The following is a 55,189-nucleotide window of genomic DNA, read 5'->3' as shown; positions in this document are numbered from 1 at the left end:
ACGCCGGCGGCCAGCGTGGTGGCATAGCGCGAATAGAAGGACTGGAAGCGTCGCCCTGCGCCGTCGCGGTAGTTGTCGGAATCGTTGCGGGTGCCGCCTGCGCGCAGCCACAGCAGTTCGCCGGCCCAGCTCACCTCGGCCGCCTGGTCCAGCCGGTCGAAGCCGCTGCGGGTGGCCGACGCACGCAGCCGCACGCCGGCTTCGGGCGCTTCGCGCTCGACCCGGATCAGGCCGGACAGCGCCGGCCCGAACTGCACGGTATTCGGGCCCTTCACCACAGTGAGCCGGTCATAGGCGTCCGGCTGCAGATAAGAGGTGACCGGGTCCATGCCGTGATTGCAGGCCGCATCGGCCACCGCGTCGCCCACCACCACCGGCAGGCGTGCGCCGCCGAGGCCGCGCAGGAATACGCTGCCGGCCGTGCCGCCAACCCGGCTTACGTTGAAGCCGCTCAGGTCGCGCAGGCGTTCCGCCAGATCGGCGCCACCGACCGGGCTGTCACGCAGTTCGGTCACCTCGCCACCCAGCGGGTCGGCGCGCTCGCCGTGTATGGTGACCGCGGGCAGCACGGTGTCGGCCCACGCGGCGTTCAATGCCAGCAGGCCGCAGGCCGCCAGCGACAGGAATTCGGATCTGTTCATGTCGGAAAAAACCACCCCGCCGGAACGGGGTGGACAGGGGTTTTCAGGCGTGGAATGCGGCAGGACGCCGCGATCAGATCCGGGGTGAGCGACGCGCGGCCCAGCCGGCCAGTCCGAGGCCGGCCAGCATCAGCGCCCAGCTTTCCGGCTCCGGCACCGGCGGGGTGACCGCGCCGGCGAAACCGACGTTGAGCCGGATTTCGTCACGCAGCGGGTCGCCCATGCCGGGCATGGCGTGGTGGTGGAACATCGACTCGGTCAGGTTCAGCCAGATCGCATCGGCGCTGTAGGCGAGATGGTCGGACGGCTGGAAGCCTTCGATCAGGTTGCCTTGCTGGCCGCTCACGTAGGCGGTGTTCGCCACGCTGACGCTGCTGAAGGACGGCAGCTGGTTGGCGGCATCCGCGATGCGGAAGCCGAGGAAGGCCGGCGAACCGAAATTCATGAAATCACCGCTGCCGACGTACTTCAGGCTCAGGCCGGTGTCGTACAGATTGACCGACCACGAGATCGAGCCCGAAGTGTTCAGCTTGACCGCGGGCAGTTCGACCGCGTCGCCGACCGTCACGACGAAGGTCTGCAGCGCCTGGAAGCCGGCACCCAGCCCGAGGTCCATGCCGTACTGCACGGTGACCGTGTGGTCCGCGAAGCTGGCGTGGGCGGACGCCGCAGCCGGTACGGCCAGCGCGAGCGCGAGGGTGGTGGCGCGAAGAAGCGTATTCATCCATTTATCCTTTGAGTGGTTTGGGAGCCGGCACGCGCCGGCCCCGGGTCAATCGGAAAACTCAGCCGTTCAGGCGACGGCGGGCAACGGCGGCGATCAGGCCCAGACCGCCCAGCATCAGCGCCCAGCCTTCGGGTTCCGGCACTGGCGTGACCGACAGCGCTGCGCTGAAGCCGCGCTGTCCATTGGCGGCGGCGAGGTCTATGTAGGGACTGGCGTAGCGGGCGCCGCCGACGATGAGGCTGTAGCTGCCGGCGCCCAGGCGAAAGGTCGCGCTGACCGACTGGTCGGCGCTGCCATCGCCGGCGATGTCGATCACGCCGTCACCGTTGATGTCGACGCCCGCGCCATCCACCGCCTGACCGATGTAGACCAGCCGTGCCGACGCCCAGTTGGCTTCGCCGACTTCCTCAAGCCTGTTGCCGAGCCAGAAATCACCGTTGGCGTTGAACGCCCCTTCGCGACTGCCGAAGATGCCTGCGCCCAGATAGGTCGGCGAAATCGTCGGCAGGAAGCCCGGGTGGTGCGCCAGGTAATCCGGATGGTCGCCCGCTTCGAACGCCGCGCCCGGCGCGATGCCGGCGTACAGCGAAAAGCCGGGAATGAGGTCGCCGGCGGCGGTCAGCGAGCTGCCGCCACTGAGGTAGGTGAAACCGGCGGCGCTGACCGTGAGCGTCACATCGGCGGTCCCGGTCAGCGTGAAGCGGGCCCAGCGCACCCGGTGGCTGTCGCCCCAGTCGGCGTCGGCGCCGTCAGCCCAGCCGTAATCCGAGGTGACGCGCTGGCCGGCCAGCGTCCAGGTATTGCCGGACTGCACGCCATTGACGAAGAAATCACGCGAGCTGTAGCTCACGTGGGCGAAGGCCGAAGCCGAGAACAGGCCTGCCAGAACGGCGGCCATGCAGTGTTTTTTCATGTGTGCTGAATCCTGTTCGCGCAGCCGGCGTACCGGCGTGCGTTGCAGACGGCCGCGCCGCGAGGCGTGACCGGACCGGCGCCCGATTGCGTGGTGCGTACCGGGCGAAGGGGCGGGATTCAGCGCAGCGGCGGCGCGCGCGACTGCCAGTGGGCACCAGCGCTGACCGGGTGCAGCGCAGCCCCGGCGCAGGGCGCCTCGACGACCGGCGGCAGCGGTGCCGGCAGCGGCAGGCCGAAGGGCGGCGGCGCCAGGCCGGTGCCGCCTGCGCACAGCGAACAGTGACCGCGATGGGTGGCATCACCCGGCGGACGATCGCGGTCGGTGCTGGAACAGATGTCGTCGCCGGGCAGCACCCGCGCGGTCGCCTGGCCGGCCGCACCCAGACCCACCAGTGCCAGCAGCACGCAGACGAGCGCCATCGCCAGCACACGCGTCCAGCGCTGTGCAGCCATGCGGGTGATCGACGGAGGAGACCGGAACGTCATCGGGCCTGACCAGGGACGACTCGTCACCCCGACATCGGAAGACATCGGTGGCAACGCGGGGCACACGCACAGGCGTGCGCCGGCTCAGGGCGTGATCGGTGCCTGCGCGCGGTGCTCGGGCACCGGGCGCACGGCGTCACGCCGGAACGGGGTCAGGCCAGGGGCGGTGCGCGCGGTGGTGCGGCGCGCCGGAAAACCGGCGGCAGAGGGAGATCGGCGCGCGCGGGCGGCGCCTCCGCCTCGGCATGCAGCGCGAACGTCAGGTGCGCGGGCTGGGACGGCAAGGCGATCGCGGCCTGCGCGACACACCAGGGGCAGTGCGGCCGGGCTTCGCCGTCACCGCTGCCTTCGGCGGCGGACTTCATGCCGAAGGCGGTGCAGATTTCAGCCGATGCCACCGGGTCGACCGACTGCTGCCAGCGCATCAGCGTGGGCAGCAGCACCTGGGCGCACACTGCGAACAGCGCGAGCATCAGGGCAAGGCGGAAGCGGGGGCGGGCGAACGTCATGGGCGCGCATGGTAGCGTGCTGGCGGCGCGAGCGGCAAGACAGGCGGGCTCTGCGGCGCTGCTTGCGTTAACATGTCGCGTCCGGCGCGCACGCGCCCTGGTCCGAATCACGCCAGAAAGCCCCCTTACTGATGATCCGAAAGTTGCTGCGCCGGATACTCCGGCGCCCCGAAGACAACGCCCGCACGCCGGCCGCCAGCAGCGGCCCGGTCTCGATTCCGCGCGACCAGCACGGCATTTCACGCGAGCAGATCCTGCCGGCCGCACGCAAGGTGTGCGACGCGCTGCAGGCCGAGGGCTATCAGGCCTATGTGGTCGGCGGTGCGGTCCGCGACCTGATCGCCGGCATCGAGCCCAAGGATTTCGACGTTGCCACCAGTGCCACGCCGGAGCAGGTGACCGAGGTATTCCGCCGCGCCCGCATGATCGGTCGTCGCTTCAAGATCGTGCATGTCATGTTCGGTCGCGACGTGATCGAGGTGACCACCTTCCGCGGCGACTCGGAAGCGGTGACCGACGAACATGGCCGCATCCTGCACGACAACGTGTTCGGCACGATGGAAGAGGATGCCGCCCGCCGCGACTTCACGGTCAATGCGCTGTACTACGACCCGACCACCGAAACCGTGATCGACTTCCATCACGGCGTGGCCGACCTGAAACAGAAGACGCTGCGCATGATCGGCGACGCCCCGCGCCGCTACCGTGAAGATCCGGTGCGCATGCTGCGGGCGGTCCGGCTGGGCGCCAAGCTCGGCCTGATCATCGATCCGGCCGCGCGCGAACCGATACGCTCGATGTCCAGCCTGCTGGAGAACGTGCCGCCGGCCCGCCTGTTCGACGAAATGCTGAAGCTGCTCACCAGCGGTCACGCGGTGCGCTGCGTGCGCCAGCTGCGCGAGGAAGGGCTGCACCACGGCCTGCTGCCGCTGCTCGACGTCATCCTCGAACAGCCGATGGGCGAGCGCTTCGTCATGCTGTCGCTGGAACGCACCGACGAGCGCGTGCGCGAAGGCAAGTCGATCTCGCCCGGCTTCCTCTTCGCCACGCTGCTGTGGCACGAAGTGCTGGCCGACTGGGAAAAGCGCAAGCAGGCCGGCGAGGCGGCGATTCCGGCGCTGTTCGACGCGATGGGCAGCGTGCTCGACCAGCAGGCAGAGAAGCTCGCCATTACGCGCCGCATCGCCACCGACATCAAGGACATCTGGCTGCTGCAGCCGCGCTTCGAACAGCGTGCCGGCAAGCGCCCCTACCGCCTGCTCGAACTGCCGCGCTTCCGCGCCGCCTACGACTTCCTGCTGCTGCGCGCCGGCAGCGGCGAGGTGGAACAGGAACTGGCCGACTGGTGGACCGACTTCGCGGCCGCCGATGGCCCGCAGCGCGAAGCCATGCTGCGTCCGGAAGAGGCGCCGAAGAAACGCCGTCGCACCCGCCGCAAGCCATCGGGCGGCGGCAACGGCCCGGCTGAGGCAGCATGACGCTGACCCAGCTGCCGGCCTGGGTGCAGTCCGCCGGTCTGCTGGTGGCGTCCAACGTGTTCATGACCTTCGCGTGGTACGCCCACCTGAAGGACATGAACCATAAGCCCTGGTGGTACGCGGCGATCTTCTCGTGGTGCATCGCGCTGTTCGAATACCTGCTGCAGGTGCCGGCCAACCGCATCGGCCACACGCAGCTGTCACTCGGCCAGCTCAAGATCATGCAGGAGGTGATCACGCTGACCGTGTTCGTCCCCTTCGCCGTGTTCTACATGAACCAGCCGTTCAAGCTTGACTACGTGTGGGCCGCGCTGTGTATGCTGGGTGCGGTGTATTTCATCTTCCGCTGATTTCTCGGCGAATTTCCCGACCGGACTGATCCATCGATGCTCGACAAGGCACGCTACATCGTCGTCGAAGGCCCCATAGGCGTGGGCAAGACCTCGCTCGCCCGCCGGCTGGCCGATCACCTGCAGGCGCCGACGCTGTTCGAGAAGCCGGAAGAGAACCCCTTCCTGGCGCGCTTCTACCAGAACATGGAGCGCTACGCGCTGCAGACCCAGCTGTTCTTCCTGTTCCAGCGCATGGAACAGCTGCGTGAGGTGATGCAGGACGACCTGTTCTCCGGCCGTCTGGTGGCCGACTTCCTGATCGACAAGGATCCGCTGTTCGCGTCGATGAACCTGACCGATGACGAGTACGCGCTGTACCGGCAGATCTTCTCGTCGGTCAAGCTGCAGGCGCCGGCGCCCGATCTGGTCATCTACCTGCAGGCCGACGCCGACACGCTGGCCGAGCGCGTCCGCCGGCGCGGCATCGACGCCGAGCGGCGGATCAGCGAAAGCTATCTGGCGCGGGTGGTCGAGCGCTACGCCCGCTTCTTCTACCAGTACGACGCCAGCCCGCTGTTCATCGTCAATGCCGAAGAACTGAACCCGGTCGACAGTGACGAGGACTTCGCGCTGCTGATCGAACGTCTGGGCCAGATGCGCTCCTTCCGCGAATTCTTCGGGTACGCCTCATGACCTATATGCGCGACACCGACCCGGCCCGCCGCCCGGTCACGCTGAACACCCTGCTGCGCATGCGCGCGAACCGTGAGCCGATCGCCATGCTCACCTGCTACGACTCGACCTTCGCCGCGGTGTGCGACGCGGCCGGCGCCGAGGTGCTGCTGGTGGGCGATTCGCTCGGCAACGTGCTGCAGGGGCACGACACGACGCTGCCGGTCTCGCTGGACGACATGGCCTATCACACCGCCTGCGTGGCGCGCGGTCTTGCAAACGTCGGCGGCCGCGCCTTCGTCATCGCCGACCTGCCCTTCGGCAGCTACCAGGAAAGCCGCGAACAGGCGATGCGTTCGTCGGTGAAGCTGATGACGGCCGGCGCGCAGATGGTGAAGCTGGAAGGCGGTGCCCACATGGCGGACACGGTGCGCTTCCTGGTCGAACGCGGCGTGCCGGTGTGCGCCCACCTGGGGCTCACGCCGCAGTCGGTGCACCAGCTGGGCGGTTACCGCGCCCAGGGCGTGACCGACGAGGCCGCCGCACAGCTGCTGCGCGATGCCGACCTGCTGGACCAGGCCGGCGCCACCATGATGGTGCTGGAAATGGTGCCGGCCCGGCTGGCGGCCGAAGTGACCGCCAACACCCGCCTCATCACGATAGGCATCGGCGCCGGCGTCGAATGCAGCGGCCAGGTGCTGGTGCTGCACGACGTGCTGGGCCTGTTCCCGGGCCGCCGCCCGCGCTTCGTACGCAATTTCATGCCGGGCGCCGACGACGTGCATGACGCGCTGTCCCGCTATGTCGCCGCGGTCAAGGACCGCAGCTTCCCCGGCCCCGAACACTGCTACTGATCCCGCGAGCTTTCCCGATGCAGATCCACCCCACCGTCGCCGGCCTGCGTGCCGCGCTCGACGCCGAACGCGCGCGCGGTGCGCGCATCGCCTTCGTGCCCACCATGGGCAATCTGCACGAGGGCCACGCCTCGCTGATGCGCCAGGGCCACGACCACGCCGACGTGGTGGTGGCCAGCGTGTTCGTGAACCGGCTGCAGTTCGGCCCGAACGAGGATTTCGACCGCTACCCGCGCACGATGGAGGCCGACTGCGCCCGCATGCAGGCGGCGGGCGTGGCCCACGTGTTCGCGCCGGCCGAAGCCGAGCTGTATCCGCAGCCGCAGACCATGAAGGTGGTGCCGGACCCGGTGCTGGCCGACATCCTGGAAGGCGCCTTCAGGCCCGGTTTCTTCACCGGCGTAGCCACCGTGGTGACCAAGCTGTTCAACATCGTGCAGCCGCAGGTGGCGCTGTTCGGCAAGAAGGATTACCAGCAGCTCATGGTGATCCGGCAGCTGGTGAGCCAGCTGGCGCTGCCGATCGCCATCGTCGGCGGCGAGACCGAGCGGGCGGACGACGGCCTGGCGCTGTCTTCGCGCAATGGCTATCTTTCGCCGGCCGAACGGGCGCAGGCGGTCCAGCTGCATCAGGCGCTGTCGGCCGCGCGCGATGCACTGCGCGCCGGCGACCGCGATTTCGCCCGCATCGAAGCCGATGCCATGGCATTTCTTCAGGCCGGAGGCTGGTCTCCGCAATATATTGCGGTGCGACGACAAGCCGACTTACAATCGCCGGCCGCTCACGAATCCAGCCTGGTGATCGTGGCCGCCGCCCTGCTCGGGACGACGCGCCTGATCGACAATCTGGAAGTGTAGGTCGCCACGATGCGCTCAGGCCGGTGGCGTTCCAGTAGCGCACTGTCGTGCATGCCGTCGCGTGCACGTGTTGTCTGAACAGCGCGATATAGGAGCGCCCATATGCAACGCACCATGCTTCAGTCCAAGCTGCACCGTGTCACCACGACGCACTCCGAGCTGCATTACGAGGGCTCCTGTGCGATCGACCAGAACCTGCTCGACGCCGCGGACATCCGCGAATACCAGGCGATCGACATCTACAACGTGAGCAACGGCGAGCGTTTCTCGACCTACGCGATCAGCGCCGAGCGCGGTTCCGGCATCATTTCGGTCAATGGCGCCGCCGCCCGCAAGGCTGCGGCCGGCGATCTGCTCATCATCGCCGCCTACGCGCAATACACCGAACTGGAACTGGTCCGTTACGAGCCCAAGCTGGTGTACGTCGATGGCAAGAACAACATCGTGAACCAGCGCGGTCACATTCCGGTACAGATGGCGGGCTGAGCACCACTCTGCTCCACCCCTGAAGGCCCGCCCCGTGCGGGCCTTTTTCATGGGCGCGGTTGTGGAACAATGCGGCGTCACCCGTCCTGCCGAATGCAATGAACCTGCACCTGCTGCGCATCTTCCATACCGTGGGCGAGCACGCGAGCTTTTCGCGCGCGGCCGAACACCTGGGCATCAGCCAGCCGGCCGTGTCCAAGGCGCTGCGCGAACTCGAGGATCAGCTCGACGTGGTGCTGATCGAGCGCGGCTCGCGCATCGTGTCGCTGACCGAAGCCGGTCAGGTGCTGTTCGAGTATGCGGGCGGAATCTTCGCAATGGAGCGCGCGGCGCTGGAAGCGCTGCAGGCCTATTCCAACCTCGAGCGCGGCCGGCTGCGCATCGGCGCCAGCATGACAGTGGCCGGCTACTGGCTGCCGGGCTATGTGGCGGATTTTTCGCAGGCCCACCCGGGCATCGCGCTCAGCCTCACCAGCGCCAACACCCAGGCCATCGCCGAACGGCTGCTGGCCTGCGAAATCGACATCGCGCTGGTGGAAGGCCCGGTCGAGGACGAACGGATCGAATCCCGCCCCTGGCGCGACGAAACCCTGCTCATCGTGGCGCCGCCGGACAGCGAACTGGCGCGCGCCGGCACGGTGAGCCCGGCCGAGCTGTCGGCGGCGACCTGGGTGGTGCGCGAACACGGCTCGGGCACGCGCGAAGTGATGAACCGCTGGCTGGACAGGCTGGGCATCGTGCCGGCCCGCACGCTGGAAGCGGGCAGCACCGAAGCGGTGATCCAGACGGTGGCGGCCGGCGGCGGCGTGTCGATGGTGCCGCGGGTCAGTTCGGCCGACCAGATCGCGCTCGGCAAGGTCGCCACGCTCACCCTGCCTGGCGTGCAACTCACCCGCCAGCTCTACCGGCTGCGCCTGCCCCGCCGCCCGCTCAGCCCGGCCGCACTCGCCTTCGAGGCGATGATCGCGACCGACTGAGGGGAGATTCAAGACGCAAGCGGAAGGATGCAAGGCAAAACCCTGGCCCGCAGGGTCTGCCTTGCAGACTGCCTCCTGAACCTTGCCGCTTGCTTCAGGCCAGCGCCCGGCCCACGACCTCGGCCACGTCCGCCGACAGCCCGGGCAGGTCGCGGATGCTCTCCAGCGCCCGGCGTGCGTACGCCTGACGGCCGTCGTCGAAGCGGCGCCAGCGGTCGAAGGCGCGCGCCACGCGTGAGGCCACCTGCGGATTCACCGGGTCCAGTTCGCGGATGACGCCGGCGGCATAGGCGTAGCCCGAACCGTCGGCGGCATGGAAGTGCAGCGGATTGGCGGCGCAGAAAGTGCGCACCAGCGCATACACCTTGTTCGGGTTCTTCAGGTCGAAGGCTTCGTGCACCATCAGTTCGCGCACCCGGGCGCGTGCATCGGACAGCGGAGATGTGGCCTGGACCGCCAGCCACTTGTCCACCACCAGCGCTTCGTCCTTCCAGCGCGCGTAGAACTCGTTCAGCGCGACTTCGCGCAGCGGCGTATCGCTGTGCGCCAGCAGCGAGAAGGCGGCGAACTGGTCGGTCATGTTGTCGGCGTCGCGGAACTGGCTCAGCGCCTTCAGCTGCAGTGCGCTGTCGTCCAGCGTCATCAGATAGCCCAGCGCGAGGTTGCGCAGCGCACGGCGGCCCATGGCGGCCGGCTCGGGCGCGTAAGCGCCGGCCACCTCATGGCGTACCAGCAGCGCCTCGAACTGCGACCGAAGCCGCTCGGCCAGCGTGCGGCGGAACAGTGTGCGCACGCGGTGGATGGCGTCCGGATCGATCACCGTCATCTGATCGCCGAGCCAGGCTTCGGACGGCAACGTCAGCGCCTCGGCAGCGAAGGCCGGATCGGCGTCCGCCTTCGCCAGCACCGCGGCAAAGGCATCGACGAACAGGTCCGGCACCGCCGCCTCGCTACCGGCCTGCACCTGGGCCACGCCGGCGAGCATGAGCCGGGTGGCCAGCCGCTGACCGGCTTCCCAGCGGTTGAACTCGTCGCTGTCGTGCGCCATCAGCGTAGCCAGATCGCTGTCGCCGTATTGATAATCCAGCGCCACCGGCGCCGAGAAATTGCGCAGCAGCGACGGCAGCGGTGCCGCCTTGAGCCCATGCGCCGACAGGTCGAATTCGAAGCGGCCGCTGGCTTCGGTCAGAGACAGCACGGTGGTGGGCAGGATTTCGCGGCCGTGGGCATCGAGCAGACCCAGCGCGACCGGAATATGCAGCGGTCCGCGCTCGAAGCGCAGGCCTTCTTCCTGCAGCCGCCTTTCGTAGGCGGTTTCCGGATTCGACTGTTCGAGCGTGAGCGTCCAGCGGCCGGTCGCGGCGTCGAAGGCGGTTCGCGCGCCCAGCCGCGGCGTACCCGCCTGTTCGTACCAGCGGCGGAACTGAGCTAGATCGACGCCGGACGCGTCCTGCATGGCCGACACGAAGTCGTCGCAGGTGACCGCCTGACCGTCGTGCCGCTCGAAATACAGATCCATGCCGCGGCGGAAACCGTCCTCGCCCAGCAGGGTGTGGATCATGCGCACCACCTCGGCGCCCTTCTCATAGACGGTGGCGGTGTAGAAGTTGTTGATTTCCTCGTAACTGGCCGGCCGTATCGGGTGCGCCATCGGGCCGGCGTCCTCCGGGAACTGCGCCGCGCGCAGGCCGCGCACTTCCTGGATGCGCTGCACCGCACGCGAGTACTCGTCCGACCCGTATTCCTGGTCGCGGAACACGGTCAGCCCTTCCTTCAGCGACAGCTGGAACCAGTCGCGGCAGGTGACCCGGTTGCCGGTCCAGTTGTGGAAGTACTCGTGGGCGACCACCCGGTCGATATTCATGTAATCGACATCGGTCGCGATGTCCGGCCGCGCCAGCACGTACTTCGTGTTGAAGATGTTGAGGCCCTTGTTCTCCATCGCGCCCATGTTGAAGTCGCCGACGGCGACGATCATGTAGCGGTCGAGGTCAAGTTCCAGACCGAAACGCCGTTCGTCCCAGCGCATGGATTTCTTCAGCGCGTGCATCGCGAAGCCACACTGGTCCAGCTTGCCCGGCTCGACATAGATGGCCAGATCGACCGTGCGGCCGGAGGCGGTGGTGAAGGTGTCATCCAGCCGGTCCAGCTTCGCCGCCACCATGGCGAACAGATAGCAGGGCTTGGGGAAAGGATCGACCCAGCGCGCCCAGTGCCGGCCACCCTCTTCCTCGCCCTCGGCGACCCGGTTGCCGTTGGCCAGCAAGTCCGGGAAACGTTCCCTGTTTGCGTGCAGCGTCACCGTATAGCGTGACATCACGTCCGGCCGGTCCGGGAACCACGTGATGCGGCGGAAACCTTCCGCCTCGCACTGGGTGAAATAGCCATCCTTGGAGCGGTAGAAACCGGACAGCGTGGTGTTCAGGTCGGGGCGGATGCGTACCCGGGTGCTCAGGCGGCAGCGTGCCGGCAGATCGGCCAGTTCAAGCCGGCCGTCGCGCACGAAGCTGGCGGGAGCCGGCAGCGCGCGGCCATCCACCGCCAGCGCGAGCAGCTCCAGCGCCTCTCCGTCCAGCTGCAGCGGCGCCGCCGGAACCGCTTCGTTGCGCCGCAGCGAAAGCGTCGCCGCTACTTCGGCGTGGCCGTCGTCAGCGATGGATACATCGAGCTCCACTTCATCTACCCACCATGCGGGCGCCCGGTAATCGCGCAGATGTATGGCTCGCGAAAAAGAATTCTTCATTTGTTAACTTCCGTGTCGATAACACCCAAGGTGCAGGTTCCGACCATCCCTCAACCACGGGATTCCCGAACCACCGCACATCCGGCGCGCCGCCGCAGCGGGTTTGCAGGAAAACTCCGAAGATAAGGCAGCGTGTCCGGATACAGGAACCCGGACCATCCGGATTAGGGGTAAACCCCTAGTCCGGGTGACCTAAGTTCCGAAGAATGACACATCGCAGCATTACCATCGAACCAACAACTCAAAAGGTATGCCATGGGTGCAAGTCTGAATGAAGGGGCAGTCGTACCGCGCCACCCGCGCGGCGACGGCGAGAACGCCCCCGGCCGCACGAGAGCCAGCTGGCCACGTTTTTCGGCGAATGCCGCGCGTCATGACAGCACGAACGCGCAGCAGCCGACCGCTGCACCCGGCATGCGCAACTGGACTGCAGGTGAACTGTCCGGCCTGCTGTGCGAATTCCTGAAGCGCGAACACGCCGCCCTGGCGGCCTGCCACGGACAGAATGTCGAAGCTGACTGGATTCCGCTGGCCCGCGCGCTGGCCATCCGGCTGTCGGAAGCGCCAGGCATGTCGCTGGCGACCAGTCCGCTCAAGACCCGCTTCCTGCTGCGCGAACAGATCGGCGCCTGGCTGATCGGTACCGCGCTCGAAGCCGACGCGGCGGTCACCGTACACATCGTGCTGCCTGAAAGCTGGAATACGCAGCGGGTGCTGGCCTACCTGTTCCGCCACGAAATCGCGCCAATGCACCACGTGACCGCCGCACTGCGCAGCCACAGCGTGCCGCTGGCGGCGGGAACGGACATGGAGATCGCCGAGGAAAGGCTGATCAACGGCTGACCACAGTCGGCTTCAGAGCAGGATCCGGACATCGAAAGGCGGCCTCATGGCCGCCTTTTTTCATCGCGGCGCCGCGAAGTCCGTCCACGACGCAGACGGCCGTGGCCGGAAGCCCGCATCCGGCAATGGAGATGAACCGAGGCCACAAAAGCAAAAGGCCCGTTCCGGGGAACGGGCCTTCACTTGCATCCGGGTGGTGCCGCTGACCGGAATCGAACTGGTGACCTTCGCATTACGAATGCGCTGCTCTACCGACTGAGCTACAGCGGCAACAAAGAGCGCGCATGATAGCCGCTGAACCGGCCAAAATCAATGCGAAAGCGCGCCCTCTCCACCCATTGACTGCAGACCGGGACGCATGCGCACGACGATGTCGATGCCATCCGCCACCATGCCCGGCGGGAGGTCAGGCATGCCTTCCACCCGCAGCGTATGGTTCGGAATGTCGGTCAGACAGCCGGTGACCACGTCATACAGATGATGGTGCGGCTCGGTGTTCGGATCGAAGAACACCTTGGTCGGATCAACGATGACCTCGCGGATCAGACCGGCTTCCCGCAACACCTTCAGCGTGTTGTACACGGTTGCCTTCGAGGCCGACGGCGAAGTTTCATTCACCATCGCCAGGATCTGGTCGGCAGACAGATGCTCCATGCGCGAAAACAGCACGTGCGCGATGTCTATCCGCGGCTGGGTCAGGTTGATGTCGTGTGCGCGCAGCAGATCGATGGTCTGTTCGCGGTTGAGCGGTGATTTCATGGTTTCGAGTATATGAAAGGCCACGAAAGCGCGCAAAGACCTGGATCAAGTCTGCGCAAGTTCCTTCGGCAGCGGGAAGTTGACGTTTTCCGGCGTGCCGTCCAGCGTGCGCACCGAAGCCGCCCCGAGTTCGCGCAGCCGTGCGATCACCGCATCGACCAGCACCTCGGGCGCCGACGCGCCAGCGGTCACGCCCACGCGTTTGCGACCGTCCAGCCAGCCCGGATCGATCTGGCTGGCGTTGTCGATCAGGTAGGCCGGTACGCCGAACTGCTCGGCCACTTCGCGCAGACGGTTGGAGTTCGAACTGTTGGGCGAACCGACCACCAGCACCAGATCGCTGCGCGGCGCCATGAACTTGACGGCGTCCTGGCGGTTCTGGGTGGCATAGCAGATGTCGTCGCGCTTCGGGCCGACGATGGTCGGAAAACGCGCGCGCAGCGCATCGACGATGGTCTGCGCGTCGTCGACCGACAGCGTGGTCTGGGTGACGTAGGCCAGCTTGTCCGGATCGCTGACCCGCAGCGTCTGCACATCGGTCACGGTTTCGACCAGATGCATGCCGCCCTCGGACTGACCCATGGTGCCTTCGACTTCCGGGTGCCCCTTGTGGCCGATCATGACGATTTCGCGACCCGCGTCGCGCATCTTGGCCACTTCGACGTGCACCTTGGTCACCAGCGGGCAGGTGGCGTCGAACACCCGCAGTCCGCGAGCACCGGCGTCATGGCGCACCGCCTGCGGCACACCGTGCGCGCTGAAGATGAGGGTGGCGCCCGCCGGCACGTCGGCCAGGTCGTCGATGAAGATGGCGCCCTTGGCGCGCAGGCTGTCGACCACGAACTTGTTGTGCACGACTTCATGACGCACGTAGATCGGCGCGCCGTACTGCTCCAGCGCGCGCTCGACGATGGCGATGGCACGCTCCACGCCGGCACAGAAGCCGCGCGGATTGGCCAGCAGCACTTCCATGCTGTCGTGTTCAGGAGACACCGATCACCTCCACTTCGAAGCGCACCGCACGGCCGGCCAGCGGATGGTTGAAGTCGATCAGCGCGGACTGTTCGTCCAGTTCGCGCACCAGGCCGGGAAACTTGTTGCCGTCGTTGTCGGTGAATTCGATGACCGAATGCACGTCAAGTTCGATGTCGGCCGGAATGTCGCGGCGCGCGAAGCGCTCGACCAGATCGGCCTTGTGCTCGCCGAATACCTCGCCCGGCGCCAGATCGAACACGTGCCGGCTGCCCACCTCCAGCCCCGACAGACGCGCTTCAAGCGCCGGGGCCAGTTCGCCGCTGCCCAGCTGCAGCGTGGCCGGCGTCGATTCGAAGGTGCTGATCAGCGCCTGGCCGCCTTCGGGCAGTGCCACGCGGAAATGCAGGGTGACCAGACTGTCGGCCTTGATCGTGTTGCTCATGATTCCGTCTCCGCACGGGCGGTGCGCGCCGCCAGACCGAACTGGTCCGCGAGCATCAGCACCACCCCTGCCGTGATGGCCGAATCGGCCACGTTGAACGCCGGGAAGCCGCGGCCCCCGGCATGAAAATACAGGAAGTCGACCACCGCGCCGAGCAGTACCCGGTCGATCAGGTTGCCGATGGCACCGCCGAGAATCAGCGCGATGCCGAGCGGCAGGACCACTTCGGCCACGTGCCTGCGCATCAGCATGACCAGCCAGACCGACACGCTGGAGGTCAGGATGATGAAGAACCAGCGCTGCCAGCCGTCGTGGTCGGCCAGGAAGCTGAAGGCGGCGCCCGGGTTGTACACCAGCACCAGGTCGAAGAAGCTCGTGACCGACCAGCTCTGGCCGTAGCTGAGCCAGTTCGAGATCAGGTATTTGGTGAGCTGGTCCGCCCCGACCACGAAGGCGGACAGGGCGAGCCAGCCAGCAAGGCGTGCATTCATCGTTTTCAGGCGTGTACGCGGGTCTCGCCCGCACCGTGCAGATTGGCATCGCAACGGCCGCACAGTTCCGGATGTTCGGCATGACTGCCCACATCGGCGCGGTAGTGCCAGCAGCGGGCGCACTTGGCGTGCGTGCTCGGGCGCGCGGTGACGCCCTGCTCCGCTTCGCTGTCGGCCTTCAGCAGCGACGCAGCCGAGGTGATGAGCACGAAACGCAGGTCGTCGCCCAGTGCGGCCAGATCGTCATGCAGCTCGCCGGCGGCACGCACCTCGACCTCGGCCTGCAGCGACGAACCGATGCCGCCTTCAGACCGCAGGCTTTCCAGCACCCGGGCCGATTCCGCCCGCAGCGCACGGATGCGGCTCCAGCGCGCCATCAGCGCCGCTTCGTCCGCCTGCTCCGGCAGCACGTGCCAGGTGGTGAACATGACGCTGTCGGCCGCCTTGTCGCCGAGCACGGTCCAGATTTCCTCGGCGGTGAAAGCCAGCACCGGCGCCATCAGGCGCACCAGGGTCTGGGTGATGTGCCACAGCGCCGACTGCGCCGAACGGCGGGCATGCGAACCCGGTGCGGTCGTGTACAGGCGGTCCTTCAGCACGTCGAGGTAGAAGGCGCCGAGATCTTCCGACGCGAAGTGCTGCAGCGCCTGCACCACGCGGTGGAATTCGTACTGGTCGTAATCAGCGGTCACGCGCGCCTGCAGGTCGCGCGTCAGCGCCAGCGCATAGCGGTCGATGGTGAGCCACTGGTCGGCCGGCAGCATGTCGGCCTGCGCGTCGAAATCGGCGATGTTGGCGAGCAGGAAGCGCACCGTGTTGCGCAGCCGGCGGTAGGTTTCGACCACGCGGTCGAGAATTTCCTTCGAGATCGACAGTTCGCCCGAGTAATCGGTCGAAGCCAGCCACAGGCGCAGGATTTCGATGCCCAGCTTGTTGCCGACTTCCTGCGGCTCGATGCCGTTGCCGAGCGACTTCGACATCTTGCGGCCCTGCGCGTCGACCGTGAAGCCGTGCGTCAGCAGCGCGCGGTAAGGCGCCTGACCGTCGATCGCGCAGCCGGTCAGCAGCGAGGAATGGAACCAGCCACGGTGCTGGTCCGACCCTTCGAGGTAGAGGTCGGCCACCGGACCGCCGTCGGTGCGCGCAAGACCGGCGTGCGAGCCGCGCAGCACGTGCCAGTGGGTGGCGCCGGAATCGAACCACACGTCCAGCGTGTCGCTGATCTTCTCGTACTGCGCCGCGTCGGCGCCCAGCAGTTCGGCCGCATCGAGATTGAACCAGGCGTCGATGCCTTCGGCGTCAACGCGCTGCGCCACCGCTTCCATCAGTTCGACCGTACGCGGATGCAGTTCGCCGCTTTCGCGATGGATGAAGAACGGAATCGGCACGCCCCAGTTGCGCTGGCGGGAAATGCACCAGTCCGGCCGGTTGGCGATCATCGCCGCCAGCCGCGCCTTGCCCCAGTCCGGGTAGAAAGCGGTGTCCTCGATCGCCTTCAGCGCCGACTCACGCAGGCTGGGTCCGCCTTCCGGCTTCAGGTCCATGCCGACGAACCACTGCGCGGTGGCGCGGTAAATCAGCGGCGTCTTGTGGCGCCAGCAGTGCATATAGCTGTGCTGGATCTTCTCGTGCGAGAACAGCGCGCCGACCTCGGCCAGCTTGTCCACGATGACCGGGTTCGCCTTCCAGATGTGCAGGCCGCCGAAGAAGGGCAGCGACTCGGCGTACACGCCGTTGCTCTGCACCGGATTCAGCACGTCGGCCACGGTCAGGCCGTTCTTCATGCAGGAGTTGAAGTCATCCACGCCATAGGCCGGCGCGCAATGCACGATGCCGGTGCCGGCGTCGAGGCCGACGTAGTCGGCCAGAAACACCGGCGACTCGCGCTCGTACAGCGGATGATGGAAGGCGATGCGCTCCAGCTTGTCGCCGGTTGCGGTGGCCAGCACGCGGCCTTCGCGGCCGAAGCGCTTCAGGCTCTGTTCGACCAGCGCCTCGGCCAGCACCAGACAGCCGGCGTCGGTCTGCACCAGCGCATACACATGCTCCGGGTGCATGTTCAGCGCCTGGTTGGCCGGAATGGTCCACGGCGTGGTGGTCCAGATCACCGCATGCACGCTGCCTGCCGGCAGTTCGGCCAGACCGAAGGCGGCGGCCAGCCGGCCGCGCTCGCGCTCACTGACCGGGAAGCCGACATCGACCGCCGGGCTGCCCTTGTCCTGGTACTCGACCTCGGCTTCGGCCAGCGCCGATCCGCAGTCGAAACACCAGTTCACCGGCTTCAGGCCGCGATACACCCAGCCCTTCTTCACCATTTCGGCCAGCGCGCGGATTTCGCCGGCCTCGTTGCCGAAATCCATCGTGCGGTAGGGGCGGTCCCAGTCGGCCAGCACGCCGAGGCGGATGAAACCCTTCTTCTGGATCTCCACCTGCTCGCCGGCGAAGGCACGGCACAGCTTGCGCACTTCGGATGCCGGCAGGTTCTTGCCGTGCTTCTTCTCGATCTGGTGCTCGATAGGCAGGCCGTGGCAGTCCCAGCCGGGCACGTAGGGCGCGTCGAAACCGGCCAGCGTTTTCGAGCGGACGATGATGTCCTTCAGGATCTTGTTCACCGCGTGGCCGAGGTGAATGTCGCCGTTCGCGTAGGGCGGGCCGTCGTGCAGCACGAACTTCGGGCGGCCGGCCGCCTTCTCGCGGATGCGCTTGTAGAGCTGGCTCTGCTGCCACTGCTGAACCCAGCCGGGTTCGCGCTTGGGCAGGTCGCCGCGCATCGGAAAGGCGGTGTCGGGCAGGTTCAGCGTCGTGCGGTAATCAGCCATCTTGATCAGCCAGGTTCAGTCTTCGGAAATCGGGTTTTCGGCGAACCACGCGCGCGTGTTCGCCACGTCCTGCGCGATCGCTTCGCGCAGTGCCTCCAGGCCTTCGTAGCGCGCTTCGTCGCGCAGCTTGTGACAGAAGCGCACGGACACGTGCTCGTCGTACAAATCAACCTCGCGGTCCAGCACATAGACCTCGCAGGTCGGCCGCAGCCCGTCGGCAATCGTCGGGCGCACGCCCACGCTTGCCGCGCCCGGCGCATTCGACAGCCCACCACCGGTGACGGTCGCCGCATAGATGCCGGACAGCGGCAGCGAACGGTGCTTGAGCTGGATGTTGGCCGTCGGGAAGCCGAGCTGGCGACCGATCTTCTGGCCGTGCTCCACCCGGCCGCTGATCGCGTACGGGCGACCGAGCAGGCGCTGGGCGCGGGCCAGATCGCCCTGCTCCAGCGCCTCGCGCACGGCGGAACTGGAGGCGCGCTCGCCGCCGATCTCCACCGTGTCCATGCTGGCTACGCCAAAGCCGTGCAGTTCGCCGGCTTCGCGCAGCCGCTGGAAATCGCCTTCGCGGCCTCGGCCGAAGCGGAAATCGTCGCCGATGATGAGGTGGCGCACCGCCAGCCCGCGCACCAGCAGGTCGTCCACGAAGGCATGGGCGCTCAGGGCGGCGAAGCGGGCATTGAAGCGGCAGACGTACACCCGCTCGACGCCGGCCTGCCGGAACAGCTCCAGCTTTTCGCGCAGGCTGGTGAGCCGGGTCGGCCGCTTCTCGTGCATGAAGAATTCACGCGGATGCGGCTCGAAGGTCATCACCGCGGCCGGCACGCCCAGCGCGTGCGCCTTCGCCGCCAGCTGGGCCAGCAGCGCCCGGTGGCCGAGGTGCACGCCATCGAAATTGCCGATGGTCAGAACGACCGGCCTGTCAGCGACCGAAGGGATTGCGCGGAAGACCTGCACGGGATGGACGGAAGCGGATGCGCGTGGGAAACGCGCAAGTATACCTGTGCACGACAGGCACGCCGATAGTGCGCGGCGCAAACGCACATCCGGGCCCTGCTTCGGGTGGGATGGGCAGAAAGCCGCATCGCGCCCTGGTGCCGGGAGGGGGACTCGAACCCCCACACCTTGCGGCGGCGGATTTTGAATCCGCTGCGTCTACCGATTCCGCCATCCCGGCCGGGAAGGAGGCGGATTATGCGGGCTGCCGCTGCGGTCCGGCAAGGCCACCAGCGGTACAATGCGCGGTTTTTTCGCGCTTTTCCGCCTCCTTTTACGCCGTGCTCACGCTTTCCGACTTCGATTACACGCTGCCCGACGAGCTGATCGCTCAGGCACCGCTGCCCGAGCGCAGCGCCAGCCGGCTGCTGGTGCTGGGCGAACGCGCGCCGACCGACGCGCACATCCGCGACCTGCCGCAGTGGCTGAATCCGGGCGATCTGCTGGTATTCAACGACACCCGGGTCATGCACGCGCGGCTTTACGGCCGCAAGGACAGTGGCGGACAGGTCGAAGTGCTGGTCGAGCGACTGACCGGTGAGCGCGAAGCGCTGGCCCAGGTGCGTGCCAGCAAGACGCCCAGGCCGGGCAGCCGGCTGACGCTGGAGGACGCCTTCGAGGTCGAGGTGCTCGGCCGCGAAGGCGAGTTCTTCATGCTGCGCAGCCTGAGCGACGCGCCGCTGCTCGATCTGCTGGAGCGCCACGGCCGGCTGCCGTTGCCGCCCTACATCGACCGGGCCGCGGTCGAGGCGGACGAAAACCGCTATCAGACGGTATTCGCGCGCGAAACCGGCTCGGTGGCCGCGCCCACCGCCGGCCTGCACTTCGATGAAGCGCTGCTGGCCGCGGTGGAGGCCCGCGGCGTGCGCACCGCGCGCGTCACGCTGCACGTCGGCGCAGGCACCTTCCAGCCGGTACGGGTCGAGAACCTGGCCGAACACCACATGCACAGCGAGCGCTTCCAGCTGTCGGCGGACACCGCCCAGGCGATTGCCGACACCCGGGCCGCCGGCGGCCGGGTGATCGCCATCGGCACCACCAGCCTGCGCTGCCTGGAATCGGCTGCGGCCGCCTGCGGCGATGGCCCGCTGACCGCCTGCAGCGGCGATACCCGGCTGTTCATCACGCCCGGCTACGCCTTCCGGGTGATCGACGGCCTGCTCACCAATTTCCACCTGCCGAAGTCGACGCTGCTCATGCTGGTGTCCGCACTGGCCGGACGGCGCCGCATGTTCGACGCCTATGCGCACGCGATCGCGCAGCGCTACCGCTTTTTCAGTTACGGCGACGCCATGTTCATTCCGGCGCGCATGAAGGATGACGATGAAGTTTGATCTGCTGGCCCGCGATGGCCTCGCCCGCCGCGGCCGGCTCACGCTGGCGCACGGCACCGTCGACACGCCGGTTTTCATGCCGGTCGGCACCTATGGCACGGTCAAGGGCATGGACCCGGTCGAGCTGGAAGACATGGGCGCGCGCATCGTGCTCGGCAACACCTTCCACCTTTGGCTGCGCCCGGGCACCGACATCGTCCGCAGGCACGGCGGCCTGCACCGCTTCATGGGCTGGGAACGGCCCATCCTGACCGACTCCGGCGGCTTCCAGGTGTTCTCGCTCGGCGCGCTGCGCAAGATCAGTGAAGAAGGCGTGCGCTTCGCCAGCCCGATCAACGGCGACAGGCTCATGCTGACGCCGGAAGAGTCGATGCGCATCCAGCACGACCTGAATTCCGACGTCGTGATGATTTTCGACGAATGCACGCCCTACCCGGCCGACCATCCGACCGCGGCCGAATCGATGCGCCTGTCGCTGCGCTGGGCACGCCGCTCGCGCGACGCGCACGACAGTCTGGGCAACACGAATGCGCTGTTCGCCATCGTGCAGGGCGGCATGCATGAAGACCTGCGCGACGAGTCACTCGCCGGACTGAAGGACATCGGTTTCGACGGCTACGCCATCGGCGGCCTGTCGGTCGGCGAACCGAAGGAGGACATGCAGCGCATCCTGGCCCACACCGGGCCAAAGCTGCCGGAAGGCGCGCCGCACTACCTGATGGGCGTCGGCACGCCGGAGGACATCGTGCACGCGATCGCGCACGGCATCGACATGTTCGACTGCGTGATGCCCACCCGCAACGCACGCAACGGCTGGCTGTTTACCCGCTATGGCGACCTCAAGCTGAAGAACGCCCGTTACAAGGACGACACCGGACCGGTGGACGCGAGCTGCGAATGCCACACCTGCAGCCGCTACACCCGCGCCTACCTGCACCATCTGCACCGCTGCAACGAAATGCTGGGCGCGCGGCTGAATACGCTGCACAACCTGCACTTCTACCAGCAGTTCACCCGCGAGGCGCGCGAGGCGATCGAGGCCGGACGCTACGCCGAATGGTCGGCCGCCTTCCTGGCCGACCGCCAGCGCGGCGTGTGAGCCGGACGGCCCGGGGAATTCGTGCATCCCGGGCCTGTCGGACGCGGCTGATATACTCGCGAGCTTTCCAATAATTACCCGCGGAGACCCCTGTGCTCATTTCCCCCGCCTACGCCCAGGCTGCCGGCGCCGCTGCCGATCCGACCGGTGGCATCATGGGCTTCCTGCCCATCATCCTGATGTTCGTGGTGCTGTGGTTCCTGATGATCCGCCCGCAGATGAAGCGCGCGAAGGAACACAAGGCCATGGTCGAAGCGCTGGCCAAGGGCGACGAAGTCGTCACCCAGGGCGGTGTGGCCGGCCGCATCGTCAAGGTCGGTGACAACTTCGTCAGCGTCGAAGTGGCGCCGAACGTCGAAATCACCGTCCAGCGTCAGGCTGTCTCCACCGTGCTGCCCAAGGGCACGCTGAAGGCGCTGTAAGCCCTCGCCGCCGGCGGACGCCGTCCGCCGGTCTTCCTCCCCTTTCCGTTCCTGCCTCGCAATGAACCGCTACCCGCTCTGGAAAAACGCGCTGGTGATCGTGGCGCTGCTGCTCGGGCTGATCTACACGCTGCCCAATTTCTACGGCGAGGCCCCTGCCGTGCAGGTATCGACCACGCGCACCGGCGTCACGCTGGACGCGAACCTGATGTCCCAGGTCGAGAGCACGCTGAAGGACGCCGCCATCCCCCACACCGGTATCACGCTGGACAACAGCGGCGTGCGGGTGCGTCTGGCCGACACCGACACCCAGCTCAAGACCCGCGACGTGCTCGAGAAGGCGCTCAACCCGGACGCGGCCGATGCCAAATACGTGGTGGCGCTGAACCTGCTGTCCAAGTCGCCGTCCTGGCTGTCGCACGCCGGCGCCAAGCCGATGTATCTGGGTCTGGATCTGCGCGGTGGCGTGCACTTCCTGCTGCAGGTCGACATGAAGGGCGCAATGACCAAGCGCCTCGATTCGATGGCTTCCGACCTGCGCATCCAGCTGCGCGAGAAGAATGTGCGTCATGGCGGCATCAACCGCGAGGGCGACACCATCACGCTGCATTTCCGCGATGCCGAGGGCCGCGACGCGGCGCGCGGCAAGGTGGAGGACACCCTGCCCGATCTGGCGTGGACGCTCAGCGAATCCGGCGCAGATTTCGTGCTGACCGGCCGCATGAAACAGATCGCCGAGAAGGACATCCGCGAATCGGCGATCAAGCAGAACATCCTGACGCTGCAGAAGCGCGTGAACGAACTGGGCGTGGCCGAACCCATCATCCAGCAGCAGGGCGCGGACCGCATCGTCGTCCAGCTCCCGGGTGTGCAGGACGTGGCCAAGGCCAAGGATCTGATCGGCCGCACCGCCACGCTGGAAGTGCGCCTGGTCGACCAGGAAGCCATGATCAGCGGCAACGCGGAAGGCCTCGAGGTCTATCCGGAGCGCGCGCGCAACGGCGTGGTGACCCAGGTGCCGGTACGCAAGCAGGTCATCCTGACCGGTGAGCGCTTCGAAACCGCCCAGGCCTCGTTCGACGACGCCAACCGTCCGGCGGTCGCGGTGAAGCTGGATTCGACCGGCGGCCGCATCATGCGCACGGTCACCCGCGAAAACCTGAAGAAGATGATGGCCATTCTGCTGTTCGAGAAGGGCCGCGGCGAAGCCATTTCGGTCGCCACCATCCAGGGCGAGTTCGGTGACCGCTTCCAGATCACCGGCCAGTTCAGCCCGCAGGAAACCAACACGCTGGCCATCCTGATCCGCTCCGGCGCGCTGGCCGCGCCGATGGACATCATCGAGGAACGCGTGATCGGCCCGTCGCTGGGCGCAGAGAACATCGACAAGGGCTTCCACTCGACGCTGTGGGGCTTCATCGCGATCGCGGTGTTCATGATCGGCTACTACATGGTGTTCGGCTTCATTTCGTCCGCCGCGCTGGCCGCCAACCTGCTGTTCCTGATCGCGCTGCTGTCGCTGCTGCAGGCCACGCTGACGCTGCCCGGCATCGCCGCGATCGCGCTCACGCTGGGCATGGCGATCGACGCCAACGTGCTGATCAACGAGCGGGTGCGCGAGGAACTGCGCAATGGCGTGAGTCCGCAGGCGGCGATCTCCGCCGGCTACGACCGCGCCTGGGCGACCATTCTCGACTCCAACATCACCACGCTGATCGCCGGCCTGGCGCTGCTCATCTTCGGTTCCGGCCCGGTGCGCGGCTTCGCGGTGGTGCACTGCCTGGGCATCCTGACCTCGATGTTCAGCGCGGTGGTGGTGTCGCGTGCGCTGGTGAATCTGGTCTATGGCCGTGCCCGCAAGCTCGAGAAGGTGTCCATCGGCACCGTCTGGAAGCCGGGCACCGGCGCGTAATCGCATACAAGGAAAGCTGAACAGCCATGGAATTCTTCCGTATCCGGCGCGACATCCCCTTCATGCGCCATGCGCTGGTGTTCAACGCCATTTCGGTCATCACCTTCCTGCTCGCGGTGTTCTTCCTCGCCACGCGCGGCCTGCACCTGTCGGTGGAATTCACCGGCGGCACGCTGATGGAGGTGAACTACAGCGAGGCACCCAATCTCGAAACCGTCCGCAAGGCGCTGACCGACAGCGGCTTCAGCGATCCGCAGGTGCAGAACTTCGGCACCGCGCGCGACGTGATGATCCGCCTGCCGCTGGTCAAGGACACCGATTCGGCCAAGGTGAGCCAGCAGGTGATGGCGACGCTGGACAAGGCCGAAGGCCCGAAAGCCGAACTGCGCCGGGTCGAGTACGTCGGCCCGCAGGTGGGCAAGGAACTGGCCGCCGACGGCTCGCTGGCGCTGATGCTGGTGATTTTCGGCATCGTGCTCTACCTGGCCATGCGTTTCGAGTGGCGTTTCGCGGTATCGGCCATCATCGCCAACCTGCACGACGTGGTCATCATCCTGGGCTTCTTCGCCGCCTTCCAGTGGGAGTTCTCGCTGCCGGTGCTGGCGGCGGTGCTGGCGGTGCTGGGCTACTCGGTGAACGAATCGGTGGTGGTGTTCGACCGGGTGCGCGAAGTGTTCCGCAATCCGCGCAAGCGCACGATGACCGTGCCGCAGGTGCTGGACCATGCGATCACCAGCACGATTTCGCGCACCATCATCACCCACGGGTCGACCCAGATGATGGTGCTGTCCATGCTGCTGTTCGGCGGCCAGGCCCTGCACTACTTCGCGGTGGCGCTCACCATCGGCATCTGCTTCGGCATCTACTCGTCGGTGCTGGTGGCCAGCCCGCTGGTGATGTGGCTGGGCGTCAAGCGCGAACAGCTGGTGAAGCCGCCCAAGCAGAAGCAGGAAGCGGTGGTCTGAGGCGGACCCTCAGCAGACAACAAAAACCCGGCCTCGGCCGGGTTTTTTGTTGGGCGCCCGCCTGAATCAGGGCTGGGCGAACACCTGCTTCACGCGCAGCGTCGCACCGCTGGCGATCAGTTCGATCAGGCGGTCGATGTTCGGATGCTTGCCCGGATTGGCCTGCGCATCGGCGGTGTGCTCGCCGTAGATGTCCAGCCCCTGCTTCGCCGCGTCGGCATTGATCGCGCCGTGCAGCTGGGCCAGATGGTTGTACACCGCCAGCGAACCGGCCTGACCCGGCTTGTTCTCGATGGTGGCGACCACCTCGCCGGCGGCGTCCAGCAGCTGGATGGCGGACAGGTGGGACACGCCGGGCAGCGTCTTCAGGGTGTCGGCAAAACTCATGGATAGTCCTCGATGAATTGAGCGGGGCCGTCGCACGCCCCGCAGGGCGGGACGGCGCGGCGGCCCCGGCAGGATCAGATGGCGCGGGCGAGGCGGACGGCGTCGCCGATGTAGCTGGCCGGCGTCATCGCCAGCAGGCGTTCGCGCTCGGCTGCCGGAATGTCCAGCGTGGCGATGAAGGCGTGCAGGCCTTCGCGGTCGATGCCGCGGCCACGGGTCAGTTCCTTCAGCTGTTCGTACGGATTGGGCACGCCATAGCGGCGCATGACGGTCTGCACCGGCTCGGCCAGCACTTCCCAGCAGGCGTCGAGATCGGCCGCCAGCGCTTCCGGCGCGGCCAGCAGCTTGCCCAGGCCACGCGACAGCGAATCCAGCGCCAGCACGCTGTAGCCGAAGGCCACGCCCATATTGCGCAGCACGGTCGAGTCGGTCAGGTCGCGCTGCATGCGCGATACCGGCAGCTTTTCCGACAGATGGCGCAGCACCGCGTTGGCCAGGCCGAGATTGCCTTCGGCGTTCTCGAAATCGATCGGATTCACCTTGTGCGGCATGGTGGAGCTGCCGATTTCGCCCGCCTTCAGCTTCTGCTTGAAGTAGCCGAGCGAGATGTACATCCAGAAGTCGCGCGCGGCATCGAGCAGGATGGTGTTGGCGCGCGCCATGGCGTCGAACAGTTCGGCCATCGCGTCGTGCGGCTCGATCTGGATGGTGTAGGGATTGAATTCCAGCCCGAACGATTCGATGAAGGCGCGGTTGAACTGCGGCCAGTCCACGTCCGGGTAGGCCGACAGGTGAGCGTTGTAGTTGCCGACCGCACCGTTGAACTTGGCGGTCATGCTGACCGCGGCGATGCGGGCACGGGCGCGCATCAGGCGGGCGGCGATATTGGCCATTTCCTTGCCCAGCGTGGTCGGGCTGGCCGGCTGGCCGTGGGTGCGCGACAGCATGGGCAGCTCGGCCAGGTCGTGCGCCAGGCCGCGCAGCCGCTCGATCGCCGCGTCCAGCGCCGGCAGCAGCACGTCGCGACGGCCCTCTTCCAGCATCAGCGCGTGCGACACGTTGTTGATGTCTTCCGAGGTACAGGCGAAGTGGATGAACTCCGACACGCCGGTCACTTCGGCATTCTTCGCAAGGCGCTCCTTGAGCCAGTACTCCATCGCCTTCACGTCGTGATTGGTGCGCGCCTCGATGGCCTTGATCGCGGCCGCGTCCTCGACGCTGAAGTCGCGGATCACCACATCCAGTTCGTCCAGCGTGGCCTGCGAAAAGGCCTTCACTTCCGGAATCTGGTCGCTGGCGGCCAGCGCGCGCAGCCAGGCGATCTCGACGCGTACGCGGTTGCGGATCAGGCCGTACTCGCTGAAATGACCGCGCAGCGGATCAAGCTTGGCGGCGTAGCGACCATCGAGCGGCGACAGCGCGGAAAGGGCGTGGGAACTCATGAGGAACCTGCAGGAAAGATGGACTGGAAAGGCGCAGGACGCACAGGCGTCGTGCAACGCAACACGAATTTTATCATGTGCCCGCCGGACGCCTGGTCCGGCGGCCGACGACCCGGCGGTATAATTCCGGCGTCGTCAATCGGTACCGTCCATGAAACTCGTCGGTTCGTATACCAGCCCCTACGTGCGCAAGACGCGCGTCGTGCTTGCCGAAAAGAAGATCGACTGCGAACTCGTGATCGATTCGCCGTGGACCGACAGCTCGGGCGTGCCCGATCTGAACCCGCTGGGCAAGATTCCGGTGCTGGTGCTGGACGACGACACCCGCCTGTTCGATTCCCGCGTGATCGTCGAATACCTCGACGGTGTCGCACCCAACAACAAGCTGCTGCCCGCGCCGGCGCGCGAGCGGGCGCTGGTCAAGCGCTGGGAGGCGCTGGCCGACGGCCTGATCGACGCCGCGGTGGCCATCCTGCTGGAAGGACGACGGGCCGACGGCGAACGCAGCGAGGGCTGGATCGCCCGTCAGCAGCTGAAGATCGAACGCGCTCTGGCCGCGCTTGCGGCCGACCTCGGCGACGATGCGTGGTGTCACGGTACCGCCATTTCGCTGGCTGACATCGCGGTCGGCTGCGCGCTGGGCTATCTCGACTTCCGCCAGCCCGCGCTGGACTGGCGCGGCGCCCATCCCAATCTGGCCCGTCTGCAGGACAAGCTGCTGCAGCGCGCCTCCTTCAGCGACACCGTTCCGCACGACTGATGCACGGGCGGCACCGGTGCCGCCCCTCCCCCCGAATCCCGCCTCGCCGGCCTTCAGTCGCCCGCCGACACGATGATGCCGCCACCCAGGCACACTTTGCTCTCGTACACCACCACGCTCTGACCCGGCGTGACCGCCCACTGCGGCTCGGCGAACACGATTTCGCAGCGGTCCGCATCGACCGCGTCGATGCTGCACGGCGCGTCCGGCTGGCGGTAACGGGTTTTCGCGGCGTAGACCCAGTGGGTGTGCGGCAGGGCGCCGGACACCCAGGACAGGTCGGCAGCCACCAGACGCCCGGACAGCAGCGCCGGATGGTCATGCCCGCGCACCACGTACAGCACGTTCTTCTCCATGTCCTTGCGCGCCGCGTACCAGGCGTCGTGCTCGCCGGCGTCATCCGCCATGCCCTTGAGCCCGCCGATGCGCAGCCCCTTGCGCTGGCCTATCGTGTGGTACATCAGGCCGTCGTGCTGGCCGAGCACCCGCTCGCTGTCCAGATCGCGGATCTCGCCCGGCGTAACCGGCAGATAGCGCTGCAGGAATTCACGGAAGGGACGTTCGCCGACGAAACAGATGCCGGTCGAGTCCTTCTTCGCCGCGTTGGCCAGCCCGGCGTCGGCCGCGATGCGGCGCACGTCGCGCTTGTACAGGTGACCGACCGGAAACAGCGTGCGAGAAAGCTGGGCCTGGTTCAGCCGGTGCAGGAAATAGCTCTGGTCCTTGGTGCCGTCTTCGCCCTTCATGAGCTGGAAGCGGCCTTCGAATTCCCGCACCTGCGCGTAGTGACCGGTGGCGATGCGGGTGGCGCCCAGCTGCATCGCGTGGTCGAGGAAAGCGGCGAACTTGATTTCGGCATTGCACAGCACATCCGGATTCGGCGTGCGGCCGGCCTGGTACTCGCGCAGGAAGCTGGCGAACACGCGGTCCTTGTACTCGGCCGAGAAGTTGACCACTTCGAGGTCGATGCCGATCACGTCGGCCACCGCCGCCGCGTCGATCAGGTCCTGCCGGGTGGAACAGTATTCGTCGGTGTCGTCGTCTTCCCAGTTCTTCATGAACAGGCCGACCACCCGGTAGCCGGCCTGCTTCAGCAGCAGCGCCGACACCGAGGAATCGACGCCGCCGGACAGGCCGACGACCACGGTTTCACCATTTCCGGGCGCGATGCCCGCGAGTGCTTCATTCATCCGGGTATCCCCCGTCCTTCCATCTGTTCAGATCCATCACGACCGCCGGTTCGGCGTGGTCGCGAAACCAGGTATCGACCGCATATCGGTGACCTTCCGCGTCTTCGATCGCCGCACTGAAGTGCTGCATGATGACCCAGCTGGTACGCCGCTGGATGTCGATCACACGGTGAAATTTCAGCGCGCCGACTGCCTGCAGCGCCTGCAGCATGCGGTCGGTGGTGCGTGCATGATCGATGCAGTCCATGCGCCCGTACGCTTCGTCATCGAGGAAGTCGCCGGCGCGGTCCACATGGATGGGCGACTGTTCGCCGGCCCAGCGGTACATGCGGGCCAGCACGTACTGCAGCCGTCCGCGCTCGTCGGCCGCGTCCACGCTGCCGTCCAGTGCGCTGTGCAGAGACAGCATCTGCGACGGGGCATAGACCACGGTCTGCGTGCTCTGGCAGCCGTAGTTGAAGCACACCTCCAGCGACTGTTCGCCGGCGCCCGCCGCCAGCAGCGGCATGGCCGCCAGCAGGCCGGCCATCAGCCTGCGCATCAGCCGAAATGCCGGAGCGCGGACAGCGGCAGCCGGATGCCGGCCTGCCAGTCCTGCACGCAGGCCCACACCAGCGGGCTGCGATGACGCTGGCGGCTGGCTTCGATCTCCTGCGGCGTCATCCACACCGCGCGGACGATGCCTTCGTCCAGCGCACGACCCGCGATCGCTTCGCCGGCGTCGCCGGCGAAGGCGAAACGCAGATAGGTCACCTCGCCGTCCGGCCTGCGCCACTGGTAGATGCCCACCAGTTCGCGCGGCGTGAAGGGGTGGGCAGTTTCTTCCATCGCCTCGCGGACACAGGCCTCGACCAGTGATTCGCCCTCTTCGAGGTGACCGGCCGGCTGGTTCAGCATCAGACCGTCGGACGTGTGCTCCTCAACCAGCAGGAAGCGGCCCCTGTCCTCGATCAGCGCCGCCACCGTGACGTTGGGTTTCCAGATGCGTTCGCTCATGCGGGGGATTTTAACGCGCCGAACCCTCCGGAGCCGCCGCCGGAGGGTCGGCTTCGGCTAAAATCACGGGTTTACCGCAATCTCTGGAGTGTTTCCCATGTCGATGGCCGACCGCGACGGTTTTATCTGGTACGACGGCAAACTGGTGCCCTGGCGCGAGGCCACCACGCACGTACTGACGCATTCGCTGCACTACGGTCTGGCCGTCTTCGAAGGGGTCCGTGCCTATAACACCGAAATCGGCACCGCCATCTTCCGCCTCAAGGAACACACCGACCGGCTGTTCAATTCGGCGCACATCTACATGATGAAGATGCCGTACAGCCGCGAAGAACTGATGGAAGCGCAGCTCGAAGTGGTGCGCGCCAACAAGCTGGAATCCTGCTACATCCGTCCGATCGCCTTCTTCGGCTCCGAGAAGATGGGCATTTCGACCCGCGGCGCCTCGGTGCACGTGTCGATCGCCGCCTGGCCCTGGGGTGCCTACCTCGGCGAAGACGGCCTGAAGCGCGGCATCCGCGTGAAGACTTCGTCCTACTCGCGCCATCACGTGAATGTGTCGATGTGCCGCGCCAAGTACTCCGGCACCTACGCCAACTCCATCCTCGCCAATATGGAAGCGACCGAAAACGGTTACGACGAGGCGCTGCTGCTGGACGTCGATGGTTTCGTGGCCGAAGGCGCTGGCGAGAACCTGTTCGTGATCAAGGACAACAAGATCTACGAACCGGAAATCGCGTCCGCGCTGGTGGGCATCACCCGCGCGTCGGTGATCGAGATCGCTGCCGAGCTGGGCTACCAGGTCGTGTCCAAGCGTCTGACCCGCGACGACATCTACACCGCGGACGAAGCCTTCTTCACCGGCACCGCCGCCGAAGTGACGCCGATCCGCGAACTGGACGGCCGCCTGATCGGCGCCGGCAGCCGCGGTCCGATCACCGAAAAGATCCAGGCCCGCTTCTTCGACGCGGTGAACGGCCGCGCGCCGGAATACCACCGCTGGCTCACCAGGATCTGAGGCAAAGCCGCAGAGCCCGATCCGCTGAGACCCATCCGGGCTGTGCGCGGCGCACGCGCTGCGCACATGCCTGAATCCGTGCGCGGCCGGTCCGCGCATCTTCCTGTCCGGAGCACACCATGACCCAAGCCGGTAACGATTCCAGCCGCGACCAGGCACGCGAAATCGAAGTCAGCGCGAACGACCTTCCGCTGCATTGCCCGCTGCCCGGCGCACCGCTGTGGGCGCGCCACCCGCGTGTCTTTCTCGACGTGACCAAGACCGGGCAGGCGGCCTGCCCCTACTGCGGCACCCGCTACAGCTATCACGGCCCGGCCATCGCCGGCCACTGAGCGGCGCGGCATGGAAAGCCAGCGCAAGACCTTTTTCGCCTCGCCGCAGGAGGCGGAAACCGCCTTCTACGATGCCCGCAACCGCGGCGACATCGAAGGCCTGATGGCGGTATGGGCGGACGAGGACGACATCATGTGCATCCTCGCCGGCTGCCCGCGCGCCAGCGGCTACGAAGCGGTGCGCGAAGCCTGGCGCCGCATGTTCTCCGGCCCGCACGCCGATGTGCGCATCAGCCATGCGCTGGTCACCCAAGGCGCGCTGCAGGCGATACACAGCGTGCATGAAACCCTGTCCGCCCCGGGCGACCGCACGCCGCGACCGGTGCTGGTGGTGACCAATGTGTATGCGCGCGGCCCGCTGGGCTGGCACATGGTGCTGCACCACGCTTCGCCGCTGCCGGCCGAGCAGGACGGTCCCGACCTGCCGAAAATCCTGCACTGACATGGTCCAGCCCTACCGTCCGGCGCCCTGGCTGCCCGGCGGCCACGCGCAGACCATCTGGCCGCGCTTCATTCCGCTGGCCCGCCCGGCGCTGAGCCGCGAGCGCATCGACACGCCGGACGGCGACTTCCTCGATCTCGACTGGCTGCCGCCGCGCGCGCGGCAGCCGCTGGTCGTTCTGTTCCACGGTCTGGAAGGCAGTTCCGGCAGTCATTACGCCAAGGCGCTGATGCATGCGCTGGCCGCGCGCGGCTGGAATGGCGTGGTGGTGCATGCGCGCGGCTGTTCCGGCGAATCGAACCGCCTGCTGCGCGCCTACCACTCGGGCGACAGCGCCGAACTTGAATGGCTGCTGCCGCGGCTGCATGCGCGGGCGGACGGTGCGCCGCTGTACGCGGTGGGGGTGTCGCTGGGCGGCAACGTGCTGTGCAAGTGGCTGGGCGAACAGGGCCAGGCGGCCTCGCGCTGGCTGGCCGCCGCGGCCTCGGTGTGCGCGCCGGTGGACCTCGGCGTGTCCGGCCGCACGCTGGACCGCGGCTTCAACCGGGTCTATGCCCAGTACTTCCTGCGCACGATGAAGCCGCGCACGCTGGACAAGGCGCGGCGCTTTCCCGGCCAGGTGGACGCCACGGCCATCGCGCGCTGCAGTTCCATCCGCGACTTCGATGACGCCTTCACCTCACGGGTGCACGGCTTCCGCGATGCCGACGACTACTGGACGCGCTGCGCGTCGAAACCGCTGCTGAAATCGGTGCGCACGCCGCTGCTGCTGCTGCAGGCGCTGAACGACCCGATGGTGCCGGCCTGGTCGCTGGCCACGCCGGATCAGCTGTCGTCCGACGTACAGCCCGAATACACCGCTCAGGGTGGTCATGTGGGCTATGTCAGCGGCGCACCCGGCGGCCATATCGACTGGCTGCCGCAGCGGCTGCTGCACTTCTTCGAACACGGTCGCTGAATCGCCGCCGCCGGCCTAAGCCTGGCTGCGGCGCGGCGATCGGGGCGGCGCAAGCGGACGCGGCATGCCTGCGCCCGATCGCGGCGGGGGCGCCGCGCCCACGAGGCTCAAGGCCCTGCGTCGGTCAGCGCGTCGCCACCATGCTCAGCGCCACCGCCTCGGCCACCTCGATGCCATCCACCGCCGCCGACAGGATGCCGCCGGCGTAGCCTGCACCCTCGCCGGCCGGATACAGCCCGCGCGTGTTCAGGCTCTGATAGCTCTGCGGATCGCGCTTGATGCGGATCGGCGACGAGGTGCGCGTTTCAACGCCGGTGAGCACCGCGTCGTGCCGACCGAAGCCCTTGATCTGACGGTCGAAGGCGGGGAAGGCTTCGCGCATCGCGGTGATCGCGTACTCCGGCAGCGCGCTGGCCAGACTGCCCAGCGTGACCCCCGGCTTGTAGCTCGGCTCCACCTCGCCCAGCGCCTTCGACGGCCGGCCGGCGACGAAATCGCCCACCAGCTGGCCAGGCGCGTTGTAGTCGCCGCCGCCCAGTTCGAAGGCGCGCGACTCCAGCGTGCGCTGCAGGTCGATGCCGGCCAGCGGATGACCCGGGTAGTCCTGTTCCGGCGAAATGCCGACCACGATGCCGGCGTTCGCGTTGCGTTCGTTGCGCGAATACTGGCTCATGCCGTTGGTCACCACGCGGCCCTCTTCCGAGGTCGCGGCCACCACGGTGCCGCCCGGGCACATGCAGAAGCTGTACACCGAGCGGCCGTTCTTCGCGTGATGTACCAGCTTGTAGTCGGCTGCACCCAGCACCGGGTGACCGGCGAAGTCGCCGAAGCGGGCGCGGTCTATCAGGCTCTGCGGATGTTCAACGCGGAAGCCGACCGAAAACGGCTTAGCTTCGATGTATACGCCCCGCTCGTGCAGCATGCGGAAGGTATCGCGCGCGCTGTGACCGATGGCCAGCACCACGTGGTCGGCCTCGATTTCGCTGCCGTCGGCCAGCTTCACGCCGCGCACCGCGCCGTCCTCGATCACGATGTCCTCGACCCGCGCCTGGAAGCGGATTTCACCCCCCAGCGACTCGATCTCGGCACGTATCTTTTCCACCATGCCGACCAGCCGGAAGGTGCCGACGTGCGGCTTGCTCACGTACAGGATTTCCTCCGGCGCGCCGGCCTTCACGAATTCGGTCAGCACCTTGCGGCCGTAGTGTTTCGGGTCCTTGATCTGGCTGTACAGCTTGCCGTCGGAAAAGGTGCCGGCGCCACCTTCGCCGAACTGCACGTTCGACTCCGGATCAAGCACCCGCTTTCGCCACAGCCCCCAGGTATCCTGGGTGCGTTCGCGCACCACGCGGCCACGCTCCAGCACGATGGGGCGGAAACCCATCTGCGCCAGCAGCAGCGCCGCCATGAAGCCGCAGGGCCCCATGCCGATCACCACCGGCCGGCGCACCAGCCCTTCAGGCGCACGCGCGACGAACCTGTAATCGGTGTCGGGCGAGGGCTGAAGCTGCGGTGACGGTTTGTGCGCCTTCAGCACCGCCGCTTCGTCGCGTACCTCGACATCCAGGGTGTAGATCAGGTGGATGGCCGAGCGGCGGCGGGCGTCGTAGCCACGGCGGAACACGTGGAGGGCCAGCAGGTCGGCGTCGGGAATGCGCAGCCGTTCGAGCACGGCGGCACGCAGGGCCGCTTCCGGGTGGTCGAGCGGAAGCTTGATTTCGGTCAGTCTGAGCATGAGGCAGGGCCTTGTCTATAAGCCAGCCCGACAGTGTACCCGGAGTTCGAGCCCAATCAGGAATCTGGCCCTGCCTGCGGTCCGCACGCGCCCTCGACTGGCCGCATGCGATACAGCGTGCGCGTGCTGTCATTGGGTAGCACCTCGTCCTTCACCTCGAAGTCGGGATAGGCCTTCAATAGTTCGGTGAACGTGCGCACGCCGTATAGCTCGCGCATCTGTGCAACCTCTTCCGGTGCCTGTTCCCGGGCAAACTTCGCTCCCAGCGAAACATAGGTCCAGCCATCCGTCCTAGCGCCGTGCGCCGCACAGTCCTTCAGGGCTTTCAGTGTGGGGCGTTCGCCCCACCATTGGGCCTCGATCAGGGCATCCGCTTCAGGCGATAAGAGCCAGCTAGCCAGAGCGCGCGAGTCTTCCCGCCACGACTTCAAATGCGTCACCCAGTCCTCGCGTATGCGCTGAAGGCGCTCGAGCTGTTCGTCCAAAAGGCAAATCGCTGTCCGCAGACCTTCCGGATCATGCGGGCACCAGCGGGGGAAGAAGTGGTGCGCAAGGGCATTGCGCTCAGTGAGCAGCCAGTCCAGGTCGTCGACGCGGCGGGCGACGAAGTCCGGCGGGCCATGGATTCGGCGCCTGAAACTGACCCAGTCATCCGGCACGTCTTCGTGGACATCTTCTTCGCCCTCGTCCGTCCCGCAGGACAGCACGTCGTTCTTTATCGCGCCGACCATCAGGCCCAGCGTGGATGTGTGGAGCCGCTCAGCCCGCTTCGCAAGCATCGCCTCCATCGCCGCCGCACTGCCCTCGAAACGGCTGCACTTCAGCATGTCCTTCAAGACCGCCTCTATCTGCTGGCACATCAACAGATTTCGGCCGAATCTCATCAGCACCGCATCGCGTAGGCCTTGCAGGTCGTCAGACATCGCTTCCTTCCGCCCCCGCAGTCCCGCGGAGGCATTCGCGCACCTCGATGCGCTCCGCGCGCAGGCGCGCGCCGATCAGCGAGGCTGCAGCCATCGCTTCGGCGTCGCCACACATGAACACATCCACCGCGGCATAACCGTGTTCCGGCCAGGTGTGGATGCTGATGTGCGATTCGGCTAGCAGCAGCACACCGGTCACGCCCTGGCCGGGGCCGAAGGGATGCAGCTGCGTACCGAGCACGCGGGCGCCCGCCCGCCGCGCAGCTTCGGTCAGCGTCGCCTCGATCAGCGCGACATCGGCCAGCGGCGCAGGCTCGACGCCGTACAGGTCAAGCAGCACGTGGTGGCCCTGCGGCGGCAGTGTCATTTGTGGCCCGAGCCCCAGGACGAACCGGAACCCGAGCCGGACGAGTAGGAGCGCGAACGTCCGCCCGCGTCGTCGGCATTGATGGCCAGGCTGATCAGCAGCAGTACGAGGGCATAGACACCATAGAACACCCGCATGATCAGTCAGACTCCTTGACGTTCAGCGGCAGCCACAGCAGGTAGAGCGCGATGCCGGTCACCACCAGCGCATCGATGTTGAAGGGCAGGATGTAGCGCAGATTCAGCACGCCGATCAGACCGGTGAAGGTCCAGGCCAGCGGCTTCAGCGTGGCCTTGCCGGCCGCATCGAGCAGCACCGGACTGTCGGTACTCAGCCCGGCAGGCGCCGTGGCGATGGACGCCAGCCTGCGCCCGGCCCAGCTGGCCACCTGGTCCAGCGACACCGGCTCGGCCAGCGACCAGCCCATCTCGTGCTTACTGCGTTCCAGATTGAGCACCCGGTCGCCCTGCACGTATTCACCGATCTCGGTGCGGTCGCCGGCACGCGCCTGCCACGGAAAGGCACCCACCACCTGACGCACCTCCGCCACATACAGGTAGCGACGCACGAAGGCCTGGCCGGCCAGCGTCGCCGCAGTGGCGCTGAAGCTCTCCGGCCAGGCATCCAGCACGCGGGCGCGCTGCCAGCCCTGACGGGTTTCCACCAGCCAGGAGAATCCGGCCTGTGGCGCATACAGCAGGTACTCGAACCACTCGGGTTCGGAGGCGTCGGCCGGCACGCCGCAGCGCAGCCAGCCCATTACCCGCCAGGCCAGACCTTCGATGGTGAGCGTTTCGCCCGCCTGCAGCGTGGCGCCGACCGCACGGTCGTCCGCCGCCTGCCGGCTCACCACTTCGGCCTGACCGGCCGCCAGCGAAATCTGCGACCGGCAGGACGGGCAGGTCAGATGCTGGGTGGCGCCGGGCACCACCGCGGTCGGCGCGCCACAGGCCGGGCAGACCAGTGTGGCCACGCCGCCCTTCAGCCGCCCGGCGCGGCCGGCCACCTCGTCCGCGTCGCGCAGGCGCTGGGCATGCAGACCGGCCAGCGACACGGCGCGCCCGCGGTAACAGACCGGCGGCAGGTCGGAATAGTCCAGCGTCAGGAATTCGTCGCGGTGGCGGTAGTCGATCACCCGCGCCACCCAGCGCGCGTCGACCGGAAACGGCAGTTCGCCTTCGGCCGCCACGCATTCCGCCTTGCGGATGTCGGCCGCGTGCCAGAAGGTGCCGCCGTGCGACCAGCGATTGCCCGGCTCGACCTTGTCAAACAGCGGCGGGCCGACCGCGTCGCCATCCGGCCGGGTCAGCACGAACTGACCTGCGAAATCGCCCAGCCAGCCGCCGCTGCCGTCGTCGAACAGCAGATACCACTCGTTCCACACGCCATGCTCGTAGCGAAGCTGGATGCGGCCGACCACGGTGAAGCCCTGACCGGCGTACTGGCCGGCAGTCATGATCTGTACCGGCGAGTGGTCCTCGATCAGCGCCGCCTGCTTGCCGATGTCGCGCACCGCGTCGGCGTCGCGCAGCAGCGTGGTGCGGCAGTAGCCGCACACCGCCATGCGTGACGCGGCCGAACGGAATTCGACCGGCGCACCGCAGCCGGGGCAGGCCGCCTGGTACATCGCCATGCGGAGGATCAGCCGCCGGTGATCTGCTTGATCACGTCCGCCTTGGCCGCGTCATAGTCGGCCTGGGTGATGAGGCCGCCGTCGAGCAGCGACTTCAGCTTGCCCAGCCGGGCCTCGGGGGTATCGACGGCCGGGGCAGCAGCGGGTGCTGCAGCCGGCGTGCCGGCCTGAGCCGCACGCATCGCCTCGGTCATCACCTGCCCCATGGTCAGGCCGGCGCCCAGACTGGCACCGATGCCGGCCAGCCCGCCCTCGTTCTGCGCGGCCAGCGGAATCGCGTTGGCGGTCTGGTACTGGGTATAGGCGGCCATATTGCCGACCATGCCCATCGAGATGCGGGTGTCGAGCGCCTTCTGCAGTTCTTCCGGCAGCGAAATGCTTTCGACCGCGAAATTGTCGATCGCCACGCCGTAGCGCTCGAACACCGGCGTCATCGCGGTCTTCACCGCGTCCGACATCACGCCCAGATTGGCCGCCATGTCGAGGAAGGGGGCGGCCGAATTGCCCAGCGTGCTGCTCATGGTCGACACGACCAGATTGCGCAGCTGCATTTCCAGGTCATCGACCGAGTAGGTGTCGCGCGTGCCGCTGATTTCGGTGAAGAACTTCTTCGGGTCGGCCAGCTTGTACGAATACATGCCGAAAGCGCGCAGCCGCACCATGCCGAAATCCTCGTCGCGCACCGTGACCGGTTGCGGCGTGCCCCACTTGCGGCCGAGCTGCAGCCGGGTGCTGAAGAAATAGACGTCGCTCTTGAAGGGCGATTCGAACAGCTTGTCCCAGTTCTGCAGATAGGTGAGCACCGGCAGGGTGTTCGTGTTCAGCGTGTGCAGGCCGGGGCCGAACACGTCCGCCACCTTGCCTTCATTGACGAACACCGCCATCTGCGACTCGCGCACGGTGAGCTTCGCGCCGTACTGGATTTCGAAGTCCTGCATCGGGTAGCGCCAGGCCAGCACGCCATCGCCGTCCTCGTTCCACTGCAGTACGTCGATGAACTGCTTCTTGATGAAATCACCGATACCCATCGTCGACTCCTCTCAGTTGTTCCACTGTTCGTCACCTTACAACGACGCCTGAACCGGGCCCGCGCCGCCCGCAGGGCCGCCCCAAGGGCGAGCGTGGGGGCCCTCATCTCAGGAAAGACAGGCGGCGTTGATCACACCGACCACCAGCGACACCGTGCCCATCAGCGCACCCATCGCGATATTGTTCGCTTCGATCGCCACCTTCATTTCCGGCAGGCTGCGTTCGATCAGCAGATAGGCCGCCATCTGCACCACCGCAGCCAGCGTGCCCCAGACGATGAACATCAGGTAGTGGTCGTTGTGCAGGATGCTGGACGCCACGGTCAGCGAGAAGCCGGCGATGGCACCGGCCAGCGACAGCGCGGCGGCGGTGCAGCCGCGGCGGATCAGCGGCAGTTCGTGGAAGGGCGTGACCCGCACATAGACCGCGGCGAAGGCGGCCACCATGACCAGTCCGGACAGCAGATGCTTCAGATAGAGGTAGAACTGATCCAGCGGCAGTTGCGGCATGATGGCGCGTTTCCGGTCGACTCTGCGCCCGCACTCTAGCCGCTGCCCCATGCTGCCGCAATCCCGCTCCACACCCGATCTGCATGACAGCGCGACACCCGGCACGGATGCCGGCCGGCACCACCCGGGCCTCATCGTCGCGGTATTCGTGGTCGCCTCCTGCGGCCTGGCCTACGAACTGATCGCCGGCGCGCTCGCCAGCTATCTGCTGGGCGAATCGGTGCTGCGCTTTTCCACCATCATCGGCACCTATCTGTTCGCGATGGGCGTGGGCTCCCACCTGTCGAAGTACGTCGACGAAAAGGCGCTGCTGGCCCGCTTCATCGACATCGAACTGATGGTGGGCCTGCTCGGTGGTCTGTCGGCCTGTGCGCTGTTCCTGATTTACGCCTGGGCGGGTTCGCCGTTCCGCGTGTCGCTGTACGCGCTGGTACTGCTGATCGGCGTGCTGGTGGGCATGGAAATCCCGCTGGTGATGCGCCTGCTGCACCAGCGCAAGCAGGCCTTCGAGGCACTGGTGAGCCGGGTGCTCACCTTCGACTACCTCGGCGCGCTGGCGGTATCGCTGCTGTTTCCGCTGGTGTTCGCGCCGCTGCTCGGACTGGCGCGCACCGCGGTGGTGTTCGGCCTGCTCAATGCCGGCATCGGTCTCTGGCTCACCCATCGCTACCGGGCCGAACTGCCGCAGGCACGCGCGCTGAAGCTGCGCGGCCTGCTGGTGCTGGCGGTGCTGCTGGCCGCGCTGGCCTGGGCGCAGAAACTGACGGACGCGGCCGAAGCCGGCCTGTACGGCGACAGCGTGGTGCATCGCGAGACCACGCCTTTCCAGCGCATCGTGCTCACCCGCTGGCAGGACGACACCCGGCTCTATCTGAACGGCAATCTGCAGTTCTCGACCCGCGACGAGCACCGCTATCACGAAGCGCTGGTGCATCCGGCGCTGGCCGCGCTGCCGCAGGCAAGGCGGGTACTGGTGCTGGGTGGCGGCGACGGGCTGGCGGTGCGCGAGGTGCTGAAGTACCCGCAGATCGAACAGGTGACGCTGATCGAACTCGACCCGGCCATGACCCGGCTGTTCCGCGACACCGACGCACTGGCTGCGCTCAACGCCCATGCGCTGCGCGATCCGCGGGTCACCACCGTGAACGCGGACGCGGCGCAGTGGCTGGAAACCGCGGCAGGACCGGGCTGGGACCTCATCATCGCCGACTTCCCGGACCCATCGCACTACGCGCTGGGCAAGCTGTATGCGGTGCCGATGTACCGGCTGATGGCGCGCCACCTGGCGCCCGGCGGCCTCATCGTCGTGCAGTCCACCTCGCCCTGGTACGCGCCGCGCGCCTACTGGTGCGTGGACGCCACGCTGCGCGAAGCCGGCCTGCACACCGCGCCCTATCACGCCAGCGTGCCCAGCTTCGGCGACTGGGGCTTCCTGATCGCCGGGCGCGAAGCCGGCTACCGGCCGCCGTCCGCACTGCCCGCCGGTCTGCGCCATCTGGATGCGCGCACCCTGGCGCAGATGTTCGACTTCCCGCCGGACATGCGTGCGCCAGCGGTCGAGCCGAACCGGCTGAACACGCAGATGCTGGTGCATTACTTCGAAGAAGACTGGTCGCGGCAGATGCGATGAAGCGCCGCGACTTCATCGCCGGCGCCGGCGCGCTGACCGCCCTGCCCTGGCTGGCCGGCTGCACGCCTGCCGCACCGCTCGTCACCGTGCTACGACCGGGACTGCGCGAGGGCCATGCGCTGCGCGAGGCGGCGACCCTTCCGCCGCCCTCGGGCGAACTGCGCTGCGGCGTAGCCATCCTCGGCTCCGGCGTGGCCGGCCTGACCGCCGCCTGGCGGCTGGCGCGCGAGGGCCGGCGCGACGTTCTGCTGGTCGACGGCCCGGAGCCGGATGGCAATGCCGCCGGCAGCCTGCTCGGCGGCATTGCCTGCCCGCGCGGCGCTCACTACCTGCCGCTGCCCGATCCGGGCCTCGCGCACGTGCGCGAACTGCTGGCTGACCTCGGCGTGCTCACCGGCGGCCTGCGCGATGACGCCCCTGAGTACGACGAACAGGCGCTGGTGCATCCGGCGGCCGAACGCACCCTGGCGGACGGCATCTGGCATGAAGGCCTGCTGCCGACCTCGACCGCAGCAGACGCCGCGGCCGCCGCCCGCTTCAGTGCCGACATGACCGCCTGGTCCGCCCGCCGCGGCGACGACGGACGCCCGGCGTTCGCGCTACCGCTGGCCGCCAGTTCGAGCGACCCGGCGCTGCGCACGCTCGACCGCCAGACCTTCTCGCGATGGCTGGAGGAAGCCGGCCACACCCACCCGCCGCTGCGCCACTACATCGACTACGCGATGCGCGACGACTACGGGGCGCGCCCGGACAGGGTGTCCGCCTGGGCCGGGCTGCACTATTTCTGCTGCCGGCGCGGCCGTGCGCGCAATGCCGAGGCAGGCGCGGTCCTGACCTGGCCGCAGGGCCTGTCGGCACTGACCGCCGGGCTGCGGCGCGCGGCGGCTGTGCGCACGCTGTCCGGCCACGCGGTGGCGCTGAACGAGCGGCGCGCGGCGGTCGAGCTCATGGTGCAAACCGCCGACCGCCGCTCCGTGACGCTGGTGGCCGACCGGGTCATCTGCGCCATGCCGCTGCACGTGGCGCGGCACATCGACCCCGCACTGGCGGCCGCGCTGCCGCGCGAGGCGCTGCCGGAAACCGCGCCCTGGCTGGTCGCCAATCTGCTGCTGGACGGCTTTCCTCACGAACGCGCGGGCGCCGATCTGGCCTGGGACAACGTGGTGCTCGGCGGCCAGGGACTGGGCTATGTGGTGGCCACCCACCAGCTCACCCGGGTGGCGCGGCCGGCAGCCACCGTGTTCACCGCCTATCGCGCCGGCTGGGGCGATGCCGGCGAGGCGCGCCGCTGGCTGGCGTCGGCCGGCGAGGCGGACCTGCTTGAATTCGCGCTGGCCGATCTGGACGCCGCCTACGACCGCCGCTGGCGGCACCGTCTGAACGCGGTGGAACTGGTGCTGCGCGGGCATGGCATGGCGATCCCGACGCCCGGCTTCCTCGACGCACCTGCGCGCGCACTGCGCGATCGCGGTGGCCGCGTGCTGCATGCGCACGCCGATCTCGGCGGCCTGTCGCTGTTCGAGGAAGCGTCGTGGTGGGGCGAACGCGCAGCGTGCCAGCTGCTGGGCTAGGCCGGCACCGCGACATCGACCGGCGCCGGCAGCCACAGATCGAGCCGGGTACCGATCACCCGGCCGTCCGGCAACCCCACTTCGGCCGCACGTATCCAGCCCTGGTGCAGGGTCATGATTTCGCGGCACACCGCCAGACCCAGCCCGACATCCGGACCATGACCACGGGAAGAGCCCACCTGCTCGAACGGATCGAACAGGCGCTCCAGCCCGCCCTCGCCCAGCGCACCGCCCTGGTCGGCGATGCTCACCCGGGCGCCGTGGCAGCCGTCACTGTGGTCCGCCACCACGGTCACCACGACCTCGCCGCCCTCCGGCGTAGCGCGCAGCGCGTGCGACAGCATGCGGGTCAGCACCTGCATCAGTCGGACGCGATCTGCATCGCCCGGCACCGCATGGCCGGCGCCTTCCAGCCGCAGTGACAGCCTGCGCTCGACCGCGGCTCCGCGCAGATCGCTCACCACGTCGGACACGATTTCGGCGATGTCGCAGCAGGTGCGGTTCAGGGTGAGCGCGCCCGACTGCAGCTGAGACAGGTCGAGCAGATCGTCGACCCGTGCCAGCAGGCGTTCGCCGTTCTGGCGGATGGCGTCGAGCCGGTGACGGGTGCCGTCCGGCATCCGGTCGGCGTCGCGCAGCGCCAGCCGCGAAAAGCCGAGGATGGCGTGGATGGGCGTGCGCAGTTCGTGCGACACGCGGGCCAGAAATTCGCTGCGCGCGCTGTGCGCACGCTCGGCCGACTGTTTCGCCGTCAGCGTGTCAGACAGCTGCAGCTCGACCATCTGGGCCAGCCGGTCGCGGTGGCGGACCAGATCGGCTTCAGTGCGCTGGCGCGCCCGTTCGCGCAGTCCGGCCTCCAGAATGAGGCCGAAGGAACTGACCGCCACCTGCAGGTCGGCCAGCGCGATTTCGCCCAGCCGTCCGTCGGGTACGCCCAGTCCGATCAGCCCGGTCAGCCGCGTGCCGCGGGTGACCGCCAGGCAGAGCAGACCGCGGCCGTCCGGCCCGTCGCCGGCGGCGGCGATCACCTGGCCCGGCGCACAGGGCGCGCCGTCGGCACGCAGCGCGATGTCGATCAGGTCGGCACGCTCGCCCAGCCAGTCGATGTCGCGACAGGCGAGCAGGCTGATCTGCGCGACGCCGGCAGCGTCATGCGCCACTTCGGCCAGGAATCCGTCGGCACAGCCGGACAGTTCGCAGGCCAGATCCAGCAGCGAGGCATACAGGCTGTCTTCCGGCTCGCCGGCGATGAAACGGGCCTGCAGCCGGCCGACCTCGGCGAAACGGTCGCGGCTGCGCGCGAGCGCGGCTTCCGCCCGCTTGCGTCCACCGATGTCGCGGGCATAGCCCACTGTGCCCAGCAGTTCACCATTGTCGTCCAGCACCGGTGCGGTCCACGATTCGTACCACTGCGCCTGCTCGCCGTCGCCGACCCGCTTTTCGGAGTAGAGCGGTGAACGGCTGGCCAGCACGTCCAGGTCCTCGGCGCGGTAGGCGGCCGCCTCTGCCGACGGCCACAGATCTTCGTCGCCGAGACCGCACGCCTCGTCCGGATCGCTCAGGCCGCCGGCCTGGGCCAGAGGACGGTTCACCGCCAGGAAGCGCAGATTGCGGTCCTTCAGCCACACCATGAAAGGGAAGTTGTCGAGCAGCGCCCGCTGGTAGCGCGACGCACGGCGTAGCGCGCCCTCCATGCGGAACTGTTCGCTGGTGTCCTGGACGATGCCGGCCAGCCGCGGACCGCTGTCGCCGATCTGTTCCAGCCGGCCTTCGAACAGCAGGCGACGCTGCCCACCCTCGCCGTCGTTCATACTGAATTCCGCCCGGTGGCGGGCACCGGCATTCGCGGTTCGCCAGGCACGCTCCAGCCGGGCACGGTCCTCCGGCACCACCCGCGCGAGCAGCGCCTCGAAATCGACCGCCGCTTCGGCCGGCAGGCCGAGGATGGCCAGCGCCCGCGGCGACCACAGGAAACGGCCGTCGGCGTGCGCCCAGGTTCCGGTCCGACCCAGCAGCTGGGCGCGTTCCAGTTCGGCCTGCGCGCGCTCAAGTTCCAGCCGTGCGCGGTCGAGCGCAATGCCGACCGCACACAGCACCACGCCCAGCAGCAGCACCGGCACCAGCTGAAGCGCGATGCCCGACCGCGACACCCGTTCGTGCAGCACCTCGCCGAGCAGTCCGCTGAAATCCGCGGTCAGCAGCGCGAGCCCGATGGCGGACAGCAGCCATGCCAGCCAGTGCAGTGCGAAATGACGACCAAGCCGTGAAACCGGATTCATGCGGACGAAGCGGAAAGCCTGACGGGACGCGATCCCGGTTGAACGGCCGGCGCGGCCGGTTCTTGAGTGCGGGGCGGGGTACAATCCGTGCCGGAAGTCCGCCGGGCAACCGCGGCGCGCAAGCGCGGAGGAAAGTCCGGGCCCCGCAGAGCAGGATGCCGGCTAACGGCCGGGCGCAGCAAGCCGCGCGAAAGCGCGGCCCAAGGCGACGGAAAGTGGAACAGAAAACATACCGCCGATGGCCGCAAGGATCAGGCAAGGTTGAAATGGTGCGCCTTCGGGCGGGCGGCAACGCCGGGTAAGAGCCCACCGCGTACGTGGCAACACGTGCGGCATGCAAAACCCCATCCGGGGCAAGGCCAAATAGGGAAGCCATGACGCGGCTCGTGTCGCTTCCGGGTAGGCTGCTCGAGCGGCGTGGCAACACGCCGCCCAGATGAATGGTTGCCGGTGCGTTCGCGCACAACAGAACCCGGCTTACAGGCGGACTTCCACTCCCTGCCGGATGACCCGACGGCGCTGACCCGCCGCACCGCCCACGTTTCATCCCCTCCGCAGCACAGGCGCCCCACTTTCACCCACTTCGCTCCACGCCGCCGCATGGCGCGCGCATCTGTTCACACCCCACATTCAGTTCATTTTCTATCCCATTAAAAACAAAGGGTTTTTATTTTTGATGCGTGACGAAATTCGCATCTAAGTCCTTGTTGCAGCAATGAATTTGCAGCGTTACGGCTATTGACCGGGGGCCGGCCGATGGCTAAAGTGGAGCAATATTGGATAAAAAGTGGAGTGATTGTGGGAAAGACGATTCTGACCGCCGCTCCAGTCCGCCGCTCCTGACCAGGCCTTTCCGGGCACGCGCATGTTCTACGGGACGACACGACTCACCATGGATGACAAGCACCGCATCGTCATCCCTGCTCGTCCGCGCAAAAAGCTGATGGACATGTGCGAGGGCGAAGTCGTCATGACCGCCCGCACCCGCGAACACATCCTGCTCTACCCGCTGCCCGAGTTCGAAGCACTGCTGGCCCGTCTGGACCAGCTGCCGGATCTCGATCAGGCCAGCAACGATTTCAAGCTCAGCTTCACCGCCAACGCGCGCGACGAAACCATAGACCGCGCTGGCCGCCTGCTGCTCGGCGCCGACCTGCGCGAGCGCGCCGGTCTGACCAAGGGCGTCATGCTGGTCGGCCGCGGCAACCGTTTCGAGCTGTGGGACGAAGCACGCTGGAACGCCGAAGCCGCCGCCCGCGACGCACGCGAAGGCGCGGTGCCGCTGCCGTCCGAAGTCACCGGTTCGTTCAGGTTCTGAAGATGGTCACCCTGCACGCCTTCCCTGCGCACCGGTCCTGCGATGCGTGGTCGTCCCGCACTGCGCCGCGACAGTCGGCATCCGGGCGGGCCTGACATGACGCACATCCCGGTTCTGCTCACCGAAGCGCTGGACGCGCTGGCGGTGCGCCCCGAGGGCGTCTACGTGGACGGCACCTTCGGTCGCGGCGGTCACAGCCGCGCGCTGCTCGAGCGGCTGGGCCCGAACGGGCGGCTGATCGCGCTTGACCGCGACCCGACGGCCATTGCCGCCGGCCAGTCCATCACCGATCCCCGTTTCACGCTGGTGCACGCGCGCTTCGCGGAAATGGGGGCGGTACTTGAACAACTCGGCGTGCACGACGTGGATGGCGTGCTGCTCGACATCGGCGTGTCCTCGCCCCAGCTGGACGAGGCGGCGCGCGGCATGAGTTTCAGGCAGGACGCACCGCTGGACATGCGCATGGACACCAGCCGGGGTGAAACGGTGGCGCAGTGGCTTGCACGCGCCGAAGAAGCGCACATCAGGGAGGTCATCAGGGACTATGGCGAAGAACGGTTTGCTTCAGCGATTGCAAAGGCGATTGTTGCTGCTCGGAGCGAGCGGCCTGTCGACAGCACAACCCAGCTTGCCGCGATCGTGGCGTCCGCTGTCCGCACGCGCGAGGCGGGCCAGCATCCGGCGACGCGCAGCTTTCAAGCTCTACGGATTTTCATCAATCAGGAGCTTGAAGAGCTGTCGCTAGTGCTGCCGCAGGCACTGGCGGCCCTGAAGCCCGGCGGGCGGCTGGCGGTCATTTCCTTCCACTCGCTGGAAGACCGCATGGTCAAGCGCTTCATGGCCGACCAGGCCTCGCCGCCACAGCCGCCGCGCAATCTGCCGCTGCGTGCCGACCAGCTGCCGCAGCCGAAGATGAAGCTGATCGGCCGCGTCCGTGCCGGCGACGACGAACTGGCCCGCAACCCGCGGGCACGCAGCGCCACGCTGCGGGTCGCGGAAAAGGTGGCCTGACGTGCTGCGCCTGAATCTGCTCCTGATCGCCGCGCTGGTCGTCAGCGCGGTGTCCATGGTGTCGTCGCAGCACCGCTCGCGCGCGCTGCACACCGAACTCGAACGCGAGCTCACCCGCATGCGGGTGCTCGAAACCGAGTGGGGCCAGCTGCAGATCGAACAGGGAGCGCTGGCGGCGCACGCCCGGATTTCCGATCTGGCGGAAACCAAGCTGCGCATGCGTGCGCCCGACCCGAACCGCATCATCGTGATCGACTCCACCGAGGCCGGACAATGAAGTTCGCCCACAACCCGCTGCTCGCCGAACTGCTGCCCGCCTGGCGCGCCCGCCTGATGCTCATCGTCATGATGGCGCTGTTCGGCGGTCTGGTCGCCCGCGCCTTCTGGCTGCAGGTGGTCAATGACGAGTTCTATCAGCGCAAGGGCGAAGAGCGCTTCTCGCGCGTGCTGCCGACGCCGGCCTCGCGCGGCCGCGTGCTCGACCGCAACGAGCAGGTGCTGGCGATGAGCACCCAGGTGTCGGCCATCGTCGCCGAGTCGCGTCCGACCCGGAGCGACGCCAAGGCCAATCCGAAGGACATCGGCGCCGAGAAGCTGTCGCCGGCGCAGATCCGTCAGCTGGCCGAACTGCTGGGCATGGACCATCGCGAGATCGCCCGCAGGATTCCGGAGAACCGCGGCCGCAGCTATCTGAAGCGTCAGGTGCAGCCCGAGGTCGCCAAGCAGATTCTGGCCCTCAAGCTGCCGGGCATCCGCGCCGAACCGGAATACCGCCGCTACTACCCGCACGGCGAAGTGAGCGCGCACGTGGTCGGTTTCACCGGCATGGACGACAACGGTCTGGAAGGCATCGAACTGGCGATGAACCGGCCGCTGACCGGTCAGGTCGGCCAGCGCCGCGTCATCACAGACGCCCGCCGCAATGTGGTCGAGGACATCGAGGTGCTGGCCCCGCCGCGCGACGGAGGCGATGTGCGCCTGGCGATCGACGCGCGGCTGCAGTTCCTGGTGCACAGCAAGCTCAAGCAGGCGGTGACCGACCACAAGGCGCGAGCCGGCAGCGCAGTGGTGCTCGACACCCGCACCGGCGAGGTGCTGGCGCTGGCCAACTGGCCCACCTACAACCCGAACAACCGCGACCAGCTGAGCGGCCCGCCGCTGCGCAACCGCGCCTTCACCGACACCTACGAGCCGGGTTCGACCATCAAGCCCATCATCGCCGCGATGGCGCTGGAGAGCGGTCGCTACACCTTCGATACGCCGGTGGACTGTTCCGGCAAGCTGTTCTTCGGCCGCGCCTCGATCGGCGACGCGCATTCGCACGGCACGCTCACGCTGGCCGAAGTGATCCAGAAGTCGTCCAACATCGGCGTGGCCAAGATCGCCGGCACCTTCAAGCCGTCGGAAATGTGGCACGTCTATGACCAGATGGGCTTCGGTTCGCCGCTGCGCCTGGGCTTCCCGGGCGAAGCCGGTGGCCGTCTGCGGCCGGCCGCGAGCTGGAAGCCGGTGGAACAGGCCACCATGTCCTACGGTCACGGCATGTCGGTCACGCTGATGCAGATGGCCCGCTCATACATGGTGTTCGCCCGCGACGGCGACCTCATTCCGCTGTCGCTGACCCGGGTCGATACGCCGCAGGTCAATGGCCTGCAGGTGTTCTCGGCCCAGACCGCCCGCGAAGTACGCCGCATGCTCGAAATGGCGGCCGGCCCGGGCGGCACCGCACCCAAGGCGCAGATTCCGGGCTACCGCGTGGCCGGCAAGACCGGTACCGCGCACAAGCTCGAAGGCGGCGCCTACGCGAACAAGTACATCGCCTCCTTCGTCGGTTTCGCGCCGGTGTCCGACCCGCGCTACATCGTCGCGGTGATGATCGACGAGCCGTCGAACGGCGTGCATTACGGCGGCCAGGTCGCCGCTCCGGTGTTCTCCGACATCATGAATGCGACGCTGCGCGCCACCGGCGTGCCGCCGGACGCCCCGGTGCCCGCCCTGCAGATGGCGAAGAATTCGGTCACCGGCAAGGAGGGCTGGTGAGCGCCGCCGACGCCGGACAGACCGTCGCCCGCGTACGCGAGGCACTGGCCCGCCACGGCATCACGCCCCGTGCGGTGCGCGCGGATTCGCGCCGGGTGCAGCCGGGTGACCTGTTCTTCGCGCTGCCCGGTCAGCGCACCGACGGTCGCCGCTTCATCGACGCCGCCATCGCGGCCGGTGCCTGCGCGGTGCTGTGCGAGGCCGGGGGCGCACCGGCCGGCACGACGGTGCCGGTGATCGAGATCGATGACCTGCGCGCCCATGCAGGCGCACTGGCGGACGCCCTGCTCGACCACCCGTCGGCCGCGCTGCACGTGATCGGCATTACCGGCACCAACGGCAAGACTTCGGTCAGCCAGTGGGTCGCACAGGCCATGCAGGCGCTGGGCACCCGCTGCGGTGTCATCGGCACGCTGGGCTGCGGCCTGCCGGGTCAGCTGGCGGAATCCGCCAACACCACGCCCGACGTGGTGAGCGTGCATCAGACGCTGGCCGACCTGCGCGCCGCCGGCGCCACCGCCTGCGCGATGGAGGTGTCGTCGATCGGCCTGGACCAGCGGCGCATAGACGGCGTGCGCATCCACACCGCGGCCTTCACCAACCTCACCCGCGACCACCTCGACTACCACCCGGACATGCAGCATTACGGGGCGGCCAAGGCCGCGCTGTTCTCCCACCCGGGTCTGCAGGCCGCGGTGATCAATACCGATGACGCCTTCGGCCGCCTGCTCGCCACCGCTACGGCGGCGCGCCTGCCGGTAACCGGCTGCGCGCTGGACGCCGACCTGCCCTCCGGCGTGACCGGCCTGCGCGCCCGCAACGTCGATCCGGCGCACGGCTTGCATTTCGACATCGAACAGGGCGACGCCCGCGCGGTGGTGGACGCGGCCCTGGTTGGCCGTTTCAACGTGCAGAACCTGCTCGCGGTGACCGGCTGCCTGCTGCACGCCGGCGTGTCGCTGAGCGACGCCGCGCGCGTCGCCGGCGGGCTGGTGCCGCCGCCCGGCCGCATGCAGCGTCTCGGTGGCCGCGGCGAGCCGCTGGTGGTGGTCGACTACGCCCACACGCCGGACGCGCTGGAACAGGCGCTGCGCGCGCTGCAGCCGGTGGCGGCGGCGCGCGGCGGTCGTCTGCTGTGCGTGTTCGGCTGCGGCGGCGATCGCGACCCGGGCAAGCGGCCGCTGATGGGCGCGGTCGCCTACGAACACGCCGCGCGGACCTGGATCACCTCGGACAACCCGCGCGGCGAAGATCCGGACGCCATCCTCGATGACATCGCGGCCGGCTTGCCCACATGCGCCGACGTGCAGCGCGAACGCGACCGCGCGGTCGCGATCCGCGCCGCGGTGACCGGCGCCGATCCGCGTGACGTGGTACTGATCGCCGGCAAGGGACACGAGCCCTATCAGGAAGTCGCCGGTGCACGCACGCCGTGGTCGGACGCCGACCAGGCCGCCGCCGCCCTCGCCGCCCGAGGAGGTGTGCAATGAGCGCGCTGTGGACAGCCTCGGACGTGGCCGCCGCCTGTGGCGGCACGCTGAGCGGGCCGGATGTCGACATCCGCGGCTTCTCGACCGACAGCCGCGCGGTGAAGACCGGCGACCTGTTCGTCGCGCTGCGCGGCGAGCGCTTCGACGCGCATGACTTCATCGCCGACGTGCAGGCCGCCGGAGCCGCCGCTGCCGTGATTGCACACGACTGCACGCACGCGGCCGGCACGCTGATCCGCGTGGCCGACACCCGCATCGCGCTGGGCGACATCGCGCGTGCCTGGCGCAGCCGCTTCACGCTGCCGCTGATCGGCGTCACCGGCAGCAATGGCAAGACCACGGTCAAGGAAATGATCGCCGCCATCCTGCGTGCCCACGCTGCCAGCGTCGGCTGGCAGCCGGACAGCGCGGTACTGGCCACGCGCGGCAACCTGAACAACGACATCGGTGTACCGCTGATGCTGTTCGGTCTGCGCGACACGCACCGCATGGCGGTGATCGAGATGGGCATGAACCATCCGGGCGAGATCGCCTGGCTGGCCGGCATGGCGAAACCGACCGTGGCGCTGGTGAACAACGCCCAGCGCGAACACCTCGAATTCATGAACAGCGTGGCCGAAGTCGCGCGCGAGAACGGCGACGTGTTCGACGCGCTCGGTGCCGACGGCGTCGCCGTGGTCAATGGCGACGACGACTTCGCCGACTACTGGTGCGGCCGCAACGCCGGCCGCCAGGTGCTGCGCTTCAGCCTCGACCGTGCGGCCGAAGTGACCGCAGACGCCACCCCGGAAGGACTGGGCTACCGCCTCGACCTGCACGGCGCCTTCGGCACCGCGCGCATCACGCTGCGCGTGCCCGGCCTGCACAATGCCCGCAACGCGCTGTGCGCCGCGACGGCAGCGCTCGCCGCCGGCGCCGACATGGCCGCGGTCGTGTGGGCGCTGAACCGCTTCGAAGGCGTCAAGGGCCGCCAGCAGGTGCGAGCCGGTCTGGCCGGCAGCACCGTGATCGACGACAGCTACAACGCCAACCCGGATTCGGTGCGCGCCGCCATCGACGTGCTGTCGTCCGCCACCGGGCGCCGCGTGCTGGTCCTCGGCGACATGGGCGAAGTCGGCGACCAGGGCCCTGAATTCCACCGCGAAGCCGGCGCCTACGCGCTGGAGCGCGGCATCGACGCGCTGCTCGCCACCGGCGACGCCGCACGCGCGGCGGTTGCCGCCTTCGGCAGCGGCGCCCTCCACTACCCCGATCACGCGGCCATCGCCGACGCCCTGCGCCCGCAGCTCGACGCCTCCACCACGGTGCTGGTGAAAGGCTCGCGCTTCATGCGCATGGAGCGCGTCGCCGACGCGCTGATCGCACACTCCGGATACGACACCCATGCTTCTTGAACTTGCCCGCTGGCTGGCGCAGGACGTCCGCGCCTTCAACGTGTTCAACTACATCACGCTGCGCGCGGTGCTGGCGATGATGAGTTCGCTCGCCATCTGCTGGATGTTCGGTCCCATGCTCATCCGCAAGCTGACCGAATACAAGATCGGCCAGGCGGTGCGCGACGATGGCCCGAAGTCGCACCTGACCAAGGCCGGCACGCCCACCATGGGCGGCGCCCTCATCCTGATCGCGCTCGGTGTCACCACGCTGCTGTGGGCCGATCTGTCCAACCGCTACGTCTGGGTGGTACTCATCGTCACGCTGGGTTTCGGCGCGGTGGGCTGGGTCGATGACTGGCGCAAGGTGGTGCATCGCAATCCGAAGGGACTGCCGGCGAAGCCCAAGTTCTTCTGGTCCTCGGTGTTCGCCGCCGGTGCCGCGGTCTATCTCGGCCTGACCGCGCAGGAGCCGGCCCAGCTCGAACTGATCGTGCCCTTCTTCAAGACCGTGGCCTACCCGCTGGGCGCCATCGGTTTCATGATCCTGACCTATTTCGTCATCGTCGGCACCAGCCACGCGGTCAACCTGACCGACGGTCTCGACGGCCTGGCCACCATGCCGGCCGTGATGGTGAGCGGCGCGCTGGCCATCTTCGCCTACGTCGCCGGCAACGCGGTGTTCTCGCGCTATCTCGGCGTGCCCTTCATCCCGGGCGCCGGCGAGCTGGCCATCTTCTGCGGCGCGCTGTGCGGCGCCGGCCTCGGCTTTCTGTGGTTCAACGCCTATCCGGCGGAAGTGTTCATGGGCGACGTCGGCGCGCTGGCGCTCGGCGCCGCGCTTGGCACCGTCGCCGTCGTCGTCCGTCAGGAAATCGTGCTGTTCATCATGGGCGGCCTGTTCGTCGCCGAAACGCTGTCGGTCATGATCCAGGTGCTGTACTTCAAGTGGTCCGGCGGCAAGCGCATCTTCCGCATGGCGCCGCTTCACCACCACTACGAACTGGGCGGTTGGAAGGAAACCCAGGTCGTGGTGCGCTTCTGGATCATCACGCTGATGCTGGTGCTGTTCGGCCTCTCGACCCTGAAGCTGCGGTAATGAGCCTCCTCGGAACCCACGTCCTCGTCCTCGGCCTCGGCGAATCCGGCCTGGGAGTGACGCCCCCCACGCTCACTTCGTTCGCTGCCCCCCAAGGGGGCTGCGCTCGCCCTTGGGGCGGCCCGGCGGACGGCGCGACGACCCCCACGCTCACTTCGTTCGCTGCCCCCCGAGGGGGCTGCGCTCGTCCTTGGGACGGCCCGGCGGACGGCGCAGTGGAGGCGCGGAAGTGAGCCTCCTCGGCACACACGTCCTCGTCCTCGGCCTCGGCGAATCCGGCCTGGCCATGGCCCGCTGGTGCGGGCGTCAGGGCGCGGTGCTGCGCGTGGCGGACAGCCGTGCGGCACCGCCCGGGCTCGATGCGCTGGCGCGCGACCTTCCGGCGGCCGAACTGCGCTGCGGGAAATTCGACGACAGCCTGCTGGACGGTATCGCGCTGCTCGCGCTGTCACCGGGCCTCGCGCCGCACGAGCCGCTGGTGCAGGCAGCGAAGCGCCGCGGCATCGAGGTGGTGGGCGAGATCGAACTGTTCGCACGCGCGCTGCGCGATCTGGGCTGGCGCGAACGCGCGAAGGTGATCGCCATCACCGGCACCAATGGCAAGACCACCACCACCACGCTGACCGGCGCGCTGTGCCGCGCCTGCGGTCTGAGCACCGAAGTGGCTGGCAACATTTCGCCCGCCGCGCTCGATGCGCTGATGCGGGTGCTGGACGAAGGGCGGGTACCCGACGCGTGGGTGCTGGAACTGTCCAGCTTCCAGCTGGAAACCACCGACACGCTGGACGCCGATGCGGCCACCGTACTCAACGTGACCCAGGATCACCTGGATCGCCACCCGGGCGGCATGCCGGCGTATGCGGCCGAGAAGGCGCGCATTTTCGGTGCCCATACGGTGCAGGTGCTGAACCGTGACGACAGCTGGGTGAGCGCGATGCGCCGCGACGGCGCGCGCGTGATTCGCTTCGGCGATGGCGAACCGTCGGGCAACGACTACGGACTGCGCACGGTCGAAGGCCGCATTCAGCTGATGCGCGGCCATCAGGCTCTGCTGGCGCTCGACGACATGAAACTGGCCGGACGCCACAACGCGCACAACGCGCTGGCTGCACTCGCGCTGTGCGAAGCGGTTGGCCTGCCGCAGGACCGCTGCGTCGCCGCGCTGCGCGATTTCAGCGGCCTGCCGCACCGGGTCGAAACCGTGCTGGAACACGCCGGCGTCCGTTTCATCGATGACTCCAAGGGCACCAATGTCGGCGCCACGGTGGCGGCGATCGAAGGCCTCGGCCGGCCACTCGCCCTGATTCTCGGCGGTGACGGCAAGGGGCAGGACTTCGCGCCGCTCGGCCCGGTGTGTGCGCGTCACGCACGCTTCTGCGCGCTGATCGGCCGCGACGCGCCGGCCATTGCCGACGTGCTGTCGGCGCACGGCGTCAGCCACCGCACCTGCGCCACGCTGGAAGACGCCACCCGCGCCGCATTCGCCGCCGCACAGCCGGGCGACGCGGTGCTGCTGTCGCCGGCCTGCGCCAGCCTGGACATGTTCCGCAACTACGCCCACCGCGCCGAGGTGTTCATCGCCGAAGCGCGGCGCATCGCCGCCGAAGGAGCGCCCTCATGAGTGGCAGCATGCGTCTCGACTCTCCCCGCTTCGGTGATTCCACCAAGACGCCGGAACTCGACCCCTGGCTGCTGTGGCCGGCGGTGGCCCTGCTGCTGATCGGTCTGGTCATGGTGTATTCCGCGTCGATCGCGGTGGCCGACAGCAGCCGCTTCACCGGCAACAAGCAGGAGTTCTTCCTGATCCGTCAGGCGGTGTTCCTCGCCATCGGTGGCGTCGCGGGGCTGATGGCCTTTCAGGTGCCGGTGCGCACCTGGCAGGCGTGGTCGATGTGGCTCTTCCTCGGCGGCATCGTGCTCCTGCTGCTGGTGCTGATACCGGGCATCGGTTCGGTGGTGAACAATTCGCGCCGCTGGATCAACCTCGGTCCGGTGAATCTGCAGCCGTCCGAACTGGTGAAGCTGTTCACCGTGCTGTACGCGGCCAGCTACATCGTGCGGCGGCTGCCGGAAATGCACTCCTTCCGCCGGGCCTTCGTGCCGATGGCGCTGGTCATCCTGTTCGTCGGCGCGCTGCTGGTGGCCGAACCGGACTACGGCGCCTTCGTGGTCATCGTGCTGATCGCCTTCGGCATGCTTTTCCTCGGCGGCATCAACGGCAAGCTGTTCTTCTCGCTGGGCGTGGTGGCGCTGGCCGGCTTCGCCATCATCATCCGCTTCAACGAACTGCGCTGGGGGCGCTTCATCGCCTTCCTCGATCCGTTCAACAACGATCCGCTGGGCAAGGGCTATCAGCTCACCCACTCGCTGATCGCCTTCGGCCGCGGCGAATGGTTCGGCGTCGGCCTCGGCGGCAGCGTGGAAAAGCTGCTCTATCTGCCGGAAGCGCACACCGACTTCCTGCTCGCAGTGATCGGCGAGGAACTGGGCCTGTTCGGCGTGGCGACGGTGATCGGCCTGTTCGCGCTGGTGGTGCACCGCTGCTTCGCGATCGGCCGTCGCGCGCTGCTGCTGGAGCGCGCCTATGCCGGCCTGGTGGCGCAGGGCGTGGGCATCTGGTTCGGCGTGCAGGCCTTCATCAACATGGGCGTGAACGTGGGCATCCTGCCGACCAAGGGCCTCACGCTGCCGCTGATGAGCTACGGTGGCTCCGGCATCCTGGTCAATTGCATCGCGCTCGCCATCATCCTGCGCATCGACTGGGAGAACCGCCGGTGAGCACCGCGCTCATCATGGCCGGCGGCACCGGCGGCCACATCTACCCGGGACTGGCGGTGGCCGACGAGCTGCGCGCGCGCGGCTGGCACGTCGTCTGGCTGGGCAACGATCAGGGCATGGAAGCCCGCATCGTGCCGCCGCGCGG

The 55,189-nt window shown here is 67.8% G+C and carries 55 protein-coding genes, 2 tRNA genes and 1 other RNA gene (2 of these 58 running past the window's edge); 31 read left to right on the top strand and 27 right to left on the bottom strand.

Translation table 11 applies throughout. The features are described 5' to 3' along the window. The 5 genes from METUNV1_RS00960 to METUNV1_RS00940 form a co-directional block, all read right to left on the bottom strand. On the bottom strand, positions 1-641 hold the start of the coding sequence (locus METUNV1_RS00960) for a TonB-dependent receptor domain-containing protein (RefSeq protein ID WP_008057934.1). 1,366 nt of this gene lie to the left of the window's left edge; the window shows 641 of its 2,007 coding nt (coding positions 1-641); it begins with the start codon at positions 639-641; the stop codon falls past the left edge of the window. Positions 642-714: 73 nt separating this feature from the next. After that, complete coding sequence (locus METUNV1_RS00955; RefSeq protein ID WP_008057933.1) at positions 715-1,365, bottom strand: PEPxxWA-CTERM sorting domain-containing protein; 651 nt, start codon at positions 1,363-1,365, stop codon at positions 715-717. Between the two features lie 61 nt (positions 1,366-1,426). Further along, positions 1,427-2,281, bottom strand: coding sequence for an FxDxF family PEP-CTERM protein (locus METUNV1_RS00950; RefSeq protein WP_043358727.1), 855 nt, complete (start codon positions 2,279-2,281; stop codon positions 1,427-1,429). Positions 2,282-2,400: 119 nt separating this feature from the next. Next, positions 2,401-2,736, bottom strand: a complete 336-nt coding sequence (locus tag METUNV1_RS00945) for a DUF2946 family protein (protein WP_008057923.1) — start codon at positions 2,734-2,736, stop codon at positions 2,401-2,403. 185 nt (positions 2,737-2,921) lie between these two features. Next, a complete protein-coding gene (locus METUNV1_RS00940) occupies positions 2,922-3,278 on the bottom strand; it encodes a DUF2946 family protein (RefSeq protein ID WP_008057920.1) in 357 nt (118 codons plus the stop codon). A 131-nt stretch (positions 3,279-3,409) separates the two neighbouring features. Here METUNV1_RS00940 and pcnB point away from each other — a divergent pair, with 131 nt between their 5' ends. The 7 genes from pcnB (at position 3,410) to METUNV1_RS00905 (ending at position 8,934) form a co-directional block, all read left to right on the top strand. After that, a complete protein-coding gene (pcnB, locus tag METUNV1_RS00935) occupies positions 3,410-4,756 on the top strand; it encodes a polynucleotide adenylyltransferase PcnB (protein ID WP_043358725.1) in 1,347 nt (448 codons plus the stop codon). Next, a complete protein-coding gene (locus tag METUNV1_RS00930; RefSeq protein WP_008057917.1) occupies positions 4,753-5,106 on the top strand; it encodes a DMT family protein in 354 nt (117 codons plus the stop codon). Before pcnB ends, METUNV1_RS00930 begins: the two co-directional genes overlap by 4 nt. A gap of 36 nt (positions 5,107-5,142) precedes the next feature. Further along, positions 5,143-5,781 (top strand): deoxynucleoside kinase, encoded by a 639-nt coding sequence (locus METUNV1_RS00925; RefSeq protein ID WP_008057916.1) that lies wholly within the window; start codon positions 5,143-5,145, stop codon positions 5,779-5,781. Then, positions 5,778-6,614 carry a 3-methyl-2-oxobutanoate hydroxymethyltransferase gene (gene panB, locus METUNV1_RS00920; RefSeq protein ID WP_008057915.1) on the top strand — a complete coding sequence of 279 codons (837 nt, stop codon included), beginning with the start codon at positions 5,778-5,780 and terminating at the stop codon, positions 6,612-6,614. Before METUNV1_RS00925 ends, panB begins: the two co-directional genes overlap by 4 nt. 17 nt (positions 6,615-6,631) lie before the next feature. Next, positions 6,632-7,471: a pantoate--beta-alanine ligase gene (gene panC, locus METUNV1_RS00915; protein ID WP_008057914.1), complete on the top strand. Its 840-nt coding sequence runs from the start codon at positions 6,632-6,634 to the stop codon at positions 7,469-7,471. Positions 7,472-7,573: 102 nt separating this feature from the next. After that, entirely contained in the window at positions 7,574-7,957 is a 384-nt protein-coding gene (gene panD, locus METUNV1_RS00910) for an aspartate 1-decarboxylase (RefSeq protein ID WP_008057913.1), read from the top strand. A gap of 98 nt (positions 7,958-8,055) precedes the next feature. After that, positions 8,056-8,934: a LysR family transcriptional regulator gene (locus tag METUNV1_RS00905; protein WP_008057911.1), complete on the top strand. Its 879-nt coding sequence runs from the start codon at positions 8,056-8,058 to the stop codon at positions 8,932-8,934. 94 nt (positions 8,935-9,028) lie between these two features. On the opposite strand, the gene pepN is transcribed toward METUNV1_RS00905, so the two are convergent. Then, positions 9,029-11,677, bottom strand: coding sequence for an aminopeptidase N (gene pepN / locus METUNV1_RS00900; RefSeq protein ID WP_008057909.1), 2,649 nt, complete (start codon positions 11,675-11,677; stop codon positions 9,029-9,031). Positions 11,678-11,932: 255 nt separating this feature from the next. On the opposite strand from pepN, the gene METUNV1_RS00895 reads away from it, so the two are divergent. Next, positions 11,933-12,520 (top strand): hypothetical protein, encoded by a 588-nt coding sequence (locus METUNV1_RS00895; RefSeq protein WP_043358724.1) that lies wholly within the window; start codon positions 11,933-11,935, stop codon positions 12,518-12,520. Between the two features lie 194 nt (positions 12,521-12,714). Here the strand turns inward: METUNV1_RS00895 and METUNV1_RS00890 are convergent. The 8 genes from METUNV1_RS00890 to METUNV1_RS00855 all read right to left on the bottom strand — a co-directional run bounded on the left by METUNV1_RS00890 (position 12,715) and on the right by METUNV1_RS00855 (position 19,183). After that, positions 12,715-12,790 (bottom strand) — tRNA-Thr (locus tag METUNV1_RS00890). A 39-nt stretch (positions 12,791-12,829) separates the two neighbouring features. Further along, positions 12,830-13,279 carry a Fur family transcriptional regulator gene (locus tag METUNV1_RS00885; protein WP_008057905.1) on the bottom strand — a complete coding sequence of 150 codons (450 nt, stop codon included), beginning with the start codon at positions 13,277-13,279 and terminating at the stop codon, positions 12,830-12,832. A gap of 45 nt (positions 13,280-13,324) precedes the next feature. Continuing rightward, entirely contained in the window at positions 13,325-14,251 is a 927-nt protein-coding gene (ispH, locus tag METUNV1_RS00880; protein WP_008057903.1) for a 4-hydroxy-3-methylbut-2-enyl diphosphate reductase, read from the bottom strand. Positions 14,252-14,261: 10 nt separating this feature from the next. Then, positions 14,262-14,696, bottom strand: a complete 435-nt coding sequence (locus METUNV1_RS00875) for an FKBP-type peptidyl-prolyl cis-trans isomerase (protein ID WP_008057901.1) — start codon at positions 14,694-14,696, stop codon at positions 14,262-14,264. Continuing rightward, a complete protein-coding gene (gene lspA, locus METUNV1_RS00870) occupies positions 14,693-15,187 on the bottom strand; it encodes a signal peptidase II (protein WP_008057900.1) in 495 nt (164 codons plus the stop codon). The genes METUNV1_RS00875 and lspA overlap by 4 nt, the downstream gene beginning before the upstream one ends. Positions 15,188-15,192: 5 nt before the next feature. Next, complete coding sequence (gene ileS / locus METUNV1_RS00865; RefSeq protein ID WP_008057898.1) at positions 15,193-18,006, bottom strand: isoleucine--tRNA ligase; 2,814 nt, start codon at positions 18,004-18,006, stop codon at positions 15,193-15,195. Positions 18,007-18,021: 15 nt separating this feature from the next. After that, entirely contained in the window at positions 18,022-18,963 is a 942-nt protein-coding gene (locus METUNV1_RS00860) for a bifunctional riboflavin kinase/FAD synthetase (protein ID WP_008057896.1), read from the bottom strand. Positions 18,964-19,098: 135 nt separating this feature from the next. Continuing rightward, a tRNA-Leu gene (locus METUNV1_RS00855) sits at positions 19,099-19,183 on the bottom strand. A 100-nt stretch (positions 19,184-19,283) separates the two neighbouring features. On the opposite strand from METUNV1_RS00855, the gene queA reads away from it, so the two are divergent. The 5 genes from queA (at position 19,284) to secF (ending at position 24,734) form a co-directional block, all read left to right on the top strand. Further along, positions 19,284-20,336: a tRNA preQ1(34) S-adenosylmethionine ribosyltransferase-isomerase QueA gene (gene queA / locus METUNV1_RS00850; protein ID WP_008057894.1), complete on the top strand. Its 1,053-nt coding sequence runs from the start codon at positions 19,284-19,286 to the stop codon at positions 20,334-20,336. Beyond that, entirely contained in the window at positions 20,326-21,435 is a 1,110-nt protein-coding gene (tgt, locus tag METUNV1_RS00845) for a tRNA guanosine(34) transglycosylase Tgt (protein WP_008057892.1), read from the top strand. Before queA ends, tgt begins: the two co-directional genes overlap by 11 nt. 92 nt (positions 21,436-21,527) lie before the next feature. Next, entirely contained in the window at positions 21,528-21,857 is a 330-nt protein-coding gene (gene yajC, locus METUNV1_RS00840; protein ID WP_008057890.1) for a preprotein translocase subunit YajC, read from the top strand. A gap of 61 nt (positions 21,858-21,918) precedes the next feature. Continuing rightward, positions 21,919-23,769, top strand: coding sequence for a protein translocase subunit SecD (gene secD / locus METUNV1_RS00835; RefSeq protein WP_008057887.1), 1,851 nt, complete (start codon positions 21,919-21,921; stop codon positions 23,767-23,769). 26 nt (positions 23,770-23,795) lie between these two features. Next, the gene (secF, locus tag METUNV1_RS00830; RefSeq protein WP_008057885.1) at positions 23,796-24,734 is read left to right on the top strand and encodes a protein translocase subunit SecF; all 939 of its coding nucleotides are present in this window, start codon (positions 23,796-23,798) and stop codon (positions 24,732-24,734) included. A 66-nt stretch (positions 24,735-24,800) separates the two neighbouring features. Here secF and METUNV1_RS00825 read toward each other — a convergent pair whose 3' ends face one another. Next, on the bottom strand, positions 24,801-25,121 hold the full coding sequence (locus METUNV1_RS00825) for a DUF2322 family protein (RefSeq protein WP_008057883.1): 321 nt from the start codon (positions 25,119-25,121) through the stop codon (positions 24,801-24,803). A 74-nt stretch (positions 25,122-25,195) separates the two neighbouring features. Next, positions 25,196-26,563, bottom strand: coding sequence for an adenylosuccinate lyase (gene purB / locus METUNV1_RS00820; protein WP_008057881.1), 1,368 nt, complete (start codon positions 26,561-26,563; stop codon positions 25,196-25,198). A gap of 151 nt (positions 26,564-26,714) precedes the next feature. Here purB and METUNV1_RS00815 point away from each other — a divergent pair, with 151 nt between their 5' ends. Continuing rightward, a complete protein-coding gene (locus tag METUNV1_RS00815; protein ID WP_008057879.1) occupies positions 26,715-27,323 on the top strand; it encodes a glutathione S-transferase in 609 nt (202 codons plus the stop codon). Between the two features lie 53 nt (positions 27,324-27,376). On the opposite strand, the gene mnmA is transcribed toward METUNV1_RS00815, so the two are convergent. The 3 genes from mnmA to METUNV1_RS00800 are packed head-to-tail and all read right to left on the bottom strand — an operon-like array spanning position 27,377 to position 29,509. Beyond that, positions 27,377-28,513, bottom strand: a complete 1,137-nt coding sequence (mnmA, locus tag METUNV1_RS00810; protein ID WP_008057878.1) for a tRNA 2-thiouridine(34) synthase MnmA — start codon at positions 28,511-28,513, stop codon at positions 27,377-27,379. Beyond that, a complete protein-coding gene (locus METUNV1_RS00805) occupies positions 28,506-29,054 on the bottom strand; it encodes a hypothetical protein (protein ID WP_008057877.1) in 549 nt (182 codons plus the stop codon). The genes mnmA and METUNV1_RS00805 overlap by 8 nt, the downstream gene beginning before the upstream one ends. Next, a complete protein-coding gene (locus METUNV1_RS00800; protein WP_008057876.1) occupies positions 29,054-29,509 on the bottom strand; it encodes an NUDIX hydrolase in 456 nt (151 codons plus the stop codon). Before METUNV1_RS00800 ends, METUNV1_RS00805 begins: the two co-directional genes overlap by 1 nt. A 97-nt stretch (positions 29,510-29,606) precedes the next feature. Between METUNV1_RS00800 and METUNV1_RS00795 the strand changes: the two genes are divergently transcribed. From METUNV1_RS00795 to METUNV1_RS00780, 4 genes are all read left to right on the top strand, one after another. Next, positions 29,607-30,527 carry a branched-chain amino acid transaminase gene (locus METUNV1_RS00795; protein ID WP_008057875.1) on the top strand — a complete coding sequence of 307 codons (921 nt, stop codon included), beginning with the start codon at positions 29,607-29,609 and terminating at the stop codon, positions 30,525-30,527. 119 nt (positions 30,528-30,646) lie between these two features. Continuing rightward, positions 30,647-30,859, top strand: coding sequence for a zinc-finger domain-containing protein (locus tag METUNV1_RS00790; RefSeq protein ID WP_008057869.1), 213 nt, complete (start codon positions 30,647-30,649; stop codon positions 30,857-30,859). A gap of 10 nt (positions 30,860-30,869) precedes the next feature. Further along, positions 30,870-31,301, top strand: coding sequence for a YybH family protein (locus tag METUNV1_RS00785; protein WP_008057863.1), 432 nt, complete (start codon positions 30,870-30,872; stop codon positions 31,299-31,301). 1 nt (position 31,302) lies between these two features. Then, a complete protein-coding gene (locus METUNV1_RS00780) occupies positions 31,303-32,259 on the top strand; it encodes a hydrolase (protein WP_008057861.1) in 957 nt (318 codons plus the stop codon). Positions 32,260-32,383: 124 nt separating this feature from the next. Here METUNV1_RS00780 and METUNV1_RS00775 read toward each other — a convergent pair whose 3' ends face one another. The 7 genes from METUNV1_RS00775 to METUNV1_RS00745 form a co-directional block, all read right to left on the bottom strand. Beyond that, positions 32,384-33,994, bottom strand: a complete 1,611-nt coding sequence (locus METUNV1_RS00775) for an NAD(P)/FAD-dependent oxidoreductase (RefSeq protein ID WP_008057853.1) — start codon at positions 33,992-33,994, stop codon at positions 32,384-32,386. Between the two features lie 56 nt (positions 33,995-34,050). Continuing rightward, a complete protein-coding gene (locus tag METUNV1_RS00770; RefSeq protein WP_008057852.1) occupies positions 34,051-34,917 on the bottom strand; it encodes a hypothetical protein in 867 nt (288 codons plus the stop codon). Beyond that, on the bottom strand, positions 34,910-35,284 hold the full coding sequence (gene speD / locus METUNV1_RS00765; protein ID WP_008057851.1) for an adenosylmethionine decarboxylase: 375 nt from the start codon (positions 35,282-35,284) through the stop codon (positions 34,910-34,912). Before speD ends, METUNV1_RS00770 begins: the two co-directional genes overlap by 8 nt. Continuing rightward, positions 35,281-35,421 (bottom strand): hypothetical protein, encoded by a 141-nt coding sequence (locus METUNV1_RS00760; RefSeq protein ID WP_008057850.1) that lies wholly within the window; start codon positions 35,419-35,421, stop codon positions 35,281-35,283. Before METUNV1_RS00760 ends, speD begins: the two co-directional genes overlap by 4 nt. A gap of 2 nt (positions 35,422-35,423) precedes the next feature. After that, the gene (locus tag METUNV1_RS00755) at positions 35,424-36,917 is read right to left on the bottom strand and encodes a DUF4178 domain-containing protein (RefSeq protein WP_008057849.1); all 1,494 of its coding nucleotides are present in this window, start codon (positions 36,915-36,917) and stop codon (positions 35,424-35,426) included. Between the two features lie 8 nt (positions 36,918-36,925). Further along, positions 36,926-37,945 (bottom strand): SPFH domain-containing protein, encoded by a 1,020-nt coding sequence (locus tag METUNV1_RS00750; RefSeq protein WP_008057848.1) that lies wholly within the window; start codon positions 37,943-37,945, stop codon positions 36,926-36,928. Between the two features lie 108 nt (positions 37,946-38,053). Continuing rightward, complete coding sequence (locus METUNV1_RS00745; protein ID WP_008057847.1) at positions 38,054-38,455, bottom strand: DUF350 domain-containing protein; 402 nt, start codon at positions 38,453-38,455, stop codon at positions 38,054-38,056. Positions 38,456-38,504: 49 nt separating this feature from the next. On the opposite strand from METUNV1_RS00745, the gene METUNV1_RS00740 reads away from it, so the two are divergent. Continuing rightward, positions 38,505-40,085 carry a polyamine aminopropyltransferase gene (locus tag METUNV1_RS00740; RefSeq protein ID WP_008057846.1) on the top strand — a complete coding sequence of 527 codons (1,581 nt, stop codon included), beginning with the start codon at positions 38,505-38,507 and terminating at the stop codon, positions 40,083-40,085. Beyond that, positions 40,082-41,656 (top strand): FAD-dependent oxidoreductase, encoded by a 1,575-nt coding sequence (locus METUNV1_RS00735; RefSeq protein ID WP_008057845.1) that lies wholly within the window; start codon positions 40,082-40,084, stop codon positions 41,654-41,656. The genes METUNV1_RS00740 and METUNV1_RS00735 overlap by 4 nt, the downstream gene beginning before the upstream one ends. Here METUNV1_RS00735 and METUNV1_RS00730 read toward each other — a convergent pair. Next, positions 41,653-43,935, bottom strand: a complete 2,283-nt coding sequence (locus METUNV1_RS00730) for a PAS domain-containing sensor histidine kinase (RefSeq protein WP_008057844.1) — start codon at positions 43,933-43,935, stop codon at positions 41,653-41,655. The genes METUNV1_RS00735 and METUNV1_RS00730 overlap by 4 nt on opposite strands. A 93-nt stretch (positions 43,936-44,028) precedes the next feature. Here METUNV1_RS00730 and rnpB point away from each other — a divergent pair. The 11 genes from rnpB to murG form a co-directional block, all read left to right on the top strand. Then, an RNA gene (gene rnpB, locus METUNV1_RS00725) (RNase P RNA component class A) lies at positions 44,029-44,431 on the top strand. 369 nt (positions 44,432-44,800) lie between these two features. Further along, complete coding sequence (gene mraZ, locus METUNV1_RS00720; RefSeq protein WP_043358719.1) at positions 44,801-45,253, top strand: division/cell wall cluster transcriptional repressor MraZ; 453 nt, start codon at positions 44,801-44,803, stop codon at positions 45,251-45,253. A gap of 96 nt (positions 45,254-45,349) precedes the next feature. Beyond that, positions 45,350-46,264 (top strand): 16S rRNA (cytosine(1402)-N(4))-methyltransferase RsmH, encoded by a 915-nt coding sequence (gene rsmH, locus METUNV1_RS00715; protein ID WP_008057842.1) that lies wholly within the window; start codon positions 45,350-45,352, stop codon positions 46,262-46,264. Position 46,265: 1 nt separating this feature from the next. Then, positions 46,266-46,541 carry a cell division protein FtsL gene (gene ftsL / locus METUNV1_RS00710; RefSeq protein ID WP_008057841.1) on the top strand — a complete coding sequence of 92 codons (276 nt, stop codon included), beginning with the start codon at positions 46,266-46,268 and terminating at the stop codon, positions 46,539-46,541. After that, the gene (locus tag METUNV1_RS00705; RefSeq protein WP_008057840.1) at positions 46,538-48,304 is read left to right on the top strand and encodes a peptidoglycan D,D-transpeptidase FtsI family protein; all 1,767 of its coding nucleotides are present in this window, start codon (positions 46,538-46,540) and stop codon (positions 48,302-48,304) included. The genes ftsL and METUNV1_RS00705 overlap by 4 nt, the downstream gene beginning before the upstream one ends. Further along, positions 48,301-49,794 (top strand): UDP-N-acetylmuramoyl-L-alanyl-D-glutamate--2,6-diaminopimelate ligase, encoded by a 1,494-nt coding sequence (locus METUNV1_RS00700; RefSeq protein ID WP_008057839.1) that lies wholly within the window; start codon positions 48,301-48,303, stop codon positions 49,792-49,794. The genes METUNV1_RS00705 and METUNV1_RS00700 overlap by 4 nt, the downstream gene beginning before the upstream one ends. Next, the gene (locus tag METUNV1_RS00695) at positions 49,791-51,188 is read left to right on the top strand and encodes a UDP-N-acetylmuramoyl-tripeptide--D-alanyl-D-alanine ligase (RefSeq protein ID WP_008057837.1); all 1,398 of its coding nucleotides are present in this window, start codon (positions 49,791-49,793) and stop codon (positions 51,186-51,188) included. Before METUNV1_RS00700 ends, METUNV1_RS00695 begins: the two co-directional genes overlap by 4 nt. After that, on the top strand, positions 51,178-52,266 hold the full coding sequence (gene mraY, locus METUNV1_RS00690) for a phospho-N-acetylmuramoyl-pentapeptide-transferase (RefSeq protein WP_008057835.1): 1,089 nt from the start codon (positions 51,178-51,180) through the stop codon (positions 52,264-52,266). Before METUNV1_RS00695 ends, mraY begins: the two co-directional genes overlap by 11 nt. A gap of 229 nt (positions 52,267-52,495) precedes the next feature. Next, positions 52,496-53,887, top strand: a complete 1,392-nt coding sequence (gene murD, locus METUNV1_RS00685) for a UDP-N-acetylmuramoyl-L-alanine--D-glutamate ligase (RefSeq protein WP_008057831.1) — start codon at positions 52,496-52,498, stop codon at positions 53,885-53,887. Beyond that, the gene (gene ftsW, locus METUNV1_RS00680) at positions 53,884-55,044 is read left to right on the top strand and encodes a putative lipid II flippase FtsW (RefSeq protein ID WP_008057829.1); all 1,161 of its coding nucleotides are present in this window, start codon (positions 53,884-53,886) and stop codon (positions 55,042-55,044) included. The genes murD and ftsW overlap by 4 nt, the downstream gene beginning before the upstream one ends. Continuing rightward, a protein-coding gene (murG, locus tag METUNV1_RS00675) for an undecaprenyldiphospho-muramoylpentapeptide beta-N-acetylglucosaminyltransferase (RefSeq protein WP_008057826.1) crosses the window boundary here: on the top strand, positions 55,041-55,189 show its 5' end (the start). The gene runs 922 nt beyond the window's last position; 149 of the gene's 1,071 nt are visible here — the first part of the coding sequence; the start codon lies at positions 55,041-55,043; the stop codon falls past the right edge of the window. Before ftsW ends, murG begins: the two co-directional genes overlap by 4 nt.

The sequence above is a fragment of the Methyloversatilis universalis FAM5 genome (genome assembly GCF_000214035.2).
Lineage (GTDB): Bacteria > Pseudomonadota > Gammaproteobacteria > Burkholderiales > Rhodocyclaceae > Methyloversatilis > Methyloversatilis universalis.
The sequence above is the reverse complement of the archived record's forward strand: the minus strand, read 5'-3'. Positions and strand labels throughout refer to the sequence as shown.

What these genes read in the sequence shown, in the direction of transcription:
- METUNV1_RS00780 (WP_008057861.1), top strand. Translation starts at nt 31,303, where the DNA reads ATGGTCCAGCCCTACCGTCCGGCGCCCTGGCTGCCCGGCGGCCACGCG.
- METUNV1_RS00735 (WP_008057845.1), top strand. Translation starts at nt 40,082, where the DNA reads ATGAAGCGCCGCGACTTCATCGCCGGCGCCGGCGCGCTGACCGCCCTG.
- METUNV1_RS00895 (WP_043358724.1), top strand. Translation starts at nt 11,933, where the DNA reads ATGGGTGCAAGTCTGAATGAAGGGGCAGTCGTACCGCGCCACCCGCGC.
- METUNV1_RS00825 (WP_008057883.1), bottom strand. Translation starts at nt 25,121, where the DNA reads ATGAGTTTTGCCGACACCCTGAAGACGCTGCCCGGCGTGTCCCACCTG.
- secF (WP_008057885.1), top strand. Translation starts at nt 23,796, where the DNA reads ATGGAATTCTTCCGTATCCGGCGCGACATCCCCTTCATGCGCCATGCG.
- METUNV1_RS00770 (WP_008057852.1), bottom strand. Translation starts at nt 34,917, where the DNA reads ATGTCTGACGACCTGCAAGGCCTACGCGATGCGGTGCTGATGAGATTC.
- speD (WP_008057851.1), bottom strand. Translation starts at nt 35,284, where the DNA reads ATGACACTGCCGCCGCAGGGCCACCACGTGCTGCTTGACCTGTACGGC.
- panD (WP_008057913.1), top strand. Translation starts at nt 7,574, where the DNA reads ATGCAACGCACCATGCTTCAGTCCAAGCTGCACCGTGTCACCACGACG.
- ileS (WP_008057898.1), bottom strand. Translation starts at nt 18,006, where the DNA reads ATGGCTGATTACCGCACGACGCTGAACCTGCCCGACACCGCCTTTCCG.
- METUNV1_RS00940 (WP_008057920.1), bottom strand. Translation starts at nt 3,278, where the DNA reads ATGACGTTCGCCCGCCCCCGCTTCCGCCTTGCCCTGATGCTCGCGCTG.
- pepN (WP_008057909.1), bottom strand. Translation starts at nt 11,677, where the DNA reads ATGAAGAATTCTTTTTCGCGAGCCATACATCTGCGCGATTACCGGGCG.
- METUNV1_RS00740 (WP_008057846.1), top strand. Translation starts at nt 38,505, where the DNA reads ATGCTGCCGCAATCCCGCTCCACACCCGATCTGCATGACAGCGCGACA.
- METUNV1_RS00925 (WP_008057916.1), top strand. Translation starts at nt 5,143, where the DNA reads ATGCTCGACAAGGCACGCTACATCGTCGTCGAAGGCCCCATAGGCGTG.
- METUNV1_RS00775 (WP_008057853.1), bottom strand. Translation starts at nt 33,994, where the DNA reads ATGCTCAGACTGACCGAAATCAAGCTTCCGCTCGACCACCCGGAAGCG.
- METUNV1_RS00905 (WP_008057911.1), top strand. Translation starts at nt 8,056, where the DNA reads ATGAACCTGCACCTGCTGCGCATCTTCCATACCGTGGGCGAGCACGCG.
- METUNV1_RS00805 (WP_008057877.1), bottom strand. Translation starts at nt 29,054, where the DNA reads ATGCGCAGGCTGATGGCCGGCCTGCTGGCGGCCATGCCGCTGCTGGCG.
- mnmA (WP_008057878.1), bottom strand. Translation starts at nt 28,513, where the DNA reads ATGAATGAAGCACTCGCGGGCATCGCGCCCGGAAATGGTGAAACCGTG.
- METUNV1_RS00875 (WP_008057901.1), bottom strand. Translation starts at nt 14,696, where the DNA reads ATGAGCAACACGATCAAGGCCGACAGTCTGGTCACCCTGCATTTCCGC.
- rsmH (WP_008057842.1), top strand. Translation starts at nt 45,350, where the DNA reads ATGACGCACATCCCGGTTCTGCTCACCGAAGCGCTGGACGCGCTGGCG.
- METUNV1_RS00695 (WP_008057837.1), top strand. Translation starts at nt 49,791, where the DNA reads ATGAGCGCGCTGTGGACAGCCTCGGACGTGGCCGCCGCCTGTGGCGGC.
- METUNV1_RS00930 (WP_008057917.1), top strand. Translation starts at nt 4,753, where the DNA reads ATGACGCTGACCCAGCTGCCGGCCTGGGTGCAGTCCGCCGGTCTGCTG.
- tgt (WP_008057892.1), top strand. Translation starts at nt 20,326, where the DNA reads ATGAAGTTTGATCTGCTGGCCCGCGATGGCCTCGCCCGCCGCGGCCGG.
- METUNV1_RS00790 (WP_008057869.1), top strand. Translation starts at nt 30,647, where the DNA reads ATGACCCAAGCCGGTAACGATTCCAGCCGCGACCAGGCACGCGAAATC.
- METUNV1_RS00795 (WP_008057875.1), top strand. Translation starts at nt 29,607, where the DNA reads ATGTCGATGGCCGACCGCGACGGTTTTATCTGGTACGACGGCAAACTG.
- METUNV1_RS00945 (WP_008057923.1), bottom strand. Translation starts at nt 2,736, where the DNA reads ATGGCTGCACAGCGCTGGACGCGTGTGCTGGCGATGGCGCTCGTCTGC.
- METUNV1_RS00750 (WP_008057848.1), bottom strand. Translation starts at nt 37,945, where the DNA reads ATGGGTATCGGTGATTTCATCAAGAAGCAGTTCATCGACGTACTGCAG.
- ftsW (WP_008057829.1), top strand. Translation starts at nt 53,884, where the DNA reads ATGAGTGGCAGCATGCGTCTCGACTCTCCCCGCTTCGGTGATTCCACC.
- METUNV1_RS00730 (WP_008057844.1), bottom strand. Translation starts at nt 43,935, where the DNA reads ATGAATCCGGTTTCACGGCTTGGTCGTCATTTCGCACTGCACTGGCTG.
- METUNV1_RS00955 (WP_008057933.1), bottom strand. Translation starts at nt 1,365, where the DNA reads ATGAATACGCTTCTTCGCGCCACCACCCTCGCGCTCGCGCTGGCCGTA.
- METUNV1_RS00760 (WP_008057850.1), bottom strand. Translation starts at nt 35,421, where the DNA reads ATGCGGGTGTTCTATGGTGTCTATGCCCTCGTACTGCTGCTGATCAGC.
- METUNV1_RS00785 (WP_008057863.1), top strand. Translation starts at nt 30,870, where the DNA reads ATGGAAAGCCAGCGCAAGACCTTTTTCGCCTCGCCGCAGGAGGCGGAA.
- lspA (WP_008057900.1), bottom strand. Translation starts at nt 15,187, where the DNA reads ATGAATGCACGCCTTGCTGGCTGGCTCGCCCTGTCCGCCTTCGTGGTC.
- METUNV1_RS00755 (WP_008057849.1), bottom strand. Translation starts at nt 36,917, where the DNA reads ATGGCGATGTACCAGGCGGCCTGCCCCGGCTGCGGTGCGCCGGTCGAA.
- METUNV1_RS00885 (WP_008057905.1), bottom strand. Translation starts at nt 13,279, where the DNA reads ATGAAATCACCGCTCAACCGCGAACAGACCATCGATCTGCTGCGCGCA.
- pcnB (WP_043358725.1), top strand. Translation starts at nt 3,410, where the DNA reads ATGATCCGAAAGTTGCTGCGCCGGATACTCCGGCGCCCCGAAGACAAC.
- purB (WP_008057881.1), bottom strand. Translation starts at nt 26,563, where the DNA reads ATGAGTTCCCACGCCCTTTCCGCGCTGTCGCCGCTCGATGGTCGCTAC.
- panB (WP_008057915.1), top strand. Translation starts at nt 5,778, where the DNA reads ATGACCTATATGCGCGACACCGACCCGGCCCGCCGCCCGGTCACGCTG.
- ispH (WP_008057903.1), bottom strand. Translation starts at nt 14,251, where the DNA reads ATGGAAGTGCTGCTGGCCAATCCGCGCGGCTTCTGTGCCGGCGTGGAG.
- mraZ (WP_043358719.1), top strand. Translation starts at nt 44,801, where the DNA reads ATGTTCTACGGGACGACACGACTCACCATGGATGACAAGCACCGCATC.
- METUNV1_RS00745 (WP_008057847.1), bottom strand. Translation starts at nt 38,455, where the DNA reads ATGCCGCAACTGCCGCTGGATCAGTTCTACCTCTATCTGAAGCATCTG.
- METUNV1_RS00800 (WP_008057876.1), bottom strand. Translation starts at nt 29,509, where the DNA reads ATGAGCGAACGCATCTGGAAACCCAACGTCACGGTGGCGGCGCTGATC.
- panC (WP_008057914.1), top strand. Translation starts at nt 6,632, where the DNA reads ATGCAGATCCACCCCACCGTCGCCGGCCTGCGTGCCGCGCTCGACGCC.
- mraY (WP_008057835.1), top strand. Translation starts at nt 51,178, where the DNA reads ATGCTTCTTGAACTTGCCCGCTGGCTGGCGCAGGACGTCCGCGCCTTC.
- secD (WP_008057887.1), top strand. Translation starts at nt 21,919, where the DNA reads ATGAACCGCTACCCGCTCTGGAAAAACGCGCTGGTGATCGTGGCGCTG.
- METUNV1_RS00815 (WP_008057879.1), top strand. Translation starts at nt 26,715, where the DNA reads ATGAAACTCGTCGGTTCGTATACCAGCCCCTACGTGCGCAAGACGCGC.
- METUNV1_RS00950 (WP_043358727.1), bottom strand. Translation starts at nt 2,281, where the DNA reads ATGAAAAAACACTGCATGGCCGCCGTTCTGGCAGGCCTGTTCTCGGCT.
- METUNV1_RS00705 (WP_008057840.1), top strand. Translation starts at nt 46,538, where the DNA reads ATGAAGTTCGCCCACAACCCGCTGCTCGCCGAACTGCTGCCCGCCTGG.